We start from the raw sequence: 57671 nt of genomic DNA, 5'->3' as shown, positions 1-57671 counted from the left end.
CTTTACCCAGCTCATTGATAAAACCCGTCATGACAGTGATTTTGCATTGTGGCAATTCAATATTTTAACGTATAAGCATGTGCCTGACTGGTTTAACTCCAAATTCTGGGCAAATCCTGAAAACTGGAATAAATTTCGCTGGTAATGTATGGACTTTGATTCTTGCAAATCTTAACAGCAGGAGGAGAGAGTTAGTCGCTATGAGCGAATTCTAATGATTTAATGTCCAATTTGACGCTAGGGTAAGCCAAGATTATTGTGAATTTTCCATGTTAAATAAATTATTGGATTTGGAAATTTTTTTAGCAATATAGTGGGACTTCTTTAGACGGATTAAAATAATCTGCGATTGGAATTCCAGTTCGCCAAATTCAGGCTCGACCTGGACATAATGTAATTGACCAAAACTGTCTCGTACCCGTGCTTGTGCGGAAAATCCCGGACGTGCATTGCCACTGGAAATGGTCGCCAAACGTCCCAGCAGACTGACCTGTTGTTTAGTAAGCGTTGGCTTGATGACCTGGTCAAGACAATGAATCATAAATACAGTGAAAAACACCGCAATGATCAGTGCCGGGATCATCAGATAATAAGCAGGCAAGAATGCCTTCTGCTGTGCAAATACACAAAGTTGCAGAAAATAGCCTGCGAAACTGAAGTTCATCAGTAAAAACACCACAATCAGTGTTTTGGAGAATTTGACATTGAGTAGAGGGGAGTCGGTAAGTTTCTTTGGATAAAGGGTTTTTAGAAACTCAGTCGGACGAATATTAAAGTAATAGCCAATGGTTTCTGCCATGCTGAGTAAAATTAAAGCCAGTAAACTTAAATGAAACGGGATTAAGTTATAGTTTTGTAGAAACTCTAGCATGGCAAATTCCATAAGTTTTATTCTTCTTTCAGGTAAATTCCACCATCAGAATGCACATTAATCTTTACTTTTTCAAGTGATTGCCCTAAGCAGGGACCAGAAATACATTCACCGGTTTCAACCAGAAACAGGGCTCCATGAGTGGAGCATTCAATATATTCCTGATCACGGTCTAAAAACTGGTTTTCCAGAAATTCCAGTTCGACCTGTAAGTGAGGGCAGAGATTCTGATAGGCATAGAATGAACCATCACGCTGGGTAATGAAAATCGTGTCACCATTTGGCGTTTCGTATGAACGTGCTTCACGTTCAGGAATCTCTTCCATCATGGCAATTTTAATCATTATGCACATTCCTTGTGGAAGTTATTTAATAATTCTGCATAACTTTCTACACTCAGGCGTGGTCCAAATTGTGAAACCACTTCACTTGAAATCAAGATTGATAATTCAGCAGCCACTTTAAGGTTTAAACCTGCATTGAGTGCATACAGAAACGCACCTGCAAAGGCATCACCGGCGCCATTGGCATCTACCGCGGTTACCTTGCGGCCGGGAACTTTCAGGATTTGCTCAGAATCGGAAATCAAAGCACCTTCAGCTGATAATGTAATGACAGTGTATTTGCTTTTTAATTGCAATTTAGCCAAAGCTGCTTCAATTGAATCAGTTTCCGTATACATTAAAGCTTCATGATAATTACAAAGCAATAAATCGACACCATCATCCAAAAGTTCATCCAGCCCTTGACGTGCATATTGCACCATTGCTGGGTCAGAAAGGGTCAAGGCAATTTTTACTCCATGTGCTTTTGCAATTTCACGGGCTTGTTTAACCGCTTGTCTTGCAGTGTCGCTAGTGGACAAATAGCCTTCAATATACAGCCATTTTGCAGTTTTTAAGGGTTCAAAATCGATTTGTGCTTCACTCAGTTCAGCGGTAATACCAAGGTAAGTTTGCATGGTACGTTCAGAATCCGGACTCACCAGAACCATACAGGTTCCAGTCACGCCCTCACTGACGGATTGTGCTGCAGTTTGAATGCCGGCATCATTTAAGCCTTTCAGGTAAATCTGACCAAGTTCGTCGTTACCCACGCGGCAAGCATAAAAGGCTGTGCTGCCTAAAGCACTAAATGCAACGGTGGTATTTGCAGCAGATCCACCTGATGCTTGACCTTTGTATACTTGCGTTTCTTTTAAATTATTATATAAATTTGCTTGCGTTTCACCATCAGTCAACTGCATAGTGCCTTTTTGCAAATTCTGTTGAATCAGGAAATCGTCAGAGACTTTAAATTCTTGGTCGATTAATGCATTACCAATTGCAAAAAGATCAACAGTTGTCATGTCTTTCATTCACATTTAAATTAAAACGTTAAGTTTACACCAATGCTCATGATTGCTGTAGATTGATGAATAAAATTCAATATAGAGTCAATTTATTCGTTCAAAATACTATATAGGACAGAATAAGGAAGGTTAGATGAATATCACGATTGATAAAGCTGAGCAATTACCTGAACAAATCAAGGAATTAGCCAAGCAGGCACAGAAAGAAGGATTTCAGTTTGTTGATCGATTGATTGAAGAGTTCGAAAGTGGCAAGAACCGGTTTGATCAACCGGGTGAATTTCTGTTGTTGGGCTATGATGATGACAAGCTTGTGGCTTGTGGCGGTTTAAACCAGCAGTGGAATGAAAATGAAATTGATGCGCGTATTGGGCGGGTGCGTCGTTTTTATGTATTACCTAAATACCGCAAGCATGGTGTGGGCAAGCAACTGTTACAACAGCTGGAAAAAGAGGCACGTGCCAACTTTTCAGCATTGTGCCTGAATACAGATACTAAAAATGCAGCGCATTTTTATCAAAAGCAAAACTATGTGTTTGTAGAAAATCATCCTAACTACAGTTATTTCAAATATTTGATCTAGTTTTTATTTTCACTTATGACACCGTTAAGTCTGAGTAGGCTTGATGGTGTCATAATGAAGTTATTTTTTAAATGCTATTCATTATTCAGATATCAGTCTAAATTGATAATTAAAAATTATTTCAACTTAATCTCTTGTTTATTGCATTCATCGCTTTGTTTTCGACTATTTTTTGAATACCTGTCTGACCCTCATCTTGAATTCACTTTTGATAAAGTTACATTAAAAAATTCCGAAATCTGATTGAAATATTCCGTGATTTAAAATGGACCAAAATGCTTGGAATTTGGTAACTGTACAAATCCAAATAGTGCAATATTCAGGTATAATCAAAACCATCTTATAAATATTTAAATGTTGGAGATCACATGACTGTAGATGTCACTGAAACCATTTCTCAAACTGTTCATCCTGCGTTTCAGTTGATACGTCAACACCATGTTGAAGCCCTAGATATTCGGGTGTCTGAATATAAGCATAAAGCCACTGGTGCTATACATTATCATCTGGCCAGTGATCTGGATGAAAATGTCTTTCTGGTGGCGTTTCGTACCCAGCCCATGGATTCAAAAGGTGAGGCGCATATTTTAGAACATACTGCGCTTTGTGGTTCGGAAAAATTTCCGGTCCGTGACCCATTCTTTCTGATGATTCGTCGTTCGCTCAATACCTTTATGAATGCGTTTACTTCAGCAGACTGGACCGCCTATCCTTTTGCCACGCAAAATAAAAAAGACTTCCAGAACCTGCTGGAAGTGTATCTGGATGCTGCTTTTGCTGCCAATTTAAACGAACTTGATTTTGCTCAGGAAGGTATTCGCATTGAGCTGGAAAATGGCGAACCGGTTTATAAAGGCGTGGTCTTTAATGAAATGAAAGGGGCAATGAGTTCTCCTTCAGATCAGCTTTATCATCAATTGGCGCATCATTTATTCCCGCATACTACCTATCATTACAATTCCGGTGGCGATCCTAAAAATATTCCGGATTTAACTTACCCTGAGTTGGTTGATTTCTATAAGTCACATTACCATCCAAGTAATGCGGTATTTATGACTTTTGGCAATGAATCGGCTTATTACTTGCAGGAACAATTTGAAACTTTAGCCTTGTCTAAATTTGAAAAAGGTCAAACCTTACATTCAACACCCGAAACCCGTTTAACTGCACCGCTTGAAGTCACAGAAAGTTATGCTGTAGATGCAGAAGACCTGAAGGATAAAACCTATCACGTGATTTCATGGCTGTTGCCGCAAGCCAGTGATATTAAATTACGCTTGGGGATGCGTCTGGTTGAAGGTATTTTGCTGGAAGATTCAGCTTCGCCATTACGTCATTATCTGGAAACCTGTGGTTATGCCCAGTCTACCGGTCCAATTATGGGTGTGGATGATTCCAACTTTGAAATGACCTTCTTTTGTGGCGTACAGGGTTCAAATCCTGAACATGCCCAGGAATTTAAAGACGGTGTGTTTAAGGTTCTTGAAGAAGTTGCTTCGAAACCGGTTGATGCCGAAATGGTGGATGCGATTTTGCATCAAATCGAATTACATCAGCGTGAAATCAATGGCGATGGCATGCCGTACGGTTTAAGCCTGATTTTAAACGGTTTAAGCAGCGTCATTCATCACAGCGATCCGATTCAGGTCTGGGATGTAGACACGGCGATTGAACAGGTCAAAAAAGAACTTAAAGACCCAATGTGGTTGTCCAACCTGATTAAAGAATATCTGCTGGATAATCCGCATCGTGTACAGATGACTTTGCTGCCGGATGCAACCAAGTCGGCAAGAGAAGCTGAAGCGGAAAAAGCGCGTCTGGCTGAAATTGGTGCCCAACTGACGGATGAGCAAAAAGCAGAAATTCTCAAGCAAACCGAAGCATTAAAAGTCCGTCAGGATACGCCGGATGATTTGAACCTATTACCGAAAGTCGGTCTGGAAGACGTTCCTGCGGACTTGCACATCGTACAAGGTCAATTGCGTGAAATTATCAGCAATAATTTAGACACGCCTTTGAATCTGTATCATGCCGGAACCAATGGCATTTACTATCAACAGGTGTTGGTAAAAATTCCAGATCAGGTGGTTCAGTCGCCATATTTCAATTTACTTTCAATTTTGCTGGGTGAAGTCGGTGCGGGTGAATACGACTATCTGGAACTGCAACAACTGCAAACTGCAGTGAGTGGTGGCGTGGGGATGGGGGCATCTCTACGTTCAAAATATGATGATAAAAACAAGATTAGCGCATGGCTTACGTTGACTACCAAATCGCTGGTGAATAATTTTGAAGCTATCCGCCTGTTGAAACTGGCATTTGAACAACTACGTTTTGATGAAAAAGACCGTATTATTGAATTATTGCAACAGCGTAAAACCCGTTGGAATTCACGTATTTCCGGTTCGGGTCATAGTTATGCCATGCAAATTGCCGGACGTAACCACAGTGCTTTAGCACAACGTGACTATCAAAATACCGGTCTGGGTGCGCTGAACTGGTTAGGTGATTTGGTAAGTAAAATTGAAAGCGATGAAGCTGCTTATGATGCATTAATTGCGGAATTAAAAGCCATTCATCGTTTACTTTTACAGGCACCAAAACAATTCTTGCTGGTGTGTGAAGAACATCAGTCCGATCGTTTGATTGAAGAAGTGCAAGACGTTTGGGACAAGTTAGCTATTGATAAAAGTCCGGTAGAATTAACTCAAATCATCACAGAAAATAGCAATAATGACGAAGCTTGGCTGATTCAAGCCAATGTTCAATTCTGTGCTGCTGCTTATGCTGCAGTAGAGGTTTCTCATCCAGATGCTGCACCTCTCATGGTCTTGGCTGCTTATTTGCGTAATGGCTTCTTGCATAGTGCAATTCGTGAAAAAGGCGGGGCGTACGGCGGTGGAGCAAGCTACGATGGCAATGCCTGTTCGTTCCGTTTTTATAGCTATCGTGATCCACGTTTGGCAGAAACTTTTAAAGATTTTGACGCCAGTCTTGACTGGTTGCTGAATACAGAACACAAACCGCATCAACTGGAAGAAGCAATCTTGGGCTTAATTGCAAGCATGGATAAACCGGGTTCTCCTGCCGGGGAAGCCATTACTGCCTGCTATGCATTATTGCATGCACGTACACCTGCAGTGCGCAAGCAATTACGTGCACGTTTACTTGCTGTAACTCTGGATGATTTAAAACGGGTTGCAGAACAATATTTGGTTCAGCAAAAACCGGTCAAGGCTGTGGTTGCACCCGTAGCTAAGCGTGAAGCGCTGCTTGAACTTGGTTTTGATATTAAGCAAGTGAACTAAAGATATCATTTGAGGTAAAACCCTATGGCGTTCAAAACGCTTGAACGCACTACATTGCAACTGAGCATGATCATGCTCGGTTCTTTGTATGCGGCGAGTATTCATGCACAAAAACCAGAATCTCTCATTACACCCGCAAGTCCGGAAGCATGCGTGGCATTAGAGTCCAATGCGGATCGTCTGGCCTGTTATGACACTTTGTTCAAGGTGCCTGAAACAGAAAAAACGGCACTGGTGTCTGAACGTCAGGCAGCCAATCAAATTGCACCTGCACCGACTGAGCCAGAAACGATCAAAGAAAAAATCAGTCATGGGATGAGTAATGTCTTTGCAGTTGAGGGGCCAAAAATTGATCCCAATACGTCTTTGCTGGACAAGCGTTGGGAGCTGTCTTCTGAAAGTAAACTTGGAACCTGGAATATTCGTGCGCACCAACCGGTTTATCTGCTTCCAGGATTCTGGACTTCGGATAAAAACGAACGTCCTTTCAGTCCGAATGAAAATAACACGGTACAGGTGGGTGATGAGCAAAACCTGAAATCGATGGAAGCGAAATTCCAGTTGTCTTTAAAAACCAAAGCAGTTGAAAACCTGTTTGGTGATAATGGAGATATCTGGCTGGGTTATACCCAGTCATCACACTGGCAGGTTTATAATGCAGATGCCTCGCGTCCTTTTCGTGAAACCAACTATGAACCTGAAGCCAGTCTGGTATTTCGGACCAATTATGAAATTTTGGGCTTAAATGCACGTTTACTAGGCGTGACCTTTAACCATCAGTCCAATGGCCGTGCCGATCCTTTATCGCGTAGTTGGAACCGTATTATTTTTAATGTCGGTTTAGAACGCGACAACTTTGCATTGATGCTACGTCCTTGGTATCGCATTGAAGAAGATGCAAAAGATGATAACAACCCGGATATTAAAAACTATATTGGTCGTGGTGATTTAACTGCATTCTACCGCAAGAATGATCATGAATTTTCCCTGATGCTGCGTCACTCGCTAAAAGGTGGCGATGATGCGCATGGGGCTATGCAGTTTGATTGGGCATTCCCGATTAGCGGTAAATTGCGTGGTCATTTTCAATTGTTTGATGGCTATGGTGAAAGCCTGATTGATTATAACCATCGGGCCACTTATGTCGGTTTAGGTGTATCCTTAATGAATTGGTATTAAAATTTATCCATGAATGATAAAAAACCACTCTGTATGAGTGGTTTTTTATTGAATCGGGTTTAACCAATTTGAATATCTGCCGGTGGATGTTTTAAACGGCTTTTTTTCGGGGTGGCAATCAGGTAGGCCAGAGTCAGTGGCCCCAAACGACCCGCAAACATCAGTAAGATTAATGCAAACAGACTTGCAGGCTGTAATTCACTGGTAATGCCACGTGATAATCCTACCGTACAGGTGGCAGAAACTGCTTCGAAGAGTAAATCCAGGAAGTTTTTGCTGGGCTCCAGAATAAGAAGCGTAAATAATCCTAAAAATATCAGTATGGCGGTAATGGAAACCACGGCTAAGGCTTTAAATGAGGTGGTTTTAGAAACTGAGTGATTGAATACGGTTAATTCTTCCGAGCGTCGTAAAAAAGTGATCACACTTAAGACCACAATAATAAAAGTACCCACCTTGATACCGCCAGCCGTACTGAGTGAACCGCCACCAATAAACATCAGGATCATGGTGACTAAGGTGGAAGCATCGGTCATGTTTGCCATCTCCAGGCTGTTAAAACCGGATGAGCGCGGAACTGTGGCATGGAACCAGGCATTTAGGGCTTGATCACCCAGGCTCATATTCGCCAGGGTTAGGGGATTGTTGGCTTCCAGTGCCCAAATTACGATAAAGGCAAACAGGTTTAAACCTGCAATGGTAGAGAGTATTAATTTGCTATTGGCACTTAATTTTTTCCAGCGACGAGTGCGCTGGATATCCATCAGCACGACAAAGCCAATTCCACCAATAATATAGAGCATACTAATGGTAAAAGTAATAAAGTAATGGTCTGCAAAACTCATCAAACTATTGGGAAATAGGGAAAAACCGCCGTTATTAAAAGCCGAAACACTATAAAAAGCCGCGTAAAAAAAGGCGCGGGAAAAATCGTATTCTGGCATCCAGGCAATAGTTAAAATCAATGTGCCAATCGCCTCAAAAAACAGGGAATATAACAGTACGCCTTTAATGGTGAATGACACTTTGGCCAGGCTGGTTTGACCAATGGTTTCCTGCGCCATCATTTGCTGTTTGAGCCTGATATTGGAAGAAAGGCTCAGTGCAGCCAGTATGGCAAAGGTCATAAAACCCAAGCCGCCGCTTTGCAATAACAGCATAATGACGACCTTGCCAAAGGTGGTATAGGCGTCTCCGACATTGACTACAGACAGCCCGGTAATGGTCACGGCAGACGTTGAAGTAAACAGGGCATTGAGCCAGCTTAATTCACCATGATGTGAAATCGGGAGTTTGAGCAATAAAGTTCCGACAACGATAAAGCTCAAGAAACCCAGTGCCAGTAAACTGGGTGGGCTTAGATTGACCGTATTGGGATTTTTGTTTTGCGCTGGATTCATATTTTATTTAAACCGGGCAGACAGTTTTCTTAAGGGTTCAATTTCACCTTCCACGACTAAGATATCACCTTCTTGCATAATTAAATTAGGATCAATGTTATATGAAACCTCTTTGCCGCGTTTGTGCAGAATCGTTTTAATTTCAGGAATATGACTCATAAGCTGATGAAAACGTTCGCCCTGCTGACTCTTTTTAATTTCAATTTTAACGATGAAATGATTGTCTTCTAAACCCATATAACGACTGACCATCGGGTAGCTTAATGACTGGGCAACCCGATTACCCATATCCTCTTCAGGATGAATGATTTTATTCACGCCAAGATGGGTCAAAATCATGTGATGGGCTTGTGATTTGGCCTTAGCCCAAATTTTATTAATCCCCATATTTTTTAGATGCAAAACACATAAAATGCTGGCTTCTATATCTTCGCCAATAGCCACCACCACGGCTTCACAGTTTTGAATATTCAGTTCTTTGAGTACATGTTCATCTGTGGCATCGGCAATGACTGCATGAGTCAGCTGATCAGAAAAGGTTTCTACATATTTTTTATTGCTGTCTATACCAATCACATCATGGTTTAACATGGCTAATTTGGTTGCGACGGTTGCACCAAAACTACCCAAACCAATCACTGCAAACTGTGCCATGTGTTTTTAATCCTAATTCGTTTTCAATTTTTACATCATATTTCAACGACTATGATGCCACTAAATTTTAGAGTTTGCGTGTTAAACTTTAGCTTAGGTATTGAATAACTGCATTCAACTGAATTCTAAACAGGGAATGATTAGCTCAAGATTATAAAATAGTCCATGTACAGCTTTCGATTGATGTGATTTGTCTAACTATTTTTTAATAACGAGAGTTAAATGCAAAAAAATAGCCTGTATGAATACAGGCTATTTCAGTTAATTAATGCTAAAAAATTATTTCAAGAATCGTTGATACCCCAAATTGTTGGTAATTTCTGCATATGGATAAGTAATATTTTCCAATGTTTCAATTAAACCATCCGGATTCTGTTTCGCGTCGCTTGCTTCCAAGCCAACCAGAACACGACCTTCAGCCGCGCCGTGGTTACGGTAGTGGAACAGGGTAATGTTGTGGGTAGGTCCTAAACGTTCCAGGAAGGTGAGTAAGGCACCTGGACGTTCCGGAAATTCCACACGGAACAGACGTTCATTTTCAATGTCTGCATGACCACCGACCAAATAACGGATATGCAGTTTTGCCACTTCATCATCAGACAGGTCATCTACATCGTATTGAACTTTCAAGGTTTCATAAATGTCGTGACGTTCTTTTTCACCGCCTTTCAAGCTGATGCCGACAAAAACTTGTGCAGCACTTGCATCGCTAGCGCGGTAGTTGAATTCCGTGATATTACGGCCTTGCAGGGCGCGGCAGAAGTTCAGGAATGAACCTTTTTCTTCCGGAATGGTCACGGCAAAAATGGCTTCTTTACGTTCACCAAGTTCTGTACGTTCAGCAATATAACGCAGGCGGTCAAAGTTCATGTTGGCACCACAAACAATCGACACCATGTTTTTATTTTCCAGACCATGTTCAGCAACATATTTCTTGATTCCTGCAAGTGCCATGGCACCAGAAGGTTCAACAATGCTGCGGCATTCGTCATAGGTATCTTTAATTGCTGCACAGATCTCGTCTGTGTTGACCAGAACGACATCTGGTTCAACAATTGGACCCGAGTTGTCTGATTTTTGCAGGCGAATCACATCAAACGGTTTTTCACCAATTTGTGCAACCGCAGTACCGTCAGCAAATAAACCTACAGAAGGTAGAATTACACGTTCATTGGCTTCAAAAGCCGCTTTTAAGCAGGCAGATTCATCGTATTCCACCGGAATGACTTTTACATGCGGTGCGACATCGCCAAGGTAAGCGGCAACACCGGCAATTAAACCGCCACCGCCAACAGCAACAAATACATATTCCACATCACGCCATTGACGTAAAATTTCATTGGCAATTGTGCCTTGACCCGCCATCACCAGTTCATCGTCATAAGGGGGAATAAAGGTCATGCCATCTTCGGTAGCACGTTGAATGGCATATTTGTTGGCAACATCGAAAGAATCGCCATGCAAGACCACCTCTCCACCCAAACGTTTTACTGCCTGAACTTTAATATCAGGCGTGGTTTTAGGCATGACAATAATGGCGCGAATTCCCAGTTTTTTACCAGATAGGGCCACACCTTGTGCATGGTTACCTGCTGAAGCCGTAATAACGCCACGTTCTAACTGAGATTTCGGTAATTGACTAATACGGTTATAAGCACCGCGTAGTTTAAAGGAAAAGACAGGTTGTAAATCTTCGCGTTTAAAGCGAATGTTGTTGTTTAGCTTTTCACTAATTCGTGGCGCTGCTTCGAGTGGAGTTTCGATTGCAACGTCATACACCGTTGCTTGTAATATTTGTCGAACCAAACGAGACAGCATGTTAATTTTCCATCTAACAGTTTAAAATAGGTCTTTATTGTAACAAACCCCCGTACATTTGGGCTGTTAAATCAGCAACAAATGTCAAAAAATAGTTGAGCCAAGTTATGAGTCTGTATGCTACCCAAGATGAAAAGAAACAAGCTGCCGCAAAAGCTGCTTTAAAGCACTTGCCTAAAGGCGGGATTTTGGGGGTAGGTACAGGAAGTACTGTGAACTTCCTCATTGAATTATTGCCAGAATTGCAATTGGAAGCTGCAGTTGCCAGTTCTGAAGCCACTGCGCAGCGTCTGAAAAAATTAGGCATAGAAGTGGTGGATATGAACAGTGTTGGTGGTTTGGATGCTTATGTCGATGGTGCAGATGAAATTGACCGTCATATGCACATGATCAAAGGGGGCGGTGCTGCACTGACTCGTGAAAAAATTGTCGCTTCAATTGCGAAAAAATTCGTTTGTATTGTCGATGATTCTAAATGGGTAGAACAATTGGGCCGTGAATTCCCGCTTCCAGTTGAAGTCATTCCAATGGCGCGTTCTGCGGTAGCCCGTAAAATTGTAAGCTTGGGTGGCGATCCGGTTTATCGTGAAGGTGTAGTGACAGATAATGGCAATGTGATTTTAGATGTACATAATTTGAATATCTTAAATGCGCTGGAACTTGAAAAAACCATTAACAACATTCCGGGTGTGGTGTGTAATGGTATTTTTGCTTTGAATAAAGCGGATATTGCTGTAGTTGCAACAGACAACGGTATTGAAGAGCGTACTGCGGTTTAATTAAACTTTCTAGAAAAATCCCTCTAAATCTCCATTTCTTAAAGGGAAACTTTAAAGCCCCTCTTTGTAAAAGAGGGGGTTTGGGGAGATTTTAAAAGAACAAAATGACCCTAAACGACCTACCTGAAATCCAGATTGTCCGTCATTCGCGAGCGAAGAATTTACGCTTACGTGTTGAACCGACTCAGATCCGTTTAACTGCGCCGGTACTTTGCAGCAAACGACAAATTCAAAATTTTATAGATCAGTCTGAGCAATGGCTCATTCAAACTTGGCAGAAACAGCAAGAAAAAATTGTTCAAATAGACAAAACTTTACCGAATGAATTACAGCTGTTTAATTTAGATCAGCCTTTACAGATCATTTATCAAAGCCAAAAGCATGGTTTTATTTTTGATGATGAAAATTTAAAACTTTTGATCAGTGATCGTCAGCCTGAACAATATTTAAAAGCGTTTGTAATCGCCTATGCAAAGCAGCATCTTCCGCTTTATTTGGGGGATGTGAGCCAAGAAAGTAATTTGAGTTTTGGCAAATGTGCGATTCGGCAGCCTAAAACACGATGGGGAAGTTGTACATCGAAACATGACATTATGTTGAATAGTGCTCTGGTATTGTTTCCTAAAAATATCGTACGTTATGTTTGTGTGCATGAGTTGGCGCATACCCAGCATTTTGATCATAGTCCAAGATTTTGGGCGAAAGTTGCAAAGCATGATGCCAATTATCAGCAGCATCGCAAAATTTTAAAAACTAATCCAATGCTGTATTGGTGGTGCAATTAAACTAATTGGGTTGATATACAGCATCACTTAAACATTACTCGGGTCATATTTTTAAGACTGTTTTAAATAGATGATTTTGAATTTCTAAACTGCTGTGAGCTGTGAATAGCGGAATAGAGAAGAGTCTTTGAGAATTCATTTCAACATTTAGATAAAATTGAAGTTAAATATTTTTTATCATTCTTACTCGGAAAATAGCCTAAGCGAATTAAATATTTCATATCTGTAAATTCAGTTAAAATAAACTATAAAAATTAGAATTTTGCTTAAACTAAATTGGAATAAATTTGCGCTAAGTTTGCTGATTTTGTATGTGTACTCCAGCATTATTCCTCTATTATTTAATTTTTATGCTGAGCATTCTCTACCCCATTTTATTGGATCGTTTTATTTGTTATTGCACTGTTTTGGAGTATGGAAGAACCAGTTTCAAAATTCTAGCGACTACAGGAGTAATACTTGGGGTGACTGGGCTATCTACTATTAGAGATGTGATTGTATTCTTTGCTTTTCCGGGATTTTTATTTGCTGTCTACCTGTGTTGCCGAAGCTGGAAAGAGCTAAGTTCACAAACTGGAAACAGGACTGAGGAGCTAATCCAAAATTTATAAAAAAACATCAATCCTTTGAGAAATGGTTTAGAAAACCAAAACTTCCTGTCATACTACGCAGTTACGAAATGGACACTTTAGATTTGAGGTAGTGATCGTGATTACTGTTGGTATTGTCGGTGGTACAGGTTATACAGGCGTTGAATTGTTGCGTCTTTTACTACGACACCCAAATGTACAGGTTAATGTACTGACATCACGTACCGAAAAAGGTCGCCGTGTCGATGACATGTTCCCAAGCTTGCGCGGTCATACCGATCTTGAATATTCAGATTTAAACATTGATGAACTGAAAAAATGCGATGTGGTTTTCTTTGCAACCCCTCATGGTGTAGCAATGAAACATGCAGCAGAACTTGTTGCAGCAAATACTAAAGTCATCGACCTGGCGGCGGATTTCCGTTTGCAAGACTTGGAACAATTTGAAAAATGGTATGGTCTTGAACATGCCTGCCCAGATATTTTAAAAGATTCAGTTTACGGTTTGTCCGAACTGAATCGTGAAAAAATTAAACAAGCCAATGTAGTAGGTAACCCGGGGTGTTATCCAACTACCGTTCAGTTAGGCTTGGCACCATTATTTAAACAAACTGAAGCATTGGTGAAACCGGAAAGTATTATTATTGATGCAAAATCCGGCGTATCTGGTGCAGGGCGTAAAGCCAGCCTAGGTATGATTTATTCTGAAAATGCCGATAACTTCAAGGCTTATGGCGTTGCAGGTCACCGTCATCATCCTGAAATTGTGGAAGCATTGGAAAATATTTCCGGTCTTAAAGATGTATTTAATCACATTTTATTTGTACCGCATTTAGTTCCTATGATCCGCGGTATGCTGAGTACCATGTATGTGGACTTAACTGATGCAGGTGATGCTACCGATTTGCAAAGCTTGTATGAACAATTCTATGCCAATGAACAGTTTGTAGATGTAATGCCACCTAACAGCTCACCTGAAACACGTTCGGTACGCGGTGCCAACCAGCTTCGAATTGCCTTGTATAAACCACAGCCTAAAAAACTGGTTGTGCTCTCTGTACAAGACAATTTGGTGAAAGGTGCGGCAGGACAGGCGGTACAAAATATGAACCTGATGTTTGGCTTTGCTGAGAATGCAGGTCTTGCAGGTATTGGCTTATTACCATAAAAAACGTTTTTCGACTTCACACACATTTGGATTTGGATTTAAATGTGTGTTTTGAATGAATCAAAATAAGAGATGACGATGCCGAATTCTGACTCAAATACTCCGTCACAACTGAATTTCCTCAGTAAAAAACCTTTTCTAAAGGGTAATTTACCGCTGGCAATTGGTGCGGCCATTCTTGTTCTGGGAAGTGGTTTGCTGGGCTATTCAGTTGGGCATCGGCAAGGTTTGACTGTGGTTGGCTATGAGGCGGATGCCGAACAGCTGGTCGAAGTAGTGCAAAAGCAAAAAGCCAGCCTGGAAATGCTGAATAAAAATTTGAATCTGGCAGTACAGGAGCGTGATGTTGCGGTCAGTAATTCAAATGATTTGTTTACTGCTTTGAATCAGGCACGTGAAGATAAAAGTCAGGCTGAAGGTTTGAGTGCAATTTACCGTGAAGTGTTGCGTCAGCGTGGTGGTTTAAGCCTGACCATACAAAATATCGGCATTAAACCCTTACCAGAAAATGCCTATGAATATCAACTTGATCTGGTTCAAATCAGTCCGAATAGACGGGGTGTTTCAGGAACTGTGGAGTTGCGTTTAATTCAGGGTACTGAAGTTTTGGTGGTTCCTATGGAAGACAAAAACTTTAACTTTGAAGATTATGAACGTTTAACCGGACGCTGGACCATGCCTAACGGCTTTACACCACAATTCATTGAGGTTCGTTTAACCGGAGCAACAAGTACACCGTTAATTAAGCGCTTTAGTTGGGGACGTGGTAAACCTATAGAGAGTCAATCGGCATTTATTTCTGAAATTCCTCAAGCAGAAGCAAATGCACAATAAATGTGAATTAAAAATCCTATGCGAATGAATAAGCGTCATTATTGTTTAAACACCATCAAAAATTCTTTTCATCAATCGGGATATGTCGACTGGCATATTAGTCCACGCTTAAGTAATGACTCGCAGGATGACGCTGAAGGGGATGTTGCAGTACAAACGGCTCCCCCTGAATTAAAGCGTCCCCCCTTATATGCTGTTGTTTTGATGAATGACGATTACACCCCTATGGATTTTGTAATTGAAATTTTACAACAATACTTTGCTTTGAATCTTGACCAAGCGACCCAAGTAATGCTAACTGTACATTATGAAGGGAAAGGTGTTGCAGGCGTTTATCCACGAGACATTGCGGAAACGAAAGCGAACCAAGTCAATAATTATGCTCGGTCTCAAGGTCATCCATTACTTTGTCAGATTGAGCCAAAAGATTAAGGGGATTACATGCTCAGTCGTCAATTAGAAGTATCATTACGTTTGGCTGTAAGCATGGCTCGTCAAAAGAGACATGAGTTTCTCACGGTTGAACATTTATTGTTGGCTTTACTTGATAATGACTCTGCAGTAAATGCGTTAAAAGCATGTGGTGCGGACATTATCGTTCTTCGCAAGGAACTGGAAGAATATGTTGAGCAACACACCCCTAAATTAAGCGAACATAGTGATCAGGCACCACATCCGACGGAAAGCTTTGATCGTATTCTGCAACGTGCGATTTTCCATGTGCAATCAAGTGGTGGAGATCGAACTGTTGAAGGTGCAGACATTCTTGTTGCGATGTATTCTGAACGTGATTCTTTTGCGGTTTACTTGCTTAAACGTCATCAAATTAATCGTTTAACATTAACTCAATATTTATCGCATGGTACACGTAAAGAAGACGTACAGGCTGAAGAGGAAGTGGAAGAGCTGGATGGAGAAACATCGAGTTCTTCAAATGCAGGCCCACTCGATCTATATACCACTAACTTGAATGCAGAAGCGCAAAAAGGTAAAACCGATCCTTTGATCGGGCGTGAAAAAGAAATTGAACGTGCAGCACAGATTTTATGTCGTCGCCGTAAAAACAATCCTTTGCTGGTTGGTGATCCGGGGGTTGGTAAAACCTCAATTGCAGAAGGACTGGCTTGGCTGATTGTTAATGGTAAAGCACCGAAGCCATTAGCCCATGCAGAAATATATAGTCTGGATATTGGAGCTCTGGTTGCAGGAACCAAGTACCGTGGTGACTTTGAAAAACGCTTGAAACAACTCTTGAATGCGTTGAAAAAGAAACCAGAAGCCGTGTTATTTATTGATGAAATTCACATGATTATTGGGGCTGGTTCAAGCATGGGCAGCACCATGGATGCATCAAACTTAATTAAACCGGCTTTATCGAATGGTTCGTTACGTTGTATTGGTTCAACCACGTTCCAAGAGTATCGCCAAGTCTTTGAAAAAGATCATGCCTTGTCACGTCGTTTTCAGAAAATTGATGTCAATGAACCTTCAATTTCGGAAACCATTGATATTTTACGTGGCTTGAAATCGAAGTTTGAAGATTTTCATCATGTCAAATATGATGATAAAGCGCTGGTTTCAGCGGTAGAGCTATCAGCCAAGTTTATTAATGACCGTTTCTTGCCAGATAAAGCAATTGATGTAATTGATGAAGCAGGTGCTCAGCGCCGTTTGAAAGCCGAGCAAGACGATACGTTAATCACGGTTGAAAATATTGAAGATATCATCTCCAAGATTGCCCGTATTCCGCCGAAAACAGTATCGAAAGATGATAAAACGGTGCTTTCAAATCTGGAGCGTGATCTTAAACGTGTGGTCTTTGGTCAGGATGAAGCCATTGAAGCACTTGGTTCTGCAATTAAATTGTCGCGTGCTGGCTTGAAATCACCGGAGAAACCTGTGGGTAGCTTTGTGTTTGCAGGCCCAACCGGGGTAGGTAAAACCGAAGTCACCAAACAGTTGGCAAAATTACTGGGTGTGGAACTTGTCCGTTTCGATATGTCGGAATACATGGAACGTCATGCAGTTTCACGTTTAATTGGTGCACCTCCGGGTTATGTGGGGTTTGATCAGGGCGGTTTGCTGACCGATGCTATTCATAAAAATCCACATTGCGTATTGCTGTTGGATGAAATTGAAAAAGCGCATCCTGATGTGTTTAATTTATTATTGCAGATTATGGATCATGGCTCGTTAACAGATAATAATGGTCGCAAGTCAGATTTCCGTAATGTGATTCTGGTTCTTACCACCAATATTGGTGCAGAAAGTATTTCACGTGCCAGCATTGGTTTTAGAGAACAAGATAATAGTAATGACAATCAGGAAGCAATGAAACGCGCATTCTCTCCAGAATTCCGTAACCGTCTGGATGGAGTGATTCAATTCAAGGCATTGCCAACCACAATTATTGAAAATGTCGTGGATAAATTCCTGACTGAACTTCAGGCGCAGTTGGATGATAAAAAAGTCATTCTTGAAGTGGATCAAAGTGCACGTGAATGGATGGCCGAAAATGGCTATGACCGTTTGATGGGTGCTCGTCCAATGCAGCGTCTGATTCAGGAACACCTGAAAAAACCGCTTGCCGAGATGATTCTCTTTGGTGAATTGGCAGAACATGGCGGCAATGTTGCAGTTTCAGTGAAGAAAGAGAATGGCAAAGCAGTCGGTCTTAAACTGGAAGTGTTTGAAGATCAGACTGCGGAACCTGCGTAATTAAAAATAACTCATAAAAAACCCGTGTTCGCACGGGTTTTTATTTGCTTCAATCTAAATTTTTTGTGTTTGACCTCAAGTATGATTTTCAAAATCTTTAGAAAAATGAAATCGGATGTAACCTTTAATTTATGGATATTCAAATTACCAAAGTTTTAAACATGGTCTTTTTATTTCTTGTCACTGCTGTGATGGAAATTCTGGGGTGTTATTTTCCCTATCTTATTTTAAATCAGGGAAAAACTCAGTGGTTTTGGATTCCAGCGGTCCTGGCACTGGCTACATTTGTCTGGTTACTCACTCTACATCCTGCTGCATCGGGACGAATTTACGCAGCCTATGGTGGAATTTATATTTTTACCGCACTGATGTGGTTAAGATTTGTTGATCAGGTGGCATTAAGTCGCTGGGATTTACTGGGCGGAATTGTAGTGATGATTGGGGCAAGCATTATTATTTTACAACCGCAAGGTTTGATACGTTAGTTAGCCTAACGTATCAGACAGCTTTTTAAAAAGAACATTCACTGTTCTTAATCTTAAAGTCATAGTTTTTACTTTCGGATGACAGCTTTAATTCAACATGATAGGGATTTACACGTTGAAATTCATTTTCAAACAACAAGCTGCAGTTCTGCAAAATATTTTTTCTCAGCAGTTTTTTGACTTCCTTTTCACCAACATCTTGGGCAAACTGGGTAAAATCAGGCGTGGTGATAATGCCTTCAATTTTTACCCCATTCGCGCTCATTTGGTATTTTTCCATCAGCATGTTTTGATCGATCTGGAAAGGCAATGTGCGCGAATCTTCATCACTGATGACATCTAAAATCTCATTCAGCGCTTTATGGTCTTTAATTTTATAAGATGAATCCAGAATCTGCTTTTTAACAAAATATTGGTCGAGCTCGGTGGCTTTGGCATGTGCGGTATTAAATATAAGAAAAGTGCTTAAACATAAAAATATTGTTTTAAATGGCATGATCATCATCACTGAGAATACTTATGATTTAAATTAAACAATTTATAGGCATAAAAAAAGCACCCGAAGGTACTTTTTTAGAAAACTTGAGGCTGAAAATTTAATCTTTCTTTAAATTTTCATTAATTAAGAATTCAACCAGTGCTTTTTGTGCATGCAGGCGGTTTTCAGCTTCATCCCAAACCACAGCATTTTTGTGATCAAGCATGTTTTCTGAGATTTCTTCGCCACGGTGAGCTGGCAAGCAGTGCATGAATAAGCAATCTGGGTGAGCAAGATCCATTAAGCGTTCATTGACCTGATAATCAGCAAAGGCTTGTTCACGGATTTTTTGCTCTTCTTCCTGTCCCATGCTTGCCCAGACATCAGTCACAATCAGATCGGCATTTACCGCAGCATCTTCAGCTGAATCGACAAGTTCGACGCAATGAGCAAACTCAGTCAGAAATTTTTCTTGTGGTTCATAGCCTTTAGGTGCAGCAATTTTTAATTTAAAGCCCCACATGTGTGCAGCTTCAATATAAGAGTTGCACATGTTGTTGCCATCACCAATCCAGGCAACGGTTTTACCTTCAATTGAACCACGGTGTTCAAGGTAAGTTTGCATGTCAGCCAATAGTTGGCAAGGGTGGTGATCATCTGTTAATGCATTGATTACAGGTACTTTTGAATAAGAAGCAAAACGCTCAACGATATCATGGCCGAAAGTACGGATCATTACGATATCCAGCATGCTTGATATTACGCGTGCCGAATCTTCAACTGGCTCACCGCGACCAAGTTGGGAGTCACGTGAAGAAAGAAAGATTGCGCTACCACCGAATTGACTCATGCCAGCTTCAAACGAAACACGTGTACGAGTACTCGATTTTTCAAAAATCATACCCATGACTTTACCAACGAAAGGTTGGAAAACTTCATTGTTATGCTGCTTACGCTTGAGTTCGATCCCGCGTTGCAAAATTTGGTTAAGTTCTAAAGTCGATAAATCACGTAAAGTTAGAAAGTGACGGAGAGCCATCATTTACTCCACAATAACCGCTGAAAATAAATTATCAGTAATTAGTTGCTGGTTGGTTAAGAAAAAAATACGGAATCGGCTAATATACTATATGCGAGACAAATTGCAAAAAATCTAACGGGGTTGATGGCCTTCCAGGAAGCGATCTACACAATAAGTAATGTAATTGATGGTTTCTTGATCATTTTCACGGATTGGCACACCCATAAGTACGCACCATTCAATATTGCGGATAATGCCAAAATACAGTTGAGCAGAATAAATCGGTTGTTTACAGTGAATAATCCCGATTTCATCGGCTTTGGTTAGCGCATTGGCTATGGCGATTTGAATATGCTTTGGACCCTGTTCGTGAATGTAAAGAGCAAGCTGTGGGCTGCGCTGTGTCTGTTCAATAATTAAACGAAGGAAGGCTACATTTTCTGGAAGCATCAAATGTTGCTTAACATTTATCAGGGTTTGGATTAAATAGACACGAAGATCATCTTTACCGTGTTCAAAAGGGATGCAGATATCTTTAAAAAACTGTTCCCGACGATAATCACAAATTGCTTTGAATAAGCCTTCTTTATTGCCAAAGTATTTATAGATTGAAGCCTTAGATCCGCCTGCGTGTTGCACAATATCATCCAGTGATACTGCATCGTAACCACGTTCTAAAAACAGGTCGGTTGCACTGACTAATAATGCCACACATCGCTCATGACCACGCTTGGTTGGTGGTATATCTTTACCTAAAGGAGCTAAATGGGCGATTTTATGCATATTGGATAAAAAACTAACAATTAAATAGGAGGGAGATTGTTATTATAACAAATATATGTAAAGCGTGCTGTGTAGAAGTGTACTCGCGTACGGCATGATTTGAACTGAAAAAGTCATTATTTTAGAAAATAGCTCAAATTTAGCTTATTTAGAATACAAAAAAGCTGTGTTTATCAAAAATAAATAATATCTAATATCACGAAAATTTATTGTGCAATAAATTTGAGAATTATTTGACTAAAGTTATAGAGTAAAAATTCTAAAGAGTCATGGCCAAACAGAGGTTTATGGATATACTCAAACTTCGATAAATAAAGTGAAACTGTGGAAAGGAAGATGACACAACAAATGTCTGCAGGCTTAAGATTTAGACAAGCACTGGAAGTTGAAAAGCCATTACAAATTATCGGCACAGTGAATGCCTATGCAGCCATGATGGCGAAAGAAGTGGGTTATAAAGCCATTTATGTATCGGGCGCAGGAGTTGCCAACTATTCTTACGGATTGCCTGACTTGGGTATGACCAGTTTGGACAATGTTCTGGAAGATGTACGTCGTATCACTGAGCGTGTCGATACGCCTTTACTTGTAGATATTGATACGGGATGGGGCGGAGCATTTAATATCGCCCGTACTGTTAAACAGATGATTGCGGCTGGTGCTGCAGCCGTTCATATTGAAGATCAGGTTGCACAAAAGCGTTGTGGTCACCGTCCAAACAAGGAAATTGTGACCCAGCAGGAAATGGTTGACCGTATTAAAGCAGCGGTGGATGCCAAGACTGATTCAAACTTTGTGGTGATGGCGCGTACCGATGCCTTGCAAAAAGAAGGTTTACAAGCGGTGATTGACCGTGCATGTGCATGTGTTGAAGCTGGTGCGGATGCAATCTTTGCTGAAGCGATGACTGACATTACCATGTATCGTACAGTGTGTGATGCTGTAGGTGTGCCTGTATTGGCAAATATTACCGAATTTGGTGATACGCCTTATTACACCGTAGATGAGTTGGGTGAACAAGGTATTCGTATGGTACTTTATCCACTGTCTGCGACACGTGCAATGCAGAAAGCGGCATTGGAAGTGATGCGTTCTATCCGTGAAAACGGTACGCAAGTGAATGTATTGGACAAGATGCAACAGCGTAAAGAGCTTTACGAGTTTCTTGATTATCATACGTTTGAGAACACTTTAGATAAATTGTTTAAATAAATTTTTTAAATAAATAATTCAAAATGGAGAATTAAAAATGGCTGAAGGAAAAGTACTGACAGGTGCAGGATTACGTGGACAGGTTGCAGGTAAAACCGCACTTTCTACTGTTGGTAAGAGTGGCGCAGGCTTAACCTATCGTGGTTATGATGTGCAGGATCTGGCGGAAAATTGCCAATTTGAAGAAGTGGCTTATCTTATCTTCTTTGGTGAATTGCCAACGACTGAACAGCTTGCGGCTTATAAGGCCAAATTGAAATCTTTACGTCAGCTTCCACAAGCGTTGAAAGAAGTGTTGGAACGCATTCCGGCAGATTCGCATCCGATGGATGTGATGCGTACCGGTGTGTCCATGCTAGGCAACTTGGAAACTGAAAAATCTTTTGCTGAGCAGCAAGATGTTGCCGACCGTATTTTGGCGACTTTACCTGCAATTATTTGCTATTGGTATCGTTATAGCCACGATGGCGTGCGCATTGAAGAAAATACCGATGATGATTCAATTGGTGCACAATTCCTGCATTTACTGCGTGGTGAAAAACCGAATGAATTGCATGAACAGGTGATGAATGTGTCGCTGATTCTTTATGCAGAGCATGAATTCAACGCATCTACATTTACTGCGCGCGTGTGTGCATCTACGTTGTCTGATATGCACTCATGTATTACTGGTGCTATTGGTTCACTTCGTGGTCCATTACATGGCGGTGCCAATGAAGCAGCGATGGAAATGATTGAAAACTGGACCTCTCCAGAAGAAGCCGAACGCGAAATGCTGGGTAAGCTGGAGCGTAAAGAAAAGATCATGGGCTTTGGTCATGCAATCTATAAAGACAATGACCCACGTAATGGCATCATCAAAATCTGGTCTGAGCGTTTAGCTCAAGATGTCGGTGATACAGTACTTTACCCGGTATCAGTACGCTGTGAAGAGGTGATGTGGCGCGAGAAGAAATTGTTCTGTAATGCAGACTTCTTCCATGCATCTGCTTACCACTTCATGGGGATTGCAACCAAATTGTTCACACCAATCTTTGTAATGAGCCGTGTAACAGGCTGGGCAGCCCATGTAATGGAACAGCGTGCAGACAACCGTATTATTCGTCCAAGTGCGGATTATACCGGCCCTGAACTGCGTAAAGTGGTTCCAATTGCAGAGCGTACTGTAGCTTAAGATAAAAGCATGAATAAAGCCTCTTCGGAGGCTTTATTTTTTTGCAGTCAGTAAAACTGGATCTTCAATGGTGTAACCTGTTTCAAAAGGAATGCCCAGGTATTTAACCACCGCTAATATCTTCTGTTGCCGGGGAATCTTATAAGCTTGGGATATGCTTAATCCGTGGCGATAATCGATTGCCTGATGGATCTGGCTTTTCAAGCTTTGACTGCTGAGTTGGTATGTATAAGTATATTTCGGAATATATTCTTTCGGATCATAGCAAGATTTTTCTTTAGAGGTGATTTTCTTTAATACCTGAATCTTGATGCTTGATTTAGGTAGTGGTGCAAGAGGGTTAAGCCGCTTTTTAATTTTTACTATTTCCTTATCGAACTGCCGACTATCTTGGTCATAATCAATTTTCTTGGTTTTAGGATTAATATATAGCGAATTCACCTGAATCAGCTTTGCCGGTTGCTGGGTATTTTTAAATTGATAATAATAAAGTTGCGGTAGGCGACCACGACCATCAAGATAATGTTTAAGCAGATAGACTTTTTGCTCTTTGTTTTCATAGCCCAATACTTCGATATTTTGAGGACCACCTACGGTTGCAAAACTGCTGCATGGCAGCAGGATTAATCCGAATGTGAACATTTTGAGTTTAAACATCACTAAACACTCTGAATAAGTTTGATGATTTCATCTGCTATATATTGAGTTAAAACATCAAGGCGTTTTAATGGTGTGCCCTCAATAAAATATTGAAAATTGTGTGTTTTATTTAAATATAAAATTGAGGTGAAAAATGTGCCTTCAGGTTTATTTTCTGTTGCGCTACCGCCAGGTTTCAGTAAACCTGTGCAAGCAACAATAATATCAGCTTGAGTAAAGAGATTTTTTCCTTGCCTTGCCATTGCTTCTGTAACTTCAGCAGATTCCGCAGTGTATTTTTCTATAAGCTTGGCATCAATATGCAGGATATTGATTTTGATTGATGGATCATAACTGACCAGCCCACCCAGTAAAATCTCTGCGCCACTGTTTTTGCAAATAGAAAACTGACTGGAAAGATAGCCCGAACTGGCACTTTCAATAAAAGCAATTTTTAAATGATGTGTTTCGAGCAAATCACAACATTGTTTTAGCATAGGTTTTTGTCTCAAAATCAATACTATTTAGTTTAAATTTTTTTATCTTGGGTAGACTTCACTCAAAAATATGGTGAAAGACAAAAAATCAGTTTTTCATTTTTCGGTTCGTGTTTTTTAAATCGATGTTCTTTGTGCTTAACTTTATCTCGATTGTTTTTAAATAAAAAGTTTATTTAGAATCTATAAATTATTTTCGATCTCTGGTAAACAAACCACAATAAAAAACCCGCCATAAAGACGGGTCTTTGAAGCTGACTGAATTTATTGATCCAAAGCAGGAGTCGCAGCAGCAATCGCAGCAGCAACGGCATCATCTTCAGACTGAGCTTCATTATTTGATTTGGTGGGGGCTTCTGAAGCTGGTTTTGGTTGGGCTTTTGGTGCTTCAGCTTGAGCAGTTTCAGTTGTAGTCTGTTGAGGAGCTTCACGCACTTCACGACGAATGACTGTAGTTGTATTTGGCGTTTCTTCACGTTCAACTTCTACCTGCGCTGGAGCTTGAGCGTTGTTATCTTCCATAGCTTCCAAAGGTACAGCTTCTGCAGGCTGATTCATTTGTTCAGTTTGCTCGGTTGTTTCAACCTGTTCTTGCTCATCTTCTTTTGGAGTTTCTTTTTTTACACATGCTGTTAAAAGTAAACTTGCTGCAATAGCACCACAAAGTAAAAGTTTGTTATTCATAATCGCACAAAATAAAGCATTAATTGGATGTTGCTATTATAACAGCAAATACAAATATAAAAATCCTATCAGCTTACCCTAATTTTTTATCGGAAATGCTGATAGAATAACCAATTGTTTATTGTTCTATGAATTGATGCGGAATGACTTTGCTTTATTGGTACAGAGTAAAGTAAAATCGCACAACATTGTAGGCCAATTTAGGCTCCATTGTACGAGAAACTTAATGACCCATTTTATTTTCGTTACTGGTGGTGTTGTATCATCACTAGGTAAAGGTATTTCAGCTGCATCTGTGGCTGCGCTTTTAGAAGCCCGTGGTTTAAAAGTGACCATGGTCAAAATGGATCCATACATTAATGTCGATCCAGGAACGATGAGTCCGTTCCAACACGGTGAAGTTTTTGTCACAGAGGATGGTGCTGAAACTGACTTAGACTTGGGTTATTACGAACGTTTCTTACGTCGTGCGAAAATGACCAAACTGAACAACTTCACATCAGGTCGTGTTTATCAGGATGTTTTAAATAAAGAACGCCGTGGTGACTATCTGGGTGGTACTGTTCAGGTTATTCCACATATTACCGATAATATTAAAGAACGTGTGCTTCGCGCTGGCGAAGGCTATGACGTCGCAATTGTGGAAATTGGCGGAACAGTAGGTGACATCGAATCTCTCCCGTTCATGGAATCTGTACGTCAGTTAATGGTAGAGCTTGGTCATAAACGTACCATGTTGATGCACTTGACTTTACTTCCATACATCAAGTCAGCAGCAGAACTGAAAACCAAACCGACTCAGCACTCAGTGAAAGAGTTGTTATCGATTGGTATTCAACCAGATATTTTAATCTGCCGTACCGAGCATGATGTTGATGCAGATACAACCCGTAAAATTGCATTATTCACTAACGTGGAAGCGCGTGCGGTTGTGGTCTGTAAAGATGCACGTACTATTTATCAAATCCCGCGTACGTTCTATGAACAGGATGTTGACGATTTAATTTGTGAACGTTTTGGTTATAACGACCTGCCTGAAGCGGATCTTTCAGACTGGGACAATGTTGTAGAAGCTTTATTAAACCCTGAATACACAGTACGTGTGGCGATGGTAGGTAAATACGTTGAGCTTCCAGATGCATATAAATCTGTAAACGAAGCACTTCTTCATGCGGGCATTAAAAACCGTGTCAAAGTCCAAATTGACTATGTCAATGCTGAAGATCTTGAAAGCCAAGATGTGAATGAAGCGCTTAAAGATGCAGATGCCATTCTGGTTCCGGGCGGTTTTGGTGAGCGTGGTACTGAAGGCAAAATGCTGGCAATTAAATATGCACGTGAAAACGGTGTGCCATTCCTTGGTATCTGTTTAGGTATGCAGTTGGCAGTGATCGAATACGCGCGTAACGTAGCGGGTATCACGGATGCGTCATCCACAGAATTCAACCGTTCAACCAAATCACCTTTAATTGGTTTGATTACCGAATGGCTGGATGAGCGTGGCGAAGTTCAACAGCGTTCTGTAGATTCTGATCTTGGCGGAACCATGCGTCTAGGTGCGCAAAAATCTGAGCTGGTTGCAGGTACAAAAACTGCAGAAGTGTATGGTTCGAATGAAATTATCGAACGTCACCGTCACCGTTATGAAATGAACAACCGTTTCATTCCTGCGCTAGAAGAGAAAGGTCTGAAGATTTCAGGTTATTCACCAGTACAACATTTGGTAGAAACAGTTGAAATTCCTCAACATCCTTGGTTTATTGCTGTACAATTCCACCCGGAATTTACAAGTTCACCACGTGATGGGCACCCATTATTTGCCAGCTTTATTGATGCTGCGAAAAAACAGTACCAAAAAACCAAATAATGGCTGGGCAAGACTAAACTAGGAAAGTTTAAATGTCGCAATTAAAACCACAAGAAATTGTACGTTTAGGCGATATACAAATGGCAAATCACTTGCCATTTGTATTATTCGGCGGAATGAATGTACTTGAGTCAAAAGACCTTGCTTTTGAAATTGCAGAAACTTATGTTGATATCTGCAAACGTCTGGAAATTCCTTACGTGTTTAAAGCAAGTTTTGATAAAGCCAACCGTTCAAGCTTGAACTCTTTCCGTGGCCCAGGCTTGGAAAAAGGGATCGAGTGGTTAGCAGACATTAAAAAACACTTCAATGTACCCATCATTACTGATGTACATGAACCTTATCAGGCTGCACCTGTTGCTGAAGTGGCGGATATTATCCAGCTTCCAGCATTCTTGAGCCGTCAGACTGATCTGGTTGAAGCTATGGCAAAAACCGATGCCATCATCAATATCAAAAAAGCACAATTCCTTGCGCCACACGAAATGCGCCATATTTTGCATAAGTGTCTGGAAGCCGGAAATGACAAGCTGATTCTTTGTGAACGTGGTTCGGCCTTTGGCTATAACAACCTGGTTGTAGATATGCTGGGCTTCGACATCATGAAAGAAATGAATGTGCCTGTATTCTTTGATGTCACCCACGCGCTGCAAACTCCAGGTGGGCGTGCAGATTCTGCGGGCGGTCGCCGTGCGCAAATTACCACTTTGGCTCGTGCGGGTATGGCCACTGGTCTGGCGGGTTTATTCTTGGAAGCTCATCCAGATCCTGAACATGCTAAATGTGATGGTCCTTGTGCACTTCGTATGTCGCAACTGGAGCCATTCTTGGCGCAGCTGAAAGAATTGGATACCTTGGTTAAAGGTTTCAAAAAGTTAGATACACACTAAATCATATACACCTTGATGCCTTCTAAAGCATCGCGTTATTCATCAACTGAGGAATTGTTCATGAGTCAAATCGTTGACATTCGTGCACGTGAAATTTTGGACTCTCGTGGTAACCCAACCATCGAAGCAGACGTAATCTTGGCATCTGGCGTAGTTGGCCGTGCATGTGCACCATCTGGTGCTTCAACTGGTTCTCGTGAAGCTTTAGAACTTCGTGACGGCGATAAAGCACGTTACTTGGGTAAAGGCGTTAAAACTGCAGTTAACAACGTTAACACAGTAATTCGTGACGCATTGTTGGGTAAATCAGTCTTTGAACAAAAAGATATTGATAACACAATGATCGCGCTTGACGGTACAGAAAACAAAGAAAAACTAGGTGCGAACGCAACTCTAGCGGTATCTTTGGCTGCTGCACGTGCTGCTGCTGACGAAAAGAAAATTCCTCTTTTCCAATACATCGCAGACCTTCGTAACAACAGCATTTTAACTATGCCCGTTCCAATGATGAACATCTTGAACGGTGGTTCACACGCAGATAACAACGTTGACATTCAAGAGTTTATGATTGAGCCAGTGGGCTTTACTTCATTCTCTGAAGCGTTACGTGCGGGTGCTGAAATCTTCCATTCTTTAAAATCAGTTTTAAAGAAACAAGGTTTGAATACTGCGGTGGGTGATGAAGGTGGTTTTGCACCAAACTTACGTTCAAATGAAGAAGCGATTACTGTAATCCTTTCTGCGATTGAGCAAACGGGTTATAAAGCGGGTTCTGACATCATGCTTGCACTTGACTGCGCATCTTCAGAATTCTACAAAGATGGTCAGTACATTCTTGCTGGCGAAGGCAACAAAGCATTCACAAGCAACCAGTTCTCTGACTACCTTGCGGGTCTTGTAAACCAATACCCAATCATCTCGATTGAAGATGGCCTGGATGAGTCTGACTGGGAAGGCTGGTCTTACCTGACTTCTATCCTTGGCGACAAGATCCAGTTGGTGGGTGATGACCTGTTCGTAACCAATCCAAAAATCCTTCAACGCGGTATCAATGAGAAAGTTGCTAACTCTATCTTGATCAAATACAACCAGATCGGTACCTTGACTGAAACTCTAGATGCTATCTATCTTGCGAAAGCAAATGGTTACTCTACAGTAATTTCTCACCGTTCAGGCGAAACTGAAGATTCGACTATTGCTGATCTTGCAGTAGGTACAGCAGCGGGTCAAATCAAGACAGGTTCACTTTGCCGTTCTGACCGTGTAGCAAAATATAACCAATTACTTCGTATCGAAGAATTGACTAAAGCTGCATATCGCGGTAAAGCTGAGTTCAAAGGTTTGAACTAAGCACATATCATGCTATCTCTATTCAATGTATTTGACTCCAAAGTGAGTAAAGCATTATTGGGCCTTGCGATCATTTTGATCGCAGGGTTTCAGTACTTATTCTGGTTTGGTGAAGGTGGTTACCATGACCATCAAAAACTGGCTGAAAAAATTCAACAACAAACAGAATTAAATACGGAACTTAAAGAACGTAACCGAGTTCTCGCTGCTGAAGTTTATGACTTGAAAAATGGTATTGAAGCCATTGAAGAGCATGCGCGTTTAGACTTGGGCTTGATCAAGCCGCATGAAACTTTTGTACAAATGAGTACTATTAGTACAAACTATAAGCCTATTTATATTGATCCAAATGCCAAAGCAGATTTAAGAACCAATGAAAATGAAACTGGAGCACCCGTAGAAAGTGCACCATAAAATTTGGGCAGTTATTCCTGCTGCTGGTTCCGGAAGTCGTTTTTCTAAAACTGAACTTAAACAATATCAACAGATTCAAGATCTAACCGTACTTGAGCATACCGTTGCACGTCTGAATCAGTTGCCTTTGGCAGGTTATGTTCTGGCTATTGGTACACAGGATGATGTTGCAAAAACCTTGACATTCTCCCATCCTGAAAAGGCTCATTTTTGTCCGGGTGGCGCAGAACGGGTGAATTCGGTTCTGAATGCCTTAAGCTATCTTGAAGCATTTGCAGCTGAAGAGGATTGGGTATTGGTACATGATGCCGCACGTCCTTGTGTGACCCAAGACTGCTTGCAGCTGTTGGTGAATACGGCTATTCAGGAAAATTGCAGTGCGATTTTGGCGATTCCCGTTCGTGACACCTTAAAATATGTTGCACATGCAAATACAATTGCCAAGACAGTTAGTCGAGACCATTTATGGCAAGCTCAGACACCCCAAATCTCAAGATTAGGTATCTTAAAACATGCCATTGAAAAAGCATTGCAGGATGGTATGACCATTACCGATGAAGCCAGTGCTCTGGAGTACGTGGGTGAACCAGTAAAAGTGGTACAGGGTCGATCAGATAATATTAAAATTACCTATGCCGATGATCTGGAGTTGGCACGTTTAATCTTAGCCTCCCAGCAAGCAGTTTAAAGTCTACAAGATAAAAATGCAGAAATATGGGACTTAATGATGTTATTTAAACACTTTAAACTTATAATTTGCGCTGTCTCTAGCTTGTTCAAATATTTCAAATGATACCATCCCCCCAGTATCGTTTTTTACGTCACTCTTTACGTGATGGTAGAAGCATTAAACATGACTCATCCAGATGGGCCAAATTACACTTGGATCCATGGCTGCTTTCTTTTCTGGTATTGAATTCAATATTGGGATTGATGGTGGTTTATAGCGCAACTCTGCAAGATAGCAGTATGGTGATTCGTCAGGCCACCAGTTTTGGTGTCGGTTTCATCCTCATGTTTTTATGTGCCCAGGTTCCGCCAAAAGTTTATCAGGCGGTCAGTCCATATTTTTATATGCTGGGCATGGTGCTACTGGTGCTGGTTCTGGTGATTGGTGATACGCGTTTGGGGGCAAAGCGCTGGCTGACGGTTCCGGGCATTGGTAGTATGCAGCCCAGTGAAATCATGAAATTTGCCATGCCGCTGATGATGGCATGGTATTTTTCACGTCGTGTATTTCCACCTACCTTTTTGCAGATCGTGACTGGGCTCATCCTGATGATGATTCCGTTTGTACTGGTGGCACTACAACCAGATTTGAACATTGGTCTGATTATTCCCGGTGTTTTTGTCTTGTTTCTGTGTGGCATGTCTTGGCGTTTGATTCTGGGAGCTCTGACGGCTTTGGCTGTTGCAGCACCGGTTTTATGGATGTTTGTACTGCAAACCTATCAAAAGAAACGTATCTTGACCTTATTTGATCCTGAGTCCGATGCATTGGGTGCTGGCTGGAACATCATCCAGTCCAAAATTGCTATTGGTTCTGGGGGGTTAACCGGGAAAGGATATTTGACCGGTACTCAGTCGCATTTGGGTTACTTGCCTGAAAATCATACCGACTTCATTATGTCTGCCTATGCTGAAGAATATGGCTTTGTCGGGGTATTTTTATTATTTAGTCTGTTTGCTGCAATTATTATCCGTTGCTTGATGATTGGCTTGAATAGTTTTCATAATTTTGGACGCTTATATGCGGGTGCTATCGGGCTGACGTTCTTTTTCTTTGTATTTTTAAACTCAGGAATGGCCAGCGGAATTTTACCTGTAACTGGGGACCCTCTGCCACTGATGAGTTATGGTGGCTCGGCAGTAATTTCATTACTGGCGAGTATGGGGATTGTGATGTCGATCCATACCCATCGTTGATGTTGATATTAATATTAAAAAGCTAGATTTGATCTGGCTTTTTTATTTTTGGGGGAAAATAAATGGATTTATTTGAACAATCAATGACGATGGTTAATGAATTAAATCAAGAATTATCGCAGTCTGAATTTGTAGATGGCGGGCTACGTCTAGATTTAGTATATCAGTGTTGTGACATATCGATTGAACATGGATTAGCGGTTAAAACATTATTAGAAACTGAACTGTTTATATCGGCTCTTGCGTTGTTTCGTACACAATTTGAATCTTTAGTGCGTGCTTATTGGATATTATTTGTAGCAACGGATGAGCAAGTGTGTGAGTTGGGCGTGCTGGATTCAATAGAGCAGCTTACTTTAAAGGAACATAAAAGTATTAGCCGTTTTACTGCAACGCCGATGATTGAAGCTTTGAAGGAAATTCAGGAAATCAAGCATATTGTCGCTCAACTCGAAGAGTTCAAGTTATTCTCTTTGGATTATCTTAATTCAATTGTACATAGTGGGAAGCAAACATTTTTGCGTCACACCTTTGGTTTGGGTGATGAACACAAAAAATTGATTATTAAGCAATCTAACAATTTAACAATGATGAGTGCACAGATTTATTTAAAACATACTTTGCCTGATCGTCAAAAGCTTATTCAGATTTTTCTTCAAAAGTATCGTGAATGTTTTATGTTGCCTGAAGATATATCGAAAGAAGAGCGGGAAAAGATTTTAGCGCGTTATAAGTAGATGTAAAAAAGCCCACAAATGTGGGCTTTTTAGAACGTTTAAAGAATTAGGTGAGGAACCAGGTGTAATAACCCCAGATCATCAGTGGCCATGCGATATATGGACTAAATAGCCATTTCCACAGCCAAAACTTAGGCAGAAATCCTACGCCGTAAATGAATCCACCTGAAATGCCAATCATGATCATCATCAAGGCTCTATGATTATAGTGACCATTGGCATCGAGCATAAGGGCTGGGTGAATTAGCAACACCGTAGCAAGAGGCAATGCCATCAAAAATGAAATGGCCATTACAAATTTATTTGGCTTGCTTCCTTCTGCTGTCATTGCGATCTCTGTCATTGTTTATTCCTCATCCAAATCTTGATGATGTTCGATATAAAGGGCACTTAATACGCCTGCAAAGCACGCCATTAAAATCCCGAGAATCCATGCGAAATACCACATAATTTTATCTCCTAAAACACAGCCTTAGTACAGGCTGTGTGAATTCTCTTGAATATGTTTTTTGGTAATTACGCCCCACATCTTATAGTAACACCAAGTGGTGTAACTCAAAATAATTGGAACAAAAATACAGGCAGCAACAGTCATTACAGTCAGTGTGTTTTTACTTGATACTGCATCCCACATGGTCAAGCTGGCAACAGGGTTGATGCTTGAAGGCATAAGGAATGGGAACAATGCAAAACCAGCTGTTAAAATTGCCCCAATTACCATCAGCGATGTACCCAGGAAGCTTAATCCGGCTTTGGCTTTCGCAGCAGCGGCAATTACAATCAGGCTTCCCAAGATTGCCATGATCGGTGCAATCATAGTGATTGGGTAAGTCGAGTAGTTATTCATCCAGCCATGGTTGCCATTGGTAATGACTTCTTTGGCAAGAGGGTTTGCAACTCCATTGGTATCAAATGGTTGAGCTAAAGTATAACCTTCAATGTTACCGAAGTATAACCATGCTCCAGCGCCCAGGAAGCAAACCAAGAATACCACACCCATCAATTGAGTTGCTTTGGCAGAACGTGCATGTAAGTCGCCATCGGTACGAAGCATCAACCACGCACCACCATGTGCACTCAGCATGGATAAGCTGACAATACCACAAACCAGGGCAAATGGGTTGAGCAGGGCAAAGAAGCTACCAGTATAAGTTGAACGTACGGTTTCATCTAAAGTAAACGGTACACCTAGGAACATATTACCGAAGGCAACACCGAAGACTAAAGCAGGAACTGCACCACCAACAGCCAAACCCCAGTCCCAAGAGTTACGCCATTTTTTGTTCTCAAGTTTAGAGCGGTAGTCAAAACCTACAGGTCTTAAGAACAGGGCAAACAGTACCAGTAATAGTGCCCAGTACATACCGGAGAATGCGGTTGCATAAACCATTGGCCATGCAGCAAACAGTGCGCCACCAGCTGTAATGAACCAGACTTGGTTACCATCCCAGTGCGGGGCAATGGTATTAATTGCCGCACGACGCTCTTCATCGTTTTTGCCCACGAATGGCATGATTGCCATAGAGCCCATATCGAAGCCATCGGTGAGGGCAAAGCCAATCAGTAGTACACCTACCAAAACCCACCAGATAATTTTGAGTAATTCATATTCGATCATGATTGAGCCTCCGCAGCAGCGTGGTTTTGATCAGCGCCTTTTTCAAAGTGGTATTTACCAGTATGTAAAGAACTTGGACCTAAGCGAGCGAATTTGATCATCAAGTACATTTCGATAATTAGAAGTACTGTATAGAACGCTGCAAGTGCCAGGATTGAACCCCAAATATCACCAGTGCTTAAGCTTGAAGCAGAGAGATGTGTAGGTAGAACCTCACCAATTGTCCATGGTTGACGACCACCTTCAGCCACATACCAGCCAGTTTGTGTAGCAATCCATGGTAATGGTAAGCCGTAAAGCGCAAATTTAAGTAACCAAGGTTTGCTTTCTGCATTGCGTTTAGCGACTGCAAAAGTTGCAAGGATAAACAGAAGCAGCATCAAGAAACCAGAAGCCACCATGGCACGGAACGAGAAGAACAGGGCAGTTACGTTAGGAACAGTATCCTTGGTCGCTGCTTTGATTTGCTCTTCAGAAGCATCTACTACATTTGGTGTATATTTTTTAAGAAGTAAGCCATAGCCCAAGTCTTTCTGATTTTCTTTGAACGAAGCCATCAGCGCTGGTGAGCGGTCGCCTGCACGAAGTTTTTCAAGTTCGGCATATGCAGTCATACCATTACGGATACGAAGCTCATGTTGAACCATCAGGTCTTTCAGGCCAGTCACTTCTTTATCAAGAGAACGTGTGGCAATGATACCCATCACATATGGAATTTTGATGGCGTAGTCAGTGCGTTGTTCTTCCCGATTTGGAATACCAAACAATGTAAATGGAGCAGGTGCTGGGTGAGTTTCCCATTCTGCTTCAATTGCAGCCAATTTGGTTTTTTGTACATCACCCAGTTCATAACCTGATTCATCACCCAGTAAAATAACTGAGAATGTAGAGGCTAAACCAAAGATTGCCGCAATAGCGAAAGAACGGCGTGCAAAAGGTAAATCACGTTTTTTCAGCATGTAGAAACTGGAAATCGCTAAAACGAAAACGGCACCAGTGACATAACCTGAAGATACTGTATGGACAAATTTAACCTGAGCCACCGGGTTGAAAATCAGTGCGCCGAAGTCAACCAGCTCCATACGCATGGTTTCAAAGTTGAACTCTGCGCCCACAGGGTTTTGCATCCAGCCATTGGCGACTAAAATCCAAAGTGCCGACATGTTGGAACCCAGTGCAACCAGCCAGGTCACGCCTAAATGCTGAACTTTGGAAAGCCGGTCCCAGCCGAAGAAGAATAGACCAATAAAAGTCGATTCCAAGAAAAATGCCATTAATCCTTCAATAGCGAGTGGCGCGCCAAAAATGTCACCGACATAATGCGAATAGTACGCCCAGTTTGTACCAAACTGGAACTCCATGGTTAAACCTGTGGTAACACCTAAGGCAAAGTTAATACCAAAAAGTTTTCCCCAGAACTTAGTCATGTCCTTATAAATTTCTTTACCGGAAATCACATAGGTGGTTTCCATAATGGCAAGAATAAAAGCCAGACCAAGTGTAAGAGGTACAAATATAAAGTGATACAACGCGGTCATTGCAAATTGGAACCGCGAAAGATCGACCACGCTTTCAGAAATCATCAACGTGTCTCCTTGATTTGGGAAGGGCTGCCAGCAATATGCTCGGCAACTTGAGTGTCAAAATTTTGAGGAATAGTAGGGGCGTCGAACCAGATGTGTTTAATCGTCAGTAGGAGAGCAACCTTGATTATTAATATGATTGCGATCTCTCGAACTAAACGTTGATTGTAATCTTTCGGTATTAAGCTCATACAAATAAGCCTATTTTTTTAAACTTGATCTATATTATTAAACAAAAAATAACTAAAAATAAATAGATGAAACAATTAAAATAAAAATATATTATATTTGTTTTTTAAAACAATAATTTATGTTAAGGTTGTGATAAAAAATATACTGATTTTTTGCGATTATTAAGTTGACTAAAACACTGCGTATTTAATTTTTAATTCTGACTAAAATACTTATATATACTTTTAACTCCAACTAAAACACTTGTATCTTTTTAGGGAGTATAAATAATTAATTGATAATTATTCTTGTTTAAAATTCCATTTAATATGTTTTATATAAATCCAATTAAACACCTTGATTTAAAATGCAAGAGGGATGAGAGAAGAAGTTAAAATTCTTGCCTCAAAAAAAAGACCACACGAATGTGGTCTTTTTTAATAGCTTTCTAAGTAAATGAAGAGGGCTTAGAAGTTATATTCCATACCTAGCCCGAATACTGTCATAGTATCGTCTTCACCAGCTTTAGTTTTCCAGTCACGTTCTTGAGAAGCAACGATACCGTACATACGTGCTTGCTTGTTAAAGTAGTAATCTACACCAAGACCGTATTGATTGATGTCATGGTCATATGATAAGCCAGCGTTATCGTATTGAGTGTTGGCATTCGCATATTCAGCTTTTACAACCCAAGGAGTTGAACCGATTTTATATGCAGCAGCAATTGTGTATGCATCTTCTTGCAGGTTTTTAGCAGTTGATAGATCGTCAGTTGGTTGAGCAGTTTGCCATAAACCACCTAAACTCAAACCATTGATACCCACTTTAGAGAAGTCATAAGCAGCAGTGAAACGCAATGCATCAGAAATATATTTCTTGTTATCAAAACCTACGTATTTACCTTCAACAGCAGAGTTAGCTGCTAAACCTAAAGAGAGGCCAAGGTCTTTGTTATCATAAAGGACAGAAGCTGAGATACCATCACCAAAACCATTACGTTTGCTATTGTCACCAGAAGTGCCAGCTGTAGGAGCGGTTGAATTTTCACCTTGTAGCGCCATAATGTTTAACTGAACGCCGCCAAGCAATTTTTTGTCAGTTTCGATACCGATCGCATTTTTAGTACGTTCTTCACCGTGCATCATGTTGGTAATGTCAAGACGAGTGTGATCGTTGAAGATATCTTGCGCACTGCCAGCAGCTGTTTTGAAGTAAGAATCATATTGACCGGCTTTCAAAGTACCAATACCAGCCCATTTAAGACCTACGAAACGGTTACGAGCACTCCATTCAGAGTCTGAACCAGAACCATCAGTGGCAAAACCCCATTCTGCTTGGTAAACAGCTGAAAGATTGTCGGTAAGTTTCTCTTCACCTTTTACACCAATACGTGAAGCATGCGAGCTTACTTCAGAAACATTGTTACCTAGGAAATCGTAGTTATCAACTTGGTCGATAGATACGTTCAGCTTACCATACAAAGTTGGTGCCGCTTGTGCTGCGCTTACACCCATTGCCGCAACAGCAGCTGCTAGAAGCAATTTTTTCATCAAGATTTCTCCAAAACACTTTTTAAAATGGCATTCGCCTTGCTTTCTTTTTAGTTTGCTTGTGTACAAAAAATTACAAAAGCTCACCAACTTGCTAAGCAGTATCTGCAAACTTTGTGACAGTGAAGTGAAAGCTATATGACAGTTTGATGACGAAGATGATTAAAAAAATAATATATTTTATTGTTTTTCAATAATTTAAATTTTTATTAAAATCTGTGAGATGAGTTGATTCAATCTCAAATATAAAAAAATGGAGCTTAAGCTCCATTTTTTACAAATTAAAATTCTAGTGAATTTTAAAGTTCAGCTTTAATCTTTTCAGCCAGTGCTTTAATTTTTTCCTGGTCACCCATATGTAATGCATGTTTTCCAAGCTCATGCACTGAACTTGGAATAAGGTGAAAATGTACATGTGGAACAGTTTGACCAGCAGATGCACCTGAAAGTTGCATCAGTACAATACCTTGAACATCAAGTGCTATTTTCATTGCCTGGGCAATTCTTTGCACAATCTGAATGGTATAGGCAGCGGCATCAGGTGGCAGATCGAGCAAGGTAATTGCAGGTGTTTTCGGGATGACCAACGTATGACCTTCTGCCTGGGGCATAATGTCCATAAAAGCCAGAACCTGTTCGTCCTCATACACTTTTATTGCAGGAAGTTCATTACGGATAATTCGTGCAAAAATATTTTGATCATCGTAAAGCATGTCTAGTCCTTGAAAGTGATTGGGTACTGTAATTATTTACAGTTCAATTCTTTCTGACGATCTTTGATGGCGTCAAGTCGTTGTTGCTCTTTTTCTGAAAATTTGGGCTTGGTTGTATAACAATTGTCATTGCCGAACTTGGCCTTGGCTTCCGGGTCTTTAAAGCAAAAACCTTTAGAGGCATAAATGACATCATGGTCATTTTTTAATTGTTGGCACTCTTGCTCTGCTGTCGCTGCAAAAACAGTTGCCCCAAAGAAAGTTGTAAAACTAGCCAAAACTGCAACACTAAGCTTGGTCATGAGGGTTTCCTCTGTGAGAATATTGTGTAGAGCACTTCTACACAATATTAGGTTTATTTATTATTATTCAATGGCGAGTAATTACTCAAGTGTAATTTTATTCCAAGATTCGTACATTTTCACAGCACTAGAAAAGTCACTGTCTTTTTCTGTTAAATTACTGGCTGCCTGAATCAGACTTTGAGTCAAGGCAATCACCGGTGCTGACAGTTTGGCATCACGAACCAGATCAAGTGCAATTCCGGTATCTTTTGCCAATAATGGCAGAGCAAAAGTCAGCGGGAAGGCACGATTTAAAATACGTTGTGGTAACACCATTTCCGTTACGCCACTTTTACCGCTTGACGCATTAATGCAGTCTAAAGCTTCATGCAGATTTACCCCATGCGCTTTTAAGGTGGTGAAACCTTCAGCCACTGAGCAGAGATTGACGGCTAATAGCATATTGTTCACTGCTTTGACTGCGAAACCTGCACCTGATTCACCGACATGTTTAATCAGTTTCCCGAAAGCCTGAATAGCGGGTAGGGATTTTTCAAAAGCAGCAGCTTCACCACCAATCATTACGGTTAATGTGCCATTTTCCGCACCAATAGTTTGCCCGCTCACCGGTGCATCCAGAAAATCTACATCCCATGCTTTTAACTGCTGGCTGAGCTTTTTTGCCGATTCGGGAACACCACTGGTGCAATCGACCCATACCGCACCCGATTTAATCTGAACCGTTGCAATAAGATCTTCAACTTCCTTGCTCGTTGGCAGGCAAGAAAAAATGATATCGGCCTGAACCGCTTGCTCAAGTTCTACAGCTTGGGTGCCATATTCAGTTGCATGCTGTTTGGCTTTTCCGAAATTACGGTTCCATACATAGACCGTATCAAAATGTTGAGGTAAATGTGCTGCCATACGGTAACCCATTGCGCCTAAGCCGATAAATGCAACTGACTGAATCATGATGTTTCCTTTATATTTTGCTCGATCTCTGTTTTAGCCAGGTGGTCATGAAAGGCCAGAACTCGTTGGCACTGGACTGGCTAGACATGAGTCCCAAATGACCACCCGGGATAAGAGTAAACGTGACATCCTGACTATTTGTCAATTCAATTAAAGGTTTAACGGCCTCTTTGGAAACAATCCGATCGCTACGACCCGCGCCTACCAGTAAAGAGCAGGCTATATGTTTTAATTCGATATGCTTATCCTGTAATCTGATAACACCGTTTTTGAGCGGATTTTGTAGCCAGACATTAAAAATCATGTCCTGATTGATACCGCCTGGATAGTCAATCATCTGGTTCAGGAAATTACCCATGGTGGCGTGTTCATATAAGGCTTGCAGGTTATCGAGGTTTGCTAGAAGCTGTTTCTGGCTTTGTATCCATCCCACAGGATCAATCATTTTAAAACCGAGTGAATTTAGTATGCCTGGGCTATGAATCAGATGCTTGGGTACAGTTCCTGAGTAAATCTTGTTTTGTAGGACCTTGTTTTTGGCAATCAGCTGATTGACCTTTTGAAAAAGTTTGCCGGTACGGCCTGATGCATGACTGTCCACCGGACTGCCTAATACAATTAAATTTTTAACATGGTTTGGTTTTTGCAATGCGCAATACAACATGACAAATACACCGGCCATACTCCAGCCATGCAGTGAAATTTCATCACTATGCGAGTGAGTTCGGATCTGGTCTATACAATGCGGAATGGCATCATCAATAAATGACATGAAATTGAGGAAACGATCTCGATAGCTATATCGACCCCATTCGATTAAATAGACATCAAAGCCACTATGTTGAAAGTGTTTTACCAATGAACGGTAGGGATACAGGTCGTAAATGGCCATGTTGATTGCAAGGGGAGCAACAAAAACCAGGGGTTCTTTATATTGCTTATCTGCTGAGGCGTAATAGCGCACTCGGGTCTGTTTGTACTCTGCAATGACTTCATAGGGAGTGGCTTGCGATAAAACCAGTGATTTTGAGTTAAATAAAGTCTTTGACAGGTTTTTGAGTTTGCTTTTATGTTTGGCAATTTTATTTTTAACTTGAATCATTGCTGGGGATGCTGACATATGGGGGATTGATCGAAGTGTAGGCGATATTTATGCATTATACCTTGACCTTAAATGCCATAGACGCTCAAAATGTTGGCAATTATTAGCAATACAGTCCAGGACTGGGTAATACAAATGAGCCAACAAGACGACATTGAATACCAATTAGATACCTTAGCCATTCGTACAGGTCATACACGCAGTTTTGAAGGCGAGCATGGTGAGCCAATTTTTCTCACTTCATCATTCGTCTATGAAAATGCAGCAGAAGCCGCAGCTAAGTTTTCTGGTCAGGAACCTGGTAACATTTATTCGCGCTTTACCAACCCGACAGTTGCGATGTTTGAAAAGCGCCTTGCCGCATTAGATGGTGCGGAACGTGCTGTTGCAACCAGTACTGGCATGGCAGCCATCATGGCTGTGGCTATGTCTTATTTGAAACTGGGCGATCACGTCATCTGTTCACGTGCGGTGTTTGGTTCAACGGTTTCTCTTTTTGAAAAATACGTGGCTAAATTTGGTATAGCAGTCGATTTTGTTGATTTAACCGATCTTGATGCGTGGAAAAATGCAATCAAGCCTGAAACCAAATTACTGTTTGTTGAATCTCCGTCCAATCCACTGGCTGAAATTGCCGATATTCAGGCCTTGGCGGATCTGGCTCATGCCAATGGTGCATTACTGGCGATTGATAACAGCTTCTGTACGCCGGCATTGCAACAGCCAATTAAATTAGGGGCTGACCTGGTTGTCTATTCAGCAACCAAATATCTGGATGGTCAAGGTCGCGCATTAGGTGGTGCTGTGGTAGGTAATCACAAATTGCTTGAAGAAGTATTTGGTTATGTTCGCACCACTGGCCCGTCAATGAGCCCATTTAATGCCTGGGTTTTTTTGAAAGGTCTGGAAACTCTGCGTTTACGTATGCGTGAACATTCAGCAAATGCACAAAAACTGGCTGAATTCTTAAATCAGCACGACAAAGTAGAAAAAGTATATTACGCTGGTTTGCCTTCACATATCGGTCATGAGCTTGCAGCTAAACAGCAAAGCGGTTTTGGTGGTATTGTGTCCTTTGAAGTCAAAGGTGGGCGTGAAGGGGCTTGGAAAGTTATCGACAATACCCAGTTTATTTCCATTACCGGTAACCTGGGCGATGTGAAATCAACTATTACTCATCCAGCAACCACTACTCACGGTAAGCTTTCACCAGAAGCCAAAGAAGCTGCAGGGATTCGTGAAGGATTAATCCGTGTATCTGTTGGTTTGGAAGATATTGATGATATTATTCGCGACATTAGTCGTGGTTTAGATTTAATTTAATTTTTTATCTTATTTTTAAGTTTTGTGTTCGGAGTATTTTATGAACATTAACATGTTGATGCAGCAAGCACAGCGTATGCAAAAAGATATGGAAGCCAATGTTAAAAAGGCCAAAGAACAGCTTGCGCAAACTGAAGTTCATGCTGAAGCAGGCGGCGGTCTGGTTAAAGTCACCATGACTTGCCGTAACGTGGTAAAACGTATCGAAATCAGCCCTGAATTGCTGCAAGATGATGCTGACATGATTGAAGATTTAATCGCGGCTGCAATGAATGATGCTGCACGTCAGGCTGAAGCGATTTCTGAGGAAAAAATGAAAGCGGCAAATTCTGGTATGGGCTTGCCACCAGGTCTTTCAGGTTTATTCTAAGGAATACGTCCAGTGTTTAGTGATCGATTTGATCAACTGGTTCAAGCCTTACGGATTTTGCCAAGTGTTGGGCCGAAATCGGCTCAGCGCATGGCATTACACCTGATCATGAAAAACAGGGAAGGTGCAGTCGGGCTGGCACATGCTTTAAATGAAGCAGCTACCTATATTCAGGAATGTAGCGTTTGTCATTCGCTCACTGAAAATGAAGTCTGCGATATCTGTCTTTCGCATGAACGTGATGATCAGCTGCTCTGTGTGGTGGAATCACCAGCAGATGTGATGGCGATTGAACAAAGTGGCAGTTTTCGGGGTAAATACCATGTGCTGGGTGGACATTTGTCTCCACTGGACGGAATTGGGCCGGAAGAAATCGGGATTCCCTATCTGATTCAGCGCCTGAGTCAGGGCACGGTTTCAGAAGTTATATTGGCAACCAATGCTACTGTAGAAGGTCAGGCGACAGCACATTATCTGGTTGAAGCAACCAAGCATTTACCGATTCAAATGACTCGGATTGCTCAAGGTGTTCCTCAAGGGGGAGAACTTGAATATGTGGATAGTCATACTTTAAGTCAGGCGGTGCATAATCGTATGCGTATGAAATAAGTACCCAGGTGCTTATTTCATTATTTTTGACAAGAATAAGAACTGGGTGGCATTTACGAGAAAAATAGTCTTAAACTTATACAAAAAAAATATAAAAAAATGTTGATTTTTTATTTAAATATTAAAATATGGTGAATATATACGCTAGATGTAGATTTTGTTATATCTAAATGTTATATATCGGTTAATATACTTTTCAAGAGAATCTGCTTTTAGACTCGGTAATATGTTTCAGTTCATTCATCAACAAAAAGATTTAGAAGATATTCTGCACTTGATGGGGCAGACATCCATTTATGGATTGGATACCGAATTCATCAAGGTGGATACTCTTTGGCCTAAACTCGGTGTATTTCAAATTAATGTTGCGGATCGGGTTTTTTTACTTGATGGCACAAGTTTAGACCTGTCGGCATTCTGGAAAAAATTGTTTCAGGCCCAGCAGAATATTTTCCATGCCTGCAGTGAAGATATTGATTTAATTTATCATTACTCACAGCAAAAAAGCCTAAGCAATGTTTTTGATACCCAGATTGGCATGTCTTTTTTAGGTCATGGGCTACAGGTAAGCTATCAAAATGCGTTAAAGCACATGCTGGATGTGGACATTGATAAAGACCAGACCCGATCTGACTGGTTGGCGCGTCCGTTAAGCTCTGAGCAACTCACCTATGCGGCGAATGACGTACTATATCTGATGAATCTATCGAATAAGATCCAGCAGGAATTAGGCGATAAGCACTTACTGGATTTTGCCCTGGAAGATTGCCGTCATCTGACCCATGAAATTGGTCAGGAAACACCTCTAGAGTTGCTTTATCACGATATTGGAAACTACCGGCATTCACGCCGTCAATTGATGCAGTTGCAACAACTGGCTGTGTGGCGCGAACAGATGGTCAAAGCCTTGAATTATCCTCGCAGCTTTATTCTGAAAAATTCCACCCTGATTGATCTGGTGGAAAAAAATCCGCGTAATCATTTCCAGTTGTCTAGTATTAAAGATATTCGTCAAAATATTGTGCGTGAGTATGGTAAAACCATTCTGGACCTACTTAAGTTTTTGCCTGAACAGGCAGAATGGCCACTGCGTATGGCACGTCCAATTCGTCACTCATCCAAAGAAATTGGTGAAAGAGTGGAGAATGTCATTCAGGCCGTGGTGCAGGAAACTACGGTACCTAAAGAAGTATTGATGCGTAAAAAATGGCTCAATGCACTATATCAGCATGTGGTATTTCATAATGATGAACAGGATTTGCCCGCTTATCTGCTTGGTTGGCGCTATGATGTTCTGACCAAGCCACTGATTGATGTGTTACATGCAGATGAAAGTTATCTGTCTACGCAAATGAAAGTGATGGATTAATTTTTAACCATTTTGTTCAAAGAATTAACATTTACACACAATCACGACTGATGCGTTAATAATCACTAATGTATCGGTCTTTTTTTTAATGTATGCTTTGTGCTGAGTTTTATGAGTCCTGTTTCAACTATGCACTGTTCAATTTTTAAATCTAGCAAAAAAGACGAAATGTATCTTTACATCGCCCGTTCAGAAACTTCTGAGAATGAAGCTGAGGCAGTAAATCCGCTGGAAATCTTGCCAGAAGCGATGCGTGTTGCATTTGGTCGTGCAACTTTTGTTATGGATTTGGAGTTAACCGAAAGCCGTAAACTGGCGCGTGTCAATGTATTACATGTGATTGACTCTATTGAAACCAAAGGTTTCTTTATTCAAGTCCCTCCAGAAGGATTAATCAATCCGAATGCGGTTGCACCCGAAGGGCTGCGTGGCGCTTAAAGGCTAATCAGGAGTTGTAACGATGAATAGTTTTTTTTCACTACTAGATTCAATTCCTGAAGATAGCATTGCCGTCACGGTATATCTGCTAGGAAGCGTGATTATTCTTTGGGCCTGGTATGTTATTGCAAAACGTTTGCCTAAGCCGCTAGGTGGAATGACATGGCTCATCGGCTTTGCCATTTTACTAACGCCGACAGTTTCTGAAGGAAATAATGCTGCTATCGCTCCGGCTTTTTTTGGACTGCTATTTGGTCTTTTAACCAAAGAAAAAGCTTTGGTCTGGACCAATGCTTCTCTCATTCTCTTTGTGATCGGGCTTGGCCTGATCATTGGCGCTTTATGGTCAAAATATATGGCCAACAAAGCAAAGTTTGTCGCAAACAACAATAGTTCACCACTTTAAATAAAACAATAAGGTTAAATCATGTCTGTGGATACTCAACAATTTCTTGGTACAGATCAGTACATTGCGACTGATAGTTTAAAACTTGCCGTTAAAGCGGCACGTAGCTTGCAAAAGCCGCTTTTGGTTAAAGGTGAGCCGGGCACAGGTAAAACCCTACTTGCCGAACAAGTCGCAGAAAGCTTGGGACTGAAGCTGCTGACCTGGCATATCAAGTCCACCACGAAAGCCCAGCAAGGCCTGTATGAATACGATGCTGTATCCCGTTTGCGTGATAGCCAGTTAGGTGATGATCGTGTTTATGATATTAAAAACTACATCAAGCCTGGAAAATTGTGGGAAGCGTTCACCAGTGAACAACGCTGTGTCTTGTTGATTGATGAAATTGATAAAGCAGACATCGAGTTTCCGAATGACTTATTGCATGAACTCGACAAAATGTCGTTTTTTGTTTATGAAACAGGGGAAACCATCACGGCGACACAGCGTCCTATCGTGATTATTACTTCAAATAATGAAAAAGAACTGCCAGATGCATTCTTGCGCCGCTGTTTCTTCCATTATATTGAATTCCCTGATGAAGCGACCATGCGTGAAATTATTGACGTGCATTTCCCGCAAGTGTCTGCAGCTTTGGTCAATGAAGCTTTACAGGTCTTCTTCAAGCTTCGCCAGATTCCAGGCTTAAAGAAACCACCATCCACCTCTGAGTTGATTGACTGGTTAAGCTTGCTGATGGCAGATGACATGCCTGAAGATATTTTACGCAAGCATGACAAATCCAAGGCGATTCCCCCCCTATATGGTGCATTGATTAAAAACGAGCAAGATGTCCAGTTGCTTGAACGTTTAGCCTTTATGTCGCGTCGCTAAGGGAGAAACACGCATGTTTGTGCGATTGTTTTATACCTTACGCAAATACGGTGTGCCAGTATCAACCCGTGAACTGATTGATCTGAATGAAGCTGTAGCTTCAGGCTTGGTGTTTGCCAATCAGGAAGAGTTCTATGAACTCGCAAAAACGGTTATGGTTAAAGATGAGCGTTTCTTTGACAAGTTTGACCGAGCCATGAAAGATTACTTTGATGGCATCTCCACTTTTGATCTGGATGATTTGCTTAATCAGGTGCATAAGTTACCAAAAGACTGGTTTGATCTGGAACTTCTGGAAAAGCATCTCACGCCTGAGCAGCGGGAAGAACTGAAAAAAGCCGGCTCACTGGAAGAGCTGATGAAGATGCTGGAAGAGCGTCTTCGTGAGCAGCACAAGAAGCATCAAGGCGGTAACAAGATGATTGGTACCGGTGGCACTTCATCCTTTGGGGCGTATGGTGATCATCCTGAAGGTGTGCGTATTGGTGGGCCGGGACGTAAACGTTCTGCGGTTAAGGTTTGGGAACAGCGTAAATACCAAAACCTGGATGATGAACAGATTTTAGGTACACGGCAAATGCAAATGGCACTCCGCCGTTTACGCAAGTTTGCCCGTCAAGGCGCAGCTGAAGAGCTTGATATTAACAGCACGATTCGTGAAACCGCCAAGCAAGGGATTTTAGATGTACAGCTGGTTCCGGAACGTCGCAACCGTATTAAAGTGCTGATGTTGTTCGATGTTGGTGGGTCGATGGACTCGTATATCGCTGAATGTGAAAAACTGTTCAGCGCGGCCAAAACCGAATTTAAAACTTTAGAATATTTTTATTTTCATAACTGTTTGTATGACTATGTCTGGAAAGACAATATCCGCCGTTCTAATACCCGCATGAATACCTGGGATTTATTCAATACTTATGGGCGCGACTATCGGGTAATTGTGGTAGGGGATGCCAGTATGGCACCTTATGAGCTGAACTCAGTGGGTGGTTCTGTTGAATATATGAATGATGAAGCAGGTAATGTCTGGTTACAGCGTTTACGTCAACATTTTGAAAAGACGGCCTGGCTTAATCCAGAACAAGACAGTTATTGGCATTACACCCATACCATTGGTCAGATCAAACAAATCTTTGAAGATCATATGTATCCCATGACCTTAAAGGGCGTGGAAGACATGACAAAATATTTGGCTCGTTAAACGCATTGAAATTAAATGCGTTCTTTTTAAATGAAGGAATTGAAAATGGATCATCAAATTAATGGCATCCCATTACCCAATGAAGAAGGTTTCTTTGGACAATATGGTGGTCAGTTTATTCCGCCTCATTTAAAAGAAGCGATGGATGAAATTAATGTCGCGTATGAGCAAATTCGCCATACTGCAGAATTCCAGAATGAACTAGCCGATTTATTTGCCAACTATGTGGGTCGTCCAAGTCCGCTGTTTCATGCCAAGCGTTTGTCTGACCAATTGGGTGGAGCGCAAATTTACCTGAAACGTGAAGATTTAAACCATACTGGTGCACATAAGATTAACCATTGCCTAGGCGAAGCTTTACTTGCCAAATACATGGGTAAGAAAAAAGTCATTGCTGAAACCGGTGCAGGCCAGCATGGTGTAGCTCTTGCAACTGCATGTGCCTTAGTCGGTATTCCATGTGAAATTCATATGGGACAGGTAGATATTGAAAAAGAACATCCGAACGTGGTGAAGATGAAGATCTTGGGTGCCAACCTGATTTCTGTTACCCGTGGTACGGCAACATTAAAAGATGCGGTAGACAGCGCGTTTGAAGAATATCTCAAAGATCCGAAAAACTTTATTTATGCGATTGGTTCAGTGGTTGGTCCACATCCATTCCCGAAAATGGTGCGTGACTTTCAGGCAATTATTGGTGATGAAATTAAAGTTCAGACCAATGACCGTTTTGGTTCAAACCCGGATTATATCGTAGCTTGTGTTGGTGGTGGCTCGAATGCCATGGGTGCCTTTTCTGCATTTTTAAACGATGCCGATGTAAAACTTGTTGGGGTGGAACCAGCAGGCCATGGTCTGGATACTACGATGCACTCAGCTACCCTGACTTTGGGTAAACCGAGCCAGCTTCACGGAATGGCATGTTATGTCCTTGAAGATGAACAAGGTGAGCCTTTGCCGGTACACTCGATTGCTTCAGGTCTGGATTATCCGGGCGTAGGTCCACAGCACAGCTTGTTGAAAGACTTGGGTCGTGTGGAATATACCACAGCAACAGACCAGGAATGCCTGGATGCTTTTATGACACTTTCACGTGTAGAGGGAATTGTTCCTGCACTTGAAAGTTCTCATGCAGTCGCCTGGGCTTTGCGTGAAGCACCCAAAATGGCAAAAGATGTGAAAATTGTCGTGAATGTTTCGGGTCGTGGCGATAAAGACTCGGATTATGTGGCAGAAAAATTAGGCTTGAACTAATTATAAAATCTCTCTCTTACATCATATGTGCTCATTTTTTTAAAGAAGGTTTCTTTTTCCATCTTTATAAGAGATAGCTAAAGTCTCTCTTTATGAAAGGGAGCTTTAAAGGGATTAAAAAAACCTCTCATTTCGAGAGGTTTTTTAATGTGCTTGAAATCTTAACTGGCGATATATTGCTGCAATTGATCGATGAGTTTGCGCTGATCTTCCATTACGGCTTTGACCAAATCACCAATCGAGATTAACCCTACCAGTTTTGAATTTTCAACTACAGGAAGATGACGTAAATGGCGATCAGTCATTAAACTTAAACAGTCTTCAACACTGGTGGATTTAGTCACGGTCAGTACTTTAGTAGTCATGATTTCACCGACTGTCGTTTCTTTAGAGGTCCGTTCCATCAACGTCACTTTACGCATGTAATCACGTTCAGAAAGAATACCGACCACTTTCTCTTGATCAGTCACGACCAGTGCACCAATGCCTTTATCTGCCATAAGCGAAATTGCTTCAAGTACCGTTGATTCTGGATCAATCGTAAAAATGGTTTTATCAATTTTATCGTGAATAACTTGTGCAACATTAGTCATTTATTATCATCCTTTTTGTTCCTTATTTGACATTAAACTTAGCGCGAAATCAGAAAAATGCAAATACTTTTCAGGTCATTAATAAAAATTTACATTTCTCTGAATTTCACTTTTAATATTTGCCGCAAACCCTCAAGCAGATTGTAAAGATTCAGCAAAAAAGAAATGCCGCATCTGTTGTGTGGTCAATTTAAATTTTTGGCTAGATGAATTACAAAGTGCAGGGGTAACATTTAAACGAGTGAGTGTTGGTAACAGCAAGTCCTGAAAATCCGCTGAAGTAATTTTACGCGGCATATAATTTGGCCAATGATGTTCGGCATATTTTTGTGCCTGTAGGCCGTTTAGCCAAAAGGGAAAAATAAAATCTTCATGATCAGACATCATGGCCCAACCCTGCTGATGATATAAACCCCACAGTACACCACAATACATCATAGATTTTAAAATCGTGATCTTAAAAAATAAGTCTTTAGGAATAGGCTGTAATGAATTAATTTGATTCATACCCGAATACATGTAGTGAATTCAGCAGTTATTGTAAGGAATGAAGATGAAAGTTCAGTGTAAGCTTTGAGAAACTATGTAAATAAATATGTATTTAGAAAGAGAAGGCATTAAAAAACGCCACCTTGGTGACGTTTTATTAGGCTTGCATCGTGGCCAGCTTCTGCCAATATTGTGCTTTGAGTGAGTCGCGTTCTACTCGGAAACCTTGATAATAAAGTTCTGCTAAAAATAAGGCAGCCTTACCATGTCCGGCACGAGCCACTTCTTCCAGTTTTTGAACTGCATCTGCAAAATTCATTTGAGACTGAATTGTATTGACTGCATCTGCATATGCATGTTCTAAGTCTTGATGAGAGATTTGTTGAATCATATTAAACTCCTTATTGTAATTATGATTGCTAGATAGACTAATAAGTTTGTCTTGATACCAATTTAACTAGCTATTGTTAAATTAATATTACATCGCACCTAAATTGTCAAACAATATCTATGGGCTATATTATTAAATTCAAGGTTACATGATTAAACAATATACAAAATGATTTTTGCTTAGTATGTTAATGAGAGTTTGAAAATATAAGGAGAATAATATGACAAAAACATTAGATGGTTTTACATTCGATTTGCCTCCTACTGTAGATCAAATCATTGAACTTGCACATCAGCATCGTAAAAATTTAGATGAAGCCATTTTCCATCAGGAAATTCACTTGGGTAATTATTGTTTGGCACAGCGTAAAAGAGTTTATGATTTTACTCGCCAGCTTGATATACAGCAACGTGAGGATTTTTATAGTATCTATAATGGTGAGTTGCTGCGCATAGCTGATGATGATGAACTGCATCCCGTGCATGCTGAAAGAGGAGTGGGGGCTTTTGCAATTCTAGTGGTATTAGTGATTATCGCACTGGTGCTTTACTTTGCAGTAATCCGGAATGTCATTGTCTAATCGCTGAATTGATTTGCTTGATTTCTGTGGTAAATATGGCGAAATTGAGCAAATCTGCTTGTACTTCTTTATGCTGCATCCTACACTACCTTGAATTCGAGGTAGGTTATGCATAGCGCTGTACAGAAAATTGTTCAATTAAAATCTCAAATAAAGCTGGAAGATATTTATAACGGATTTGTCGTTACAATCATTGCCATTATTCTGATTCTTGCTTTTATTGCCCTGCATCGTCCCATTACTGTTAAACAATTTGAAAATGTAGTACAACTTTCAGCTCAAGCCAATTATCCGGCGACCCAAGAAATGGCCCTGCTCTTGATACAGCAACCTCAGATTCCTTATGCACAATATTTCAAATTGATGCAAGCGCATCATCTGGAGATGACACAGGCTCATCAGTTACCTCCTTTGCAGGCGGAGCAATAATTGTTTTAGGGATTGGCTCAACCGAAGGCGTGTTTGAGTGAACTTGGGGACTTAAATCTTGTTTAAGTGTTGTCTCCAGCGCGGCTTTGTCTAATTTATCATTGACCACAATAATAGTGAGGCATTCAGGATGCAGATGTTTTTGAAGGGCATTCTGAACATCTTGCAAGGTAATTTTTTCTAATAATTTGGGATAATTGCTCAGGTAGTCAGCGGGCTGATTGTAAAATCCTAGCGAACCTAACTGTGCATTGATACTGGCATTACTACTATAATTATTTGGAAAAGCGCGTAACATCCCGGCCTTGGTTTCTTCCAGCTGTTTTGGGTTAATAGGTTGGCTGACAAAATTGATCAAGGTCTGATGAGCAACCTGTATGCTGTCGAGCAACTGGTCTTGTCGGGTGGAATAACTAAAACTAAAAGTTCCGGGAGCCTGACTAAATGAAAATGAACTATAAGCTCCATAGGTAAAACCGCGCTTAACCCGTAGTTCTTTCATTAAGATAGAATTAAAACCACTTCGCCCAAACATCTGGTTGGCCACTTCTAGGGCGAGTCGATCCGGATCAAAATGTGTAGGGCCCAGTTGTCCCATCATCACATGTGCCTGACTGGAGTTAAACTTGATATGGCGAATATCAAAACCTGAGTTATCGACTGGTTGAGCTAGAGGTCTAGCTTTTTCTCCGTGTTTTATGTTCAGCAAGTTGCTGTGCCTGTTTGGGACTGAGTTGACCGGTAATGGCAATATTCAGGTTCTGTGCTACCAAAAATTGTTCCTTAAACTGCTGTAATTGTGCCGGTGTGATTTTGCTAATACTGCGCTGAGTCCCGGTAATGGGTTCGGCATAGGCATGTTTTCCATATAAAGCACGGTAAAACAGGATATTCATCATGCGGCCAGGGCTTTCCTGGATCTGTTTCTGGCCTACTTGAGTATTGCTTAATACCAGATTGATACTGGATTTTTTAAAGGTGGAATGGTTGAGTACTTCCAGCAGCATGGCTATAGCCGGTTCAAGTTTTTTAGGCTCAGACAATACCCGTAATTTTACAATAAACATGTCCCGATACGCCTGAGCACTAAATCGTGCCCCTACATTTTCAAAAATATGGGCAATTTCATTGGCCGTATATTTTTCTGTTCCTTCATCAATTAATTTTGCTGCCATATTAGCAATACCAAATAAACCTGGTGCGATTTCTTCATCCCGGGCCGAGCCTGCATTAAAGGTCAGCTGAATATCAACCATAGGTAAATCCTGTGATTCTACAAATAGCGTACGAATTTGATATCTGTTTTTTAGCTCATGCACATAGGGGGCGTGGAATTGATTTTGTGGATGGGTGATTTTCAAGCTTTGTAACAGGGGGATTGATTTCAGCTGTGTTGAATAGTCATCGGGGAGAGTATTTAAATCAATTTCAGCACTTGCCGCTTGAACCCAGATCATCATAGAAACAAAGATAAGGCGAGAATGCAGCTTGAACATAGCAAATTCCACTATTGGGTTTTATTTTCAGGAAAAAGGTATAAGGTGCTCAAATTGTCACGGCTGAAATAAATATTCGCTATGCGTTGTATATCTTGCGGAGTGACAGTTTCAAAATGTTTGGGCAGTTCATCCATCAAGCGAAAACTTAAACCGTTAATCTCCAGATTGCCGATCATCTGGGCTTGTCCGGCAATGTCATCCTGACTATAGACTAAATTGGAGACATATCTAGCTGTCACTCGCTTGATTTCTGTGGGTTTGACCAGCTCCGTTTTGAGCAGCTCAATTTCAGCTTGAATGGCTTGTTCTGCCTCTGGCAAACTCAATCCGTCTATAGGCAAGGCTGAAATACTCAATAAGCTATCTCCGCGGCTATAAGGATCGTAAGATACACTGACCGAGGTTAATATTTTTTTGTCCCGCACCAGATTATCTTGCAGTCGTGAAGAAATTCCACTGTCCAAGATGTTCTTGATGATGGTTAAGGCATAAGCATCTTGCGGATTTTTGGCTGTGACCAGTGAGCGCACGTTCCAGGTCATAAACAGGTTGGGTACTTTCACAGGAAAATTCAATTCCATATGGCGATAACCGATATGGTCAAATTCTAATACGTCATTGCGTGGCGGGGTTTTTCTGACAGGGATATCGGCAAAATACTTTTGTACTTGCAGCAAGGTTTGTTCAGTGTCGACATCACCGACAATCACAAGGAGGGCATTATTGGGGCTATACCAGTCACGATACCATTTTTTGATATCTTCAAGCTGGATGTTTTGCAGATTTTTCATGTGGCCAATCACCGGTTGGCGATAATGGCTGGTTGGATAGGTGATCCATTTAAAACGTTCGAAAGCTAAAGATCTAGTGTACGTAAGCGCCGTTCTTCCATCACCACTTTAATTTCAGGGTCAAAATCCTGCTGGCGTAACAGCAAATTGCTCATCCGGTCTGCTTCAAGTTCTAAAGCCAGGGGTAAATAGGTTTTAGGGTAAAGCTGGTAATAATTGGTGTAATTGGTAAAAGTTGAAGCATTGATGCGTCCACCATACATACGGCTTAAGCGGGTAAATTCATCATCGGGAACTTTTTGCATACCTTTAAACATCATATGTTCCAGTACATGCGAAATGCCTAATAAGTTCCCCGATTCATCGCTGCTGCCTACCCGGTACCAGATTTGCGTCATGACCATAGGAGAACGGTGATCTTTCCGAATAATTACTTTTAAACCATTTTTGAGTGTAGTTTCAAAGGTCGTAGGTGTCAGTTTACTGCGAGTCTCTGCATGTACCCAGCCACTTTGAAGCATCAATAAAGCCAATGTGAGCGTTAAAACTGGATTTTTAAAAAAAGACGGCTTTAAAAAAAGTGGGTAGCTGCTTTCGAGCACAAGCTTTACCCCCAGTCATAAATTATATTTATGATCATTTTCAGAAACTTTTGCTTGAAAGCAAAGGTTAAGTTGTTGGTTTTTGGTGTGTTCAGTGTCTATTGGAAAACGCAGGACAAAACTATGCTAGAATCCTTGTTTTTTAACGCTATGCTTTTCAAGGATTCGGCATGCAACAGCAATCTAATGGGCAAAATAAATTTTTGATTGATGCTGATATCGGGGATGACGATGTCACTTTACCGAATTTACCCGCGGTAAATATCCCTATTGTTGAAACTCAAAATAAACAAGCTACTGTTTCTGCGCCTGTAGCCACAGAAACCGAGCAAACAGAAATAGAGCAAGGCGCTACGTCTAAAGGTGGCTTTTTTAGCCGCATGAAAGAAGGCTTGACCAAAACCCGTAAAAACCTTGCCGATGGTATGGTCAACATTCTCATTGGTGGTAAAGAAATCGATGATGAATTGCTGGAAGAAGTGGAAGAGCAATTACTGGTTGCAGATATTGGTGTAGATGCAACCAAAACCATTATTGCTAACTTAACAGAGCGTACTGCGCGTGGTGATCTGATTTATTCACATTCGCTTTATAAAGCGTTGCAAGAAGAATTGGTGGCATTGCTTGCTCCGCGTGTTAAGCCTTTACATATTGATCCAAATAAAAAACCATTTGTGATTTTGGTGGTAGGGGTTAATGGCGTGGGTAAAACCACTACGATTGGTAAGTTGGCAAAACGTTTGCAAGGCGAAGGCAAAAAAGTCATGCTGGCTGCGGGCGATACCTTCCGTGCTGCAGCAACAGAACAATTACAAATTTGGGGCGAACGCAACAATATTTCAGTGGTTGCACAGGGTCATGGTGCAGACAGTGCATCCGTCATTTTTGATGCTTTTGAAAGTGCACGTGCCAAAGGCGTGGATGTGCTGATTGCTGATACTGCGGGTCGTTTGCATAACAAAGGTCATTTAATGCAAGAGTTGACCAAAGTAAAACGCGTGATGCAAAAAATTGATGCGACAGCACCGCATGAAATTATGCTGGTGGTGGATGCGGGTACTGGTCAAAATGCAATTAATCAGGTTGAAATGTTTGATGAAGCTGTTGGCTTGACAGGACTCACCATTACCAAGCTCGATGGCACGGCTAAAGGCGGGGTGCTATTTAATATTGCCAGCCGTACCCATGTACCTATCCGCTTTATTGGTGTGGGCGAGAAAATTGATGATTTACGTCCATTCTCGGCAAAAGCATTTGTTGCTGCACTCTTTGAAACTGAAAAGTAAAATGCGTTATATTTCACACAAACTCCGCTAAATGCGGAGTTTGTTATTTTAGTAGTAATTGTTTGATTTAAAAAACAACATTTAAAAATCCATGATCCAAAGAACTCTCTTATAAAACCGTTAGAATATGAAAAAATCTTAAAAGCTTTAGCATTCTTATTGGGGAGTACTGTTGTGGCATTATTAGAGAAAATTGGTCATGTCCTTACCACAGATATCACCAAAGAATTAAAATTTAAAAAAAGAGCTGTTGAAGAGGTGAATGAATTAACATTTGTTGATCAATTAAAAAAACGTCGCAGTATTTATGTTCTAGGAAGAAAGGTTCATTTTAGCCAGGCCTATTTGGCAGAGTTGATTCAAGAGGCTGTGCGAAGCTGCCCATCTGCATTAAATTGTCAAAGTTCTAGAATTGTGGTGTTGTTTGGTGATTCCCATAAGCAATTTTGGGAAATTGTCAAAGAAGTGCAACGTAAACTAGTCGCCGTACATGTATTCGCCGGTACAGCAATGAAAATAGATCAATGCATGGCAGGGTATGGAACGGTACTGTTCTATGAAGATCAGAACATTATTCAAAAATTGCAAAAGAAAATTCCTTTTAATGCTGATGATTTTCCAATCTGGTCAGAACAGACATCGGGTATGGCGCAATATGCAGTATGGACAGCCTTGGCTGATTCAGGCATCGGTGCCTGTTTGCAGCATTATAATCCGAGTATAGATACGGCAGTTGCGGAACATTTTCACATTAATGAATCTTGGTTGCTGCGAGCACAGCTGGTTTTTGGTTCCATTGAACAAGAGGTAGAGATTAAAAAAGAACCTCAAAATGCTGAACGATTTAGAATTCTGAATTAATCTGATCGTGATATCAATAAAGCATTTTTTATAGGTGCTTTATTGTTTTATATCGGTTGAAAATCAACTATAAAACTATTCTATAAATAAAACACAATGTCACTTTTTTAATTGCGGAATACTTCTAAAATTAACATAAGATCAATATATTCTAATTACGGTTATTAAAATTCCAAGAAGGTGAGCCATGTCATTTTTAGCCCATATGAAACAACGCCGTACTATTTATGCAATTGGTCAAAACGTTCCGATCGCAGCTGATCAAATCGAAGAGATTATTAAAGAGGTAGTACGAAATAGCCCTTCTGCTTTCAATTCACAAACTTCACGTATCGTGACTCTATATGGAGAATCACATGCGAAATTCTGGAGTATCGTACGTGAAACATTACGTAAAATTGTGCCAGAAGATTCATTTGCAAGTACTAATGCAAAAATTAACAGTTTTGCAGCCGGTTATGGCACGGTACTGTTTTTTGAAGATCAGGATGCGGTAAAATCTCTCCAAGAACAATTCCCCTTATATGCTGAGCATTTTCCAGCATGGTCAGAGCATTCGACTGGCATTGCACAGTTTGCTGTATGGGCATCATTGGCAGAACAGCATATTGGTGCTTCCTTGCAGCATTACAATCCCGTGATTGATGATGAAGTGGCAGCCACCTTCGATATCCCTGAAAACTGGAAATTACGTGCCGAATTGGTGTTTGGTTCAATTGAAGTACCAGCGGGAGAAAAAACATTTCTTGATGATAGTATCCGTTTCAAAAGATTTGACTGATCAATGTTTTACTTAAGTCAAGTTAAGAGAGTGCTGAAATGGCACTCTTTTTATTGATAAAGTGAATGATAGATAAATCAATTAAGCTGCAAAGCTTATCTCAACAAAGTCTTGAAAATACAGCTGTATTAAAAATAGCATTGTCATAAAATTGTCATTTGTTAATTGCATAGTGCAATTTATTTTTAATATTCAAAGAAGAGATAGTGGGATGAGCCTAAAATTAACTTTTGCTGCAGCTGCATTGATGGTAAGTAGTGCTGCATTTTCAGCCGTTACTATTTCAGCACCAGAAGAAATTAAAATTCTAGCGGTGAATGATCAGGAAGTTAATACGGGATTATTTCGTGCCAAGAACAATCAATACAAAGTTGATGCAGGTATTAGCAATATTAGTATGCGTTACACCCAGTATTTTGAACATTTGAATGGTGAACATGATATTGTGAAATCATCTGTGGTGACTGTCCGCACGCCCATTTTGCAAGATGGTGAAGAATATCGACTGGACCTGATCAATGCGCCAGCAAATTTTGAAGCTGCAAAAAAATATGCTGAACAACCTGTGGTGGCATTGTTTGATAAAAATAATCAGATGCTGGTGCAGCAAGTAGGTGCAAACACAGAACAAAAACCATGGTTAGGACAAGGTATATTTTCAAAAACTACAGATTTGACTCAAAAGAAAACAGCTTTGCAGAATCAGCCAGCACCTATATATACACAAGCAGCCGTGCAATCAAAAATGGTGGCAGCTACTTCTAGTGAGTCGTTAACTTCAGGAGTAACTGCTGATCAGCAACTGATTCAATTATGGCAAAAAGCAAATAAAGCAGAACGTCAGAAGTTTATGTCATGGCTAGCAGAGCATTCCAATTAATAAATCTCAATAAAACCAGTGTAAAGCTGGTTTTATTATTTTGAGAAGGACGAATAAAAATTAAAATGGTAAAAATTATCTAAAAAATGAATGTTGCAATGTGTAAAAAACACTCAAAATAGTCTTTAAATATGCTAAAAATACCTTATTGGGTTAAAAAACAAACACTCGAATGTAAAATTATAGAAAATTCTATAATAGGGGTTGTGTTGATTTAAAAACTCTATAGAATACGCTGCATCCCGACGCGATACAGCAAACGAACTTAGCTGAACAGGTTAAGTTGTTAAATGTTTATTGCGTTATATTTTCTACTGACGAGGTAGGGAATAGATCATTAAGAGATTATGAAGAACAACTTGTGTGGATTTTTACTGGTTGATTGATCGAAATTATTTTCATTGATTGATGGTAGAAATTACTCGAAGTTTATTTGAGAAATATTTGTCAGAAAATTG

The 57671-nt window shown here is 40.8% G+C and carries 60 protein-coding genes and 2 pseudogenes (1 of these 62 running past the window's edge); 35 read left to right on the top strand and 27 right to left on the bottom strand.

The window, feature by feature from the left end:
* Positions 1-145, top strand: partial view of a DUF6231 family protein gene (locus tag FTT83_RS05190; RefSeq protein ID WP_180043327.1) — the 3' end only. Its footprint begins 326 nt before the window's first position; only the last 145 of its 471 coding nucleotides appear in the window; its start codon lies beyond the left edge, outside the window; its stop codon occupies positions 143-145.
* 108 nt (positions 146-253) lie between these two features.
* Here the strand turns inward: FTT83_RS05190 and FTT83_RS05185 are convergent, their stop codons facing one another.
* The 3 genes from FTT83_RS05185 to FTT83_RS05175 are packed head-to-tail and all read right to left on the bottom strand — an operon-like array spanning position 254 to position 2219.
* The gene (locus FTT83_RS05185; protein WP_180081609.1) at positions 254-871 is read right to left on the bottom strand and encodes an OB-fold-containig protein; all 618 of its coding nucleotides are present in this window, start codon (positions 869-871) and stop codon (positions 254-256) included.
* 17 nt (positions 872-888) lie between these two features.
* Positions 889-1200, bottom strand: a complete 312-nt coding sequence (locus FTT83_RS05180; protein ID WP_171521995.1) for a Rieske (2Fe-2S) protein — start codon at positions 1198-1200, stop codon at positions 889-891.
* Positions 1201-1214: 14 nt separating this feature from the next.
* A complete protein-coding gene (locus FTT83_RS05175; protein WP_180176317.1) occupies positions 1215-2219 on the bottom strand; it encodes an adenosine kinase in 1005 nt (334 codons plus the stop codon).
* Positions 2220-2355: 136 nt separating this feature from the next.
* Between FTT83_RS05175 and FTT83_RS05170 the strand changes: the two genes are divergently transcribed.
* The 3 genes from FTT83_RS05170 to FTT83_RS05160 all read left to right on the top strand — a co-directional run bounded on the left by FTT83_RS05170 (position 2356) and on the right by FTT83_RS05160 (position 7292).
* Positions 2356-2805, top strand: coding sequence for a GNAT family N-acetyltransferase (locus FTT83_RS05170; RefSeq protein WP_086196340.1), 450 nt, complete (start codon positions 2356-2358; stop codon positions 2803-2805).
* 368 nt (positions 2806-3173) lie between these two features.
* Positions 3174-6113, top strand: a complete 2940-nt coding sequence (locus FTT83_RS05165; protein WP_180176316.1) for an insulinase family protein — start codon at positions 3174-3176, stop codon at positions 6111-6113.
* Between the two features lie 24 nt (positions 6114-6137).
* Positions 6138-7292 (top strand): phospholipase A, encoded by a 1155-nt coding sequence (locus FTT83_RS05160; protein ID WP_180176315.1) that lies wholly within the window; start codon positions 6138-6140, stop codon positions 7290-7292.
* A 59-nt stretch (positions 7293-7351) separates the two neighbouring features.
* On the opposite strand, the gene FTT83_RS05155 is transcribed toward FTT83_RS05160, so the two are convergent.
* From FTT83_RS05155 to ilvA, 3 genes are all read right to left on the bottom strand, one after another.
* Positions 7352-8692 carry a TrkH family potassium uptake protein gene (locus tag FTT83_RS05155; protein ID WP_180176314.1) on the bottom strand — a complete coding sequence of 447 codons (1341 nt, stop codon included), beginning with the start codon at positions 8690-8692 and terminating at the stop codon, positions 7352-7354.
* Between the two features lie 3 nt (positions 8693-8695).
* Positions 8696-9346: a TrkA family potassium uptake protein gene (locus tag FTT83_RS05150; RefSeq protein ID WP_180176313.1), complete on the bottom strand. Its 651-nt coding sequence runs from the start codon at positions 9344-9346 to the stop codon at positions 8696-8698.
* Between the two features lie 279 nt (positions 9347-9625).
* Complete coding sequence (gene ilvA / locus FTT83_RS05145) at positions 9626-11164, bottom strand: threonine ammonia-lyase, biosynthetic (RefSeq protein WP_180176312.1); 1539 nt, start codon at positions 11162-11164, stop codon at positions 9626-9628.
* 107 nt (positions 11165-11271) lie between these two features.
* On the opposite strand from ilvA, the gene rpiA reads away from it, so the two are divergent.
* From rpiA to FTT83_RS05110, 7 genes are all read left to right on the top strand, one after another.
* A complete protein-coding gene (gene rpiA / locus FTT83_RS05140; protein WP_180176311.1) occupies positions 11272-11943 on the top strand; it encodes a ribose-5-phosphate isomerase RpiA in 672 nt (223 codons plus the stop codon).
* Between the two features lie 104 nt (positions 11944-12047).
* Positions 12048-12728, top strand: a complete 681-nt coding sequence (locus FTT83_RS05135; protein ID WP_180176310.1) for a M48 family metallopeptidase — start codon at positions 12048-12050, stop codon at positions 12726-12728.
* A 702-nt stretch (positions 12729-13430) separates the two neighbouring features.
* Positions 13431-14486, top strand: a complete 1056-nt coding sequence (gene argC, locus FTT83_RS05130) for an N-acetyl-gamma-glutamyl-phosphate reductase (RefSeq protein WP_180176309.1) — start codon at positions 13431-13433, stop codon at positions 14484-14486.
* Positions 14487-14564: 78 nt separating this feature from the next.
* Complete coding sequence (locus FTT83_RS05125; RefSeq protein WP_086196331.1) at positions 14565-15320, top strand: DUF6776 family protein; 756 nt, start codon at positions 14565-14567, stop codon at positions 15318-15320.
* A gap of 18 nt (positions 15321-15338) precedes the next feature.
* Entirely contained in the window at positions 15339-15752 is a 414-nt protein-coding gene (gene clpS / locus FTT83_RS05120) for an ATP-dependent Clp protease adapter ClpS (protein ID WP_180043417.1), read from the top strand.
* A 9-nt stretch (positions 15753-15761) separates the two neighbouring features.
* Entirely contained in the window at positions 15762-18038 is a 2277-nt protein-coding gene (gene clpA / locus FTT83_RS05115) for an ATP-dependent Clp protease ATP-binding subunit ClpA (protein ID WP_180043419.1), read from the top strand.
* 131 nt (positions 18039-18169) lie between these two features.
* Positions 18170-18523, top strand: a complete 354-nt coding sequence (locus FTT83_RS05110; RefSeq protein WP_180043421.1) for a YnfA family protein — start codon at positions 18170-18172, stop codon at positions 18521-18523.
* Positions 18524-18548: 25 nt separating this feature from the next.
* Here FTT83_RS05110 and FTT83_RS05105 read toward each other — a convergent pair whose 3' ends face one another.
* The 3 genes from FTT83_RS05105 to FTT83_RS05095 form a co-directional block, all read right to left on the bottom strand.
* Positions 18549-19019, bottom strand: coding sequence for a hypothetical protein (locus FTT83_RS05105; RefSeq protein ID WP_180043423.1), 471 nt, complete (start codon positions 19017-19019; stop codon positions 18549-18551).
* 100 nt (positions 19020-19119) lie between these two features.
* Positions 19120-20040, bottom strand: a complete 921-nt coding sequence (gene argF, locus FTT83_RS05100) for an ornithine carbamoyltransferase (protein ID WP_180043425.1) — start codon at positions 20038-20040, stop codon at positions 19120-19122.
* A gap of 114 nt (positions 20041-20154) precedes the next feature.
* Positions 20155-20805 (bottom strand): TetR/AcrR family transcriptional regulator, encoded by a 651-nt coding sequence (locus tag FTT83_RS05095; RefSeq protein ID WP_086196325.1) that lies wholly within the window; start codon positions 20803-20805, stop codon positions 20155-20157.
* A 336-nt stretch (positions 20806-21141) separates the two neighbouring features.
* On the opposite strand from FTT83_RS05095, the gene prpB reads away from it, so the two are divergent.
* Positions 21142-22017 carry a methylisocitrate lyase gene (gene prpB, locus FTT83_RS05090; protein WP_086174234.1) on the top strand — a complete coding sequence of 292 codons (876 nt, stop codon included), beginning with the start codon at positions 21142-21144 and terminating at the stop codon, positions 22015-22017.
* Positions 22018-22054: 37 nt separating this feature from the next.
* Positions 22055-23191, top strand: coding sequence for a 2-methylcitrate synthase (gene prpC / locus FTT83_RS05085; RefSeq protein WP_180176308.1), 1137 nt, complete (start codon positions 22055-22057; stop codon positions 23189-23191).
* Positions 23192-23224: 33 nt separating this feature from the next.
* Here prpC and FTT83_RS05080 read toward each other — a convergent pair whose 3' ends face one another.
* The 3 genes from FTT83_RS05080 to FTT83_RS05070 all read right to left on the bottom strand — a co-directional run bounded on the left by FTT83_RS05080 (position 23225) and on the right by FTT83_RS05070 (position 25011).
* Positions 23225-23848, bottom strand: a complete 624-nt coding sequence (locus tag FTT83_RS05080) for an aminotransferase (protein WP_180043429.1) — start codon at positions 23846-23848, stop codon at positions 23225-23227.
* 2 nt (positions 23849-23850) lie between these two features.
* Positions 23851-24327, bottom strand: coding sequence for a CinA family protein (locus FTT83_RS05075; RefSeq protein WP_180081582.1), 477 nt, complete (start codon positions 24325-24327; stop codon positions 23851-23853).
* Between the two features lie 264 nt (positions 24328-24591).
* Positions 24592-25011 (bottom strand): internalin, encoded by a 420-nt coding sequence (locus FTT83_RS05070; RefSeq protein ID WP_180081584.1) that lies wholly within the window; start codon positions 25009-25011, stop codon positions 24592-24594.
* 226 nt (positions 25012-25237) lie between these two features.
* Between FTT83_RS05070 and FTT83_RS05065 the strand changes: the two genes are divergently transcribed.
* From FTT83_RS05065 to FTT83_RS05035, 7 genes are all read left to right on the top strand, one after another.
* Positions 25238-26878, top strand: a complete 1641-nt coding sequence (locus FTT83_RS05065) for a CTP synthase (RefSeq protein ID WP_180043435.1) — start codon at positions 25238-25240, stop codon at positions 26876-26878.
* Positions 26879-26910: 32 nt separating this feature from the next.
* Positions 26911-27768 carry a 3-deoxy-8-phosphooctulonate synthase gene (gene kdsA / locus FTT83_RS05060; protein ID WP_086196319.1) on the top strand — a complete coding sequence of 286 codons (858 nt, stop codon included), beginning with the start codon at positions 26911-26913 and terminating at the stop codon, positions 27766-27768.
* Positions 27769-27828: 60 nt separating this feature from the next.
* Complete coding sequence (gene eno, locus FTT83_RS05055) at positions 27829-29118, top strand: phosphopyruvate hydratase (protein ID WP_086196318.1); 1290 nt, start codon at positions 27829-27831, stop codon at positions 29116-29118.
* A 9-nt stretch (positions 29119-29127) separates the two neighbouring features.
* Positions 29128-29532: a septum formation initiator family protein gene (locus FTT83_RS05050; protein ID WP_180043436.1), complete on the top strand. Its 405-nt coding sequence runs from the start codon at positions 29128-29130 to the stop codon at positions 29530-29532.
* Positions 29522-30220, top strand: coding sequence for a 2-C-methyl-D-erythritol 4-phosphate cytidylyltransferase (gene ispD, locus FTT83_RS05045; protein ID WP_180043438.1), 699 nt, complete (start codon positions 29522-29524; stop codon positions 30218-30220). Before FTT83_RS05050 ends, ispD begins: the two co-directional genes overlap by 11 nt.
* Positions 30221-30321: 101 nt before the next feature.
* Positions 30322-31458 carry a rod shape-determining protein RodA gene (rodA, locus tag FTT83_RS05040; RefSeq protein WP_180043440.1) on the top strand — a complete coding sequence of 379 codons (1137 nt, stop codon included), beginning with the start codon at positions 30322-30324 and terminating at the stop codon, positions 31456-31458.
* 62 nt (positions 31459-31520) lie between these two features.
* Positions 31521-32195, top strand: coding sequence for a hypothetical protein (locus FTT83_RS05035; RefSeq protein ID WP_180081588.1), 675 nt, complete (start codon positions 31521-31523; stop codon positions 32193-32195).
* Between the two features lie 46 nt (positions 32196-32241).
* Here the strand turns inward: FTT83_RS05035 and FTT83_RS05030 are convergent, their stop codons facing one another.
* From FTT83_RS05030 to FTT83_RS04985, 10 genes are all read right to left on the bottom strand, one after another.
* Complete coding sequence (locus FTT83_RS05030; protein ID WP_086196312.1) at positions 32242-32538, bottom strand: cyd operon YbgE family protein; 297 nt, start codon at positions 32536-32538, stop codon at positions 32242-32244.
* A gap of 3 nt (positions 32539-32541) precedes the next feature.
* Entirely contained in the window at positions 32542-32643 is a 102-nt protein-coding gene (cydX, locus tag FTT83_RS05025; RefSeq protein WP_002120988.1) for a cytochrome bd-I oxidase subunit CydX, read from the bottom strand.
* A 24-nt stretch (positions 32644-32667) separates the two neighbouring features.
* Positions 32668-33813 (bottom strand): cytochrome d ubiquinol oxidase subunit II, encoded by a 1146-nt coding sequence (cydB, locus tag FTT83_RS05020; protein WP_086196311.1) that lies wholly within the window; start codon positions 33811-33813, stop codon positions 32668-32670.
* Entirely contained in the window at positions 33810-35396 is a 1587-nt protein-coding gene (locus FTT83_RS05015) for a cytochrome ubiquinol oxidase subunit I (protein WP_180043443.1), read from the bottom strand. The genes cydB and FTT83_RS05015 overlap by 4 nt, the downstream gene beginning before the upstream one ends.
* Positions 35396-35587, bottom strand: coding sequence for a cytochrome oxidase putative small subunit CydP (gene cydP, locus FTT83_RS05010; RefSeq protein WP_086196309.1), 192 nt, complete (start codon positions 35585-35587; stop codon positions 35396-35398). The genes FTT83_RS05015 and cydP overlap by 1 nt, the downstream gene beginning before the upstream one ends.
* Positions 35588-36034: 447 nt before the next feature.
* Positions 36035-37117 (bottom strand): porin, encoded by a 1083-nt coding sequence (locus tag FTT83_RS05005; RefSeq protein ID WP_180081593.1) that lies wholly within the window; start codon positions 37115-37117, stop codon positions 36035-36037.
* Positions 37118-37416: 299 nt separating this feature from the next.
* Complete coding sequence (locus FTT83_RS05000; protein ID WP_086196307.1) at positions 37417-37830, bottom strand: HIT family protein; 414 nt, start codon at positions 37828-37830, stop codon at positions 37417-37419.
* A gap of 32 nt (positions 37831-37862) precedes the next feature.
* Complete coding sequence (locus tag FTT83_RS04995) at positions 37863-38132, bottom strand: YARHG domain-containing protein (RefSeq protein WP_180043447.1); 270 nt, start codon at positions 38130-38132, stop codon at positions 37863-37865.
* Positions 38133-38213: 81 nt separating this feature from the next.
* On the bottom strand, positions 38214-39086 hold the full coding sequence (locus tag FTT83_RS04990; protein WP_180176307.1) for an NAD(P)-dependent oxidoreductase: 873 nt from the start codon (positions 39084-39086) through the stop codon (positions 38214-38216).
* A gap of 10 nt (positions 39087-39096) precedes the next feature.
* Positions 39097-40188 (bottom strand): alpha/beta fold hydrolase, encoded by a 1092-nt coding sequence (locus tag FTT83_RS04985; RefSeq protein WP_180176306.1) that lies wholly within the window; start codon positions 40186-40188, stop codon positions 39097-39099.
* A 135-nt stretch (positions 40189-40323) separates the two neighbouring features.
* Between FTT83_RS04985 and FTT83_RS04980 the strand changes: the two genes are divergently transcribed.
* The 9 genes from FTT83_RS04980 to trpB all read left to right on the top strand — a co-directional run bounded on the left by FTT83_RS04980 (position 40324) and on the right by trpB (position 48031).
* Positions 40324-41511 (top strand): O-succinylhomoserine sulfhydrylase, encoded by a 1188-nt coding sequence (locus tag FTT83_RS04980; RefSeq protein ID WP_180043453.1) that lies wholly within the window; start codon positions 40324-40326, stop codon positions 41509-41511.
* 40 nt (positions 41512-41551) lie between these two features.
* Entirely contained in the window at positions 41552-41881 is a 330-nt protein-coding gene (locus FTT83_RS04975; RefSeq protein WP_086196303.1) for a YbaB/EbfC family nucleoid-associated protein, read from the top strand.
* A 12-nt stretch (positions 41882-41893) separates the two neighbouring features.
* The gene (gene recR / locus FTT83_RS04970) at positions 41894-42490 is read left to right on the top strand and encodes a recombination mediator RecR (RefSeq protein ID WP_092819481.1); all 597 of its coding nucleotides are present in this window, start codon (positions 41894-41896) and stop codon (positions 42488-42490) included.
* 226 nt (positions 42491-42716) lie between these two features.
* Complete coding sequence (locus FTT83_RS04965; RefSeq protein ID WP_166168416.1) at positions 42717-43859, top strand: HRDC domain-containing protein; 1143 nt, start codon at positions 42717-42719, stop codon at positions 43857-43859.
* A gap of 129 nt (positions 43860-43988) precedes the next feature.
* Entirely contained in the window at positions 43989-44297 is a 309-nt protein-coding gene (locus FTT83_RS04960; RefSeq protein WP_166168475.1) for a YcgL domain-containing protein, read from the top strand.
* Between the two features lie 22 nt (positions 44298-44319).
* Positions 44320-44703 carry a hypothetical protein gene (locus tag FTT83_RS04955; RefSeq protein WP_086196299.1) on the top strand — a complete coding sequence of 128 codons (384 nt, stop codon included), beginning with the start codon at positions 44320-44322 and terminating at the stop codon, positions 44701-44703.
* 21 nt (positions 44704-44724) lie between these two features.
* Positions 44725-45576, top strand: a complete 852-nt coding sequence (locus tag FTT83_RS04950) for a MoxR family ATPase (protein ID WP_180044321.1) — start codon at positions 44725-44727, stop codon at positions 45574-45576.
* Between the two features lie 13 nt (positions 45577-45589).
* A complete protein-coding gene (locus tag FTT83_RS04945; protein WP_180176305.1) occupies positions 45590-46777 on the top strand; it encodes a VWA domain-containing protein in 1188 nt (395 codons plus the stop codon).
* 45 nt (positions 46778-46822) lie between these two features.
* The gene (gene trpB / locus FTT83_RS04940) at positions 46823-48031 is read left to right on the top strand and encodes a tryptophan synthase subunit beta (protein WP_180044317.1); all 1209 of its coding nucleotides are present in this window, start codon (positions 46823-46825) and stop codon (positions 48029-48031) included.
* A gap of 161 nt (positions 48032-48192) precedes the next feature.
* Here the strand turns inward: trpB and FTT83_RS04935 are convergent, their stop codons facing one another.
* The 3 genes from FTT83_RS04935 to FTT83_RS04925 form a co-directional block, all read right to left on the bottom strand.
* Entirely contained in the window at positions 48193-48624 is a 432-nt protein-coding gene (locus FTT83_RS04935) for a CBS domain-containing protein (RefSeq protein ID WP_180044315.1), read from the bottom strand.
* Positions 48625-48756: 132 nt separating this feature from the next.
* Positions 48757-49131, bottom strand: a complete 375-nt coding sequence (locus tag FTT83_RS04930; protein WP_180044314.1) for a DUF2750 domain-containing protein — start codon at positions 49129-49131, stop codon at positions 48757-48759.
* Positions 49132-49270: 139 nt separating this feature from the next.
* On the bottom strand, positions 49271-49504 hold the full coding sequence (locus FTT83_RS04925) for a hypothetical protein (protein WP_086196293.1): 234 nt from the start codon (positions 49502-49504) through the stop codon (positions 49271-49273).
* 220 nt (positions 49505-49724) lie between these two features.
* On the opposite strand from FTT83_RS04925, the gene FTT83_RS04920 reads away from it, so the two are divergent.
* Both FTT83_RS04920 and FTT83_RS04915 read left to right on the top strand, forming a co-directional pair.
* The gene (locus tag FTT83_RS04920) at positions 49725-50084 is read left to right on the top strand and encodes a hypothetical protein (protein WP_086196292.1); all 360 of its coding nucleotides are present in this window, start codon (positions 49725-49727) and stop codon (positions 50082-50084) included.
* Between the two features lie 108 nt (positions 50085-50192).
* Positions 50193-50513, top strand: a complete 321-nt coding sequence (locus FTT83_RS04915) for a hypothetical protein (RefSeq protein WP_166168437.1) — start codon at positions 50193-50195, stop codon at positions 50511-50513.
* Here FTT83_RS04915 and FTT83_RS04910 read toward each other — a convergent pair.
* Positions 50440-52009: pseudogene (locus tag FTT83_RS04910) on the bottom strand (M16 family metallopeptidase). The gene FTT83_RS04915 and the pseudogene FTT83_RS04910 sit on opposite strands and share 74 nt — an antisense overlap.
* An 11-nt stretch (positions 52010-52020) precedes the next feature.
* A pseudogene (locus FTT83_RS04905) lies at positions 52021-53324 on the bottom strand (M16 family metallopeptidase).
* 251 nt (positions 53325-53575) lie between these two features.
* Here FTT83_RS04905 and ftsY point away from each other — a divergent pair.
* The 4 genes from ftsY (at position 53576) to FTT83_RS04885 (ending at position 57213) form a co-directional block, all read left to right on the top strand.
* Complete coding sequence (gene ftsY, locus FTT83_RS04900) at positions 53576-54691, top strand: signal recognition particle-docking protein FtsY (protein WP_180044312.1); 1116 nt, start codon at positions 53576-53578, stop codon at positions 54689-54691.
* Positions 54692-54865: 174 nt separating this feature from the next.
* Positions 54866-55552, top strand: a complete 687-nt coding sequence (locus FTT83_RS04895) for a nitroreductase family protein (RefSeq protein WP_180044310.1) — start codon at positions 54866-54868, stop codon at positions 55550-55552.
* A 187-nt stretch (positions 55553-55739) separates the two neighbouring features.
* Complete coding sequence (locus FTT83_RS04890; protein ID WP_180082833.1) at positions 55740-56333, top strand: nitroreductase family protein; 594 nt, start codon at positions 55740-55742, stop codon at positions 56331-56333.
* Between the two features lie 211 nt (positions 56334-56544).
* On the top strand, positions 56545-57213 hold the full coding sequence (locus tag FTT83_RS04885; protein ID WP_166168456.1) for a DUF2057 family protein: 669 nt from the start codon (positions 56545-56547) through the stop codon (positions 57211-57213).
* Positions 57214-57671: the final 458 nt, after the last annotated feature.

This window comes from Acinetobacter sp. YH01018, assembly GCF_013420295.1.
Taxonomy (GTDB): domain Bacteria; phylum Pseudomonadota; class Gammaproteobacteria; order Pseudomonadales; family Moraxellaceae; genus Acinetobacter.
The sequence above is the reverse complement of the archived record's forward strand: the minus strand, read 5'-3'. Positions and strand labels throughout refer to the sequence as shown.

What these genes read in the sequence shown, in the direction of transcription:
- FTT83_RS05170 (WP_086196340.1), top strand. Translation starts at nt 2,356, where the DNA reads ATGAATATCACGATTGATAAAGCTGAGCAATTACCTGAACAAATCAAG.
- FTT83_RS04950 (WP_180044321.1), top strand. Translation starts at nt 44,725, where the DNA reads ATGTCTGTGGATACTCAACAATTTCTTGGTACAGATCAGTACATTGCG.
- kdsA (WP_086196319.1), top strand. Translation starts at nt 26,911, where the DNA reads ATGTCGCAATTAAAACCACAAGAAATTGTACGTTTAGGCGATATACAA.
- FTT83_RS04930 (WP_180044314.1), bottom strand. Translation starts at nt 49,131, where the DNA reads ATGAATCAAATTAATTCATTACAGCCTATTCCTAAAGACTTATTTTTT.
- rpiA (WP_180176311.1), top strand. Translation starts at nt 11,272, where the DNA reads ATGAGTCTGTATGCTACCCAAGATGAAAAGAAACAAGCTGCCGCAAAA.
- trpB (WP_180044317.1), top strand. Translation starts at nt 46,823, where the DNA reads ATGGATCATCAAATTAATGGCATCCCATTACCCAATGAAGAAGGTTTC.
- prpC (WP_180176308.1), top strand. Translation starts at nt 22,055, where the DNA reads ATGGCTGAAGGAAAAGTACTGACAGGTGCAGGATTACGTGGACAGGTT.
- FTT83_RS05160 (WP_180176315.1), top strand. Translation starts at nt 6,138, where the DNA reads ATGGCGTTCAAAACGCTTGAACGCACTACATTGCAACTGAGCATGATC.
- FTT83_RS05185 (WP_180081609.1), bottom strand. Translation starts at nt 871, where the DNA reads ATGCTAGAGTTTCTACAAAACTATAACTTAATCCCGTTTCATTTAAGT.
- FTT83_RS04985 (WP_180176306.1), bottom strand. Translation starts at nt 40,188, where the DNA reads ATGATTCAAGTTAAAAATAAAATTGCCAAACATAAAAGCAAACTCAAA.
- FTT83_RS05125 (WP_086196331.1), top strand. Translation starts at nt 14,565, where the DNA reads ATGCCGAATTCTGACTCAAATACTCCGTCACAACTGAATTTCCTCAGT.
- FTT83_RS04935 (WP_180044315.1), bottom strand. Translation starts at nt 48,624, where the DNA reads ATGACTAATGTTGCACAAGTTATTCACGATAAAATTGATAAAACCATT.
- FTT83_RS05110 (WP_180043421.1), top strand. Translation starts at nt 18,170, where the DNA reads ATGGATATTCAAATTACCAAAGTTTTAAACATGGTCTTTTTATTTCTT.
- FTT83_RS04995 (WP_180043447.1), bottom strand. Translation starts at nt 38,132, where the DNA reads ATGACCAAGCTTAGTGTTGCAGTTTTGGCTAGTTTTACAACTTTCTTT.
- clpS (WP_180043417.1), top strand. Translation starts at nt 15,339, where the DNA reads ATGCGAATGAATAAGCGTCATTATTGTTTAAACACCATCAAAAATTCT.
- FTT83_RS04915 (WP_166168437.1), top strand. Translation starts at nt 50,193, where the DNA reads ATGCATAGCGCTGTACAGAAAATTGTTCAATTAAAATCTCAAATAAAG.
- FTT83_RS04980 (WP_180043453.1), top strand. Translation starts at nt 40,324, where the DNA reads ATGAGCCAACAAGACGACATTGAATACCAATTAGATACCTTAGCCATT.
- ilvA (WP_180176312.1), bottom strand. Translation starts at nt 11,164, where the DNA reads ATGCTGTCTCGTTTGGTTCGACAAATATTACAAGCAACGGTGTATGAC.
- FTT83_RS04965 (WP_166168416.1), top strand. Translation starts at nt 42,717, where the DNA reads ATGTTTCAGTTCATTCATCAACAAAAAGATTTAGAAGATATTCTGCAC.
- cydX (WP_002120988.1), bottom strand. Translation starts at nt 32,643, where the DNA reads ATGTGGTATTTCGCATGGATTCTCGGGATTTTAATGGCGTGCTTTGCA.
- FTT83_RS05080 (WP_180043429.1), bottom strand. Translation starts at nt 23,848, where the DNA reads ATGTTTAAACTCAAAATGTTCACATTCGGATTAATCCTGCTGCCATGC.
- FTT83_RS05015 (WP_180043443.1), bottom strand. Translation starts at nt 35,396, where the DNA reads ATGATTTCTGAAAGCGTGGTCGATCTTTCGCGGTTCCAATTTGCAATG.
- FTT83_RS05095 (WP_086196325.1), bottom strand. Translation starts at nt 20,805, where the DNA reads ATGCATAAAATCGCCCATTTAGCTCCTTTAGGTAAAGATATACCACCA.
- argF (WP_180043425.1), bottom strand. Translation starts at nt 20,040, where the DNA reads ATGGCTCTCCGTCACTTTCTAACTTTACGTGATTTATCGACTTTAGAA.
- FTT83_RS04890 (WP_180082833.1), top strand. Translation starts at nt 55,740, where the DNA reads ATGTCATTTTTAGCCCATATGAAACAACGCCGTACTATTTATGCAATT.
- FTT83_RS04920 (WP_086196292.1), top strand. Translation starts at nt 49,725, where the DNA reads ATGACAAAAACATTAGATGGTTTTACATTCGATTTGCCTCCTACTGTA.
- FTT83_RS05135 (WP_180176310.1), top strand. Translation starts at nt 12,048, where the DNA reads ATGACCCTAAACGACCTACCTGAAATCCAGATTGTCCGTCATTCGCGA.
- FTT83_RS05035 (WP_180081588.1), top strand. Translation starts at nt 31,521, where the DNA reads ATGGATTTATTTGAACAATCAATGACGATGGTTAATGAATTAAATCAA.
- FTT83_RS05065 (WP_180043435.1), top strand. Translation starts at nt 25,238, where the DNA reads ATGACCCATTTTATTTTCGTTACTGGTGGTGTTGTATCATCACTAGGT.
- cydB (WP_086196311.1), bottom strand. Translation starts at nt 33,813, where the DNA reads ATGATCGAATATGAATTACTCAAAATTATCTGGTGGGTTTTGGTAGGT.
- FTT83_RS05180 (WP_171521995.1), bottom strand. Translation starts at nt 1,200, where the DNA reads ATGATGGAAGAGATTCCTGAACGTGAAGCACGTTCATACGAAACGCCA.
- FTT83_RS04955 (WP_086196299.1), top strand. Translation starts at nt 44,320, where the DNA reads ATGAATAGTTTTTTTTCACTACTAGATTCAATTCCTGAAGATAGCATT.
- FTT83_RS04990 (WP_180176307.1), bottom strand. Translation starts at nt 39,086, where the DNA reads ATGATTCAGTCAGTTGCATTTATCGGCTTAGGCGCAATGGGTTACCGT.
- FTT83_RS05075 (WP_180081582.1), bottom strand. Translation starts at nt 24,327, where the DNA reads ATGCTAAAACAATGTTGTGATTTGCTCGAAACACATCATTTAAAAATT.
- FTT83_RS04975 (WP_086196303.1), top strand. Translation starts at nt 41,552, where the DNA reads ATGAACATTAACATGTTGATGCAGCAAGCACAGCGTATGCAAAAAGAT.
- FTT83_RS05050 (WP_180043436.1), top strand. Translation starts at nt 29,128, where the DNA reads ATGCTATCTCTATTCAATGTATTTGACTCCAAAGTGAGTAAAGCATTA.
- FTT83_RS05000 (WP_086196307.1), bottom strand. Translation starts at nt 37,830, where the DNA reads ATGCTTTACGATGATCAAAATATTTTTGCACGAATTATCCGTAATGAA.
- ftsY (WP_180044312.1), top strand. Translation starts at nt 53,576, where the DNA reads ATGCAACAGCAATCTAATGGGCAAAATAAATTTTTGATTGATGCTGAT.
- FTT83_RS05165 (WP_180176316.1), top strand. Translation starts at nt 3,174, where the DNA reads ATGACTGTAGATGTCACTGAAACCATTTCTCAAACTGTTCATCCTGCG.
- FTT83_RS05150 (WP_180176313.1), bottom strand. Translation starts at nt 9,346, where the DNA reads ATGGCACAGTTTGCAGTGATTGGTTTGGGTAGTTTTGGTGCAACCGTC.
- FTT83_RS04925 (WP_086196293.1), bottom strand. Translation starts at nt 49,504, where the DNA reads ATGATTCAACAAATCTCTCATCAAGACTTAGAACATGCATATGCAGAT.
- FTT83_RS04960 (WP_166168475.1), top strand. Translation starts at nt 43,989, where the DNA reads ATGCACTGTTCAATTTTTAAATCTAGCAAAAAAGACGAAATGTATCTT.
- FTT83_RS05030 (WP_086196312.1), bottom strand. Translation starts at nt 32,538, where the DNA reads ATGACAGAGATCGCAATGACAGCAGAAGGAAGCAAGCCAAATAAATTT.
- cydP (WP_086196309.1), bottom strand. Translation starts at nt 35,587, where the DNA reads ATGAGCTTAATACCGAAAGATTACAATCAACGTTTAGTTCGAGAGATC.
- FTT83_RS05005 (WP_180081593.1), bottom strand. Translation starts at nt 37,117, where the DNA reads ATGAAAAAATTGCTTCTAGCAGCTGCTGTTGCGGCAATGGGTGTAAGC.
- clpA (WP_180043419.1), top strand. Translation starts at nt 15,762, where the DNA reads ATGCTCAGTCGTCAATTAGAAGTATCATTACGTTTGGCTGTAAGCATG.
- FTT83_RS04885 (WP_166168456.1), top strand. Translation starts at nt 56,545, where the DNA reads ATGAGCCTAAAATTAACTTTTGCTGCAGCTGCATTGATGGTAAGTAGT.
- FTT83_RS04945 (WP_180176305.1), top strand. Translation starts at nt 45,590, where the DNA reads ATGTTTGTGCGATTGTTTTATACCTTACGCAAATACGGTGTGCCAGTA.
- FTT83_RS05155 (WP_180176314.1), bottom strand. Translation starts at nt 8,692, where the DNA reads ATGAATCCAGCGCAAAACAAAAATCCCAATACGGTCAATCTAAGCCCA.
- rodA (WP_180043440.1), top strand. Translation starts at nt 30,322, where the DNA reads ATGATACCATCCCCCCAGTATCGTTTTTTACGTCACTCTTTACGTGAT.
- prpB (WP_086174234.1), top strand. Translation starts at nt 21,142, where the DNA reads ATGACACAACAAATGTCTGCAGGCTTAAGATTTAGACAAGCACTGGAA.
- eno (WP_086196318.1), top strand. Translation starts at nt 27,829, where the DNA reads ATGAGTCAAATCGTTGACATTCGTGCACGTGAAATTTTGGACTCTCGT.
- FTT83_RS05070 (WP_180081584.1), bottom strand. Translation starts at nt 25,011, where the DNA reads ATGAATAACAAACTTTTACTTTGTGGTGCTATTGCAGCAAGTTTACTT.
- FTT83_RS05175 (WP_180176317.1), bottom strand. Translation starts at nt 2,219, where the DNA reads ATGACAACTGTTGATCTTTTTGCAATTGGTAATGCATTAATCGACCAA.
- FTT83_RS05105 (WP_180043423.1), bottom strand. Translation starts at nt 19,019, where the DNA reads ATGCCATTTAAAACAATATTTTTATGTTTAAGCACTTTTCTTATATTT.